Here is a 57671-nt window from a genome sequence, read left to right as displayed (position 1 = left end):
CCGACTTCACCTGACCGCCCCGCCCGTACGCCCCGTCGTGGAAAGGCTGATGATGTGGTACGACCCCTTGCGGCTGGCCGTCCTGGTCGGCAGCGGCAGGCCGGGACGGAGCGGCACGGCCGTCGCCCGCTGGTTCGCCGAGGCGGCGCGACGGTGCGACGGTCTGGAGACGGACGTCGTCGACCTGGCCGAGTACCCGCTGCCCGCGGAACCGGTGGCGGTGCCGCCGCCGGAGGTCCGCGAGGTCCTGGCGGGTCTGACCCCGCGGCTGGACCGCGCGGACGTGTTCGTCGTGGTCACCCCCGAGTACAACCGCTCATTTCCGGCCACGTTGAAGACCGCGGTCGACTGGCACGACAGCGAGTGGCAGGCCAAGCCGGTCGGCTTCGTCTCCTACGGGGGCCGCTCCGGCGGGCTGCGGGCGGTCGAGCAGCTGCGGCAGGTCTTCGGCGAGGTGCACGCGGTGCCGGTGCGGGACGGGGTCAGCTTCCACGGCGTGGGACAGCTCTTCGACGCCGACGGCCGGCCCGCGGACCCGGTCGGCAGCACGGCCGCGGCCCGGCTGCTCCTCGCCGAACTGGACTGGTGGGGAAGGGTGCTGCGGGAGGGCCGCGTCCACCACCCCTATCCGCACGGGGCCCGCACCCCCGCGGTGTCCGCCGCGCCCCGGCCGGCATGAGGGCCCCCGGTCGCGCCGCGGGCGTTCCTTCGCACCCTTCTCCCAGGAGGAGTCCCACCATGTCGTCGCCGTCCGTCGGTGTCCGCAGCCGCGGCCGCCCGGCGTCTGCCGCCGGGTCCTCGTCCCCCGCGGTGCGCGAGATCGTCCTCAAGTCCGGTGGGCTTCGGCTGTCCGCTCTGCTGGCCGAGCCCCGCCGGCAGGCGCCGCGCGCCGTCGTGCTGGCCGTGCCCGGCGGCGGTATGCGCGCCGGCTACTTCCATCAGACCGCCGCCCCCGGCCTGTCCCTGCTCACCCTCGGCGCCGAGCTCGGCCTGACCGTGCTCGCCGTGGACCGGCCGGGCTACGGGCAGTCGGCCGCGCGGCTGCCCGAGGGGCTGCCGCTGGTGGAACAGGCGGCCGTGCTGAGCCGGGCGGTGACCGGTTTCCTCGGCTCCCAACCCACCGGGACGCCCCTGTTCGTCCTCGCGCACTCCTACGGCGGCAAGGTGGCGCTGACCCTCGCGGCCCGGCACCACGAACTGCCGCTCGCCGGGCTCGCGGTGTCGGGCTGCGGCCACCGGTTCACCGGCGAGGCGGACACCTCGGGGCCGGGGCTGTGGAGGCGCAGGCTGCGCGGCAACAACTGGGGGCCGCTGGGCCTCTACCCGCCGGGGACCTTCACCCTGGCGCAGTCCCTGGGCAGCGCGATGCCCCCGCGCGAGGCGGCCGAACTGCCCGCCTGGCCCAAGACCCTGGAGCAGCTCGCCCCCCGGGTGCGGGTGCCCGTCCGGTTCACCTTCGCCGAGCACGAGCGGCGCTGGCGGCACGATCCGCAGGCGCTGTCCGAGCTCGCCCGACTGCTGCGGCACACGCCCGTCAGCGTCGACCGGCAGCCGGACGCCGGTCACAACATCAGCCTCGGCTGGGCGGCCCGGGCGTACCACCTGAGGATGCTCGCCTTCCTGGAGGAGTGCCTGCTGCGCCGGACCGTCGGCTGAGGCGGCCGCGGAATTCCGGCGGTGTCCGTCCGGATTCCCGCGCGGCCGTTTCGTCCGCGCTCCGTTTCCGCCGCGCACACATTCCCGAACGCATCGCATTCGGCGTCCGGTGGAAAAACACCCGAAGCTGTCCGGAAAACCACCCCACTTCCTTTCTCGGAGCGACGGCCGAACAGTACGATGAAAATCGAGTCCGCCCCGCGGTCCGCATCACGGACACGTCTGCGGGCCGATTTTTCGTGCAGAGAGAAAGGGTTGGACGTGAGCATCCATTCCCCCGGAGGACTGCCCGCCGAACTGGCCGGCCGGACCCTGTTCCCCGAGGACGAGGGGTTCCAGGAGGAGCACTCGGGCTGGAATCTCTCGGTGGCCCACGCACCCTCTGCGGTGGTACTCGCCGAGTCGGCGGCGGACGTCGCCGCCGCCGTGCGGTACGCCTCCGGGGCCGGTGCCCCGGTCGCCGTCCTCGCCGCCGGGCACGGCGCCTCCGTACCGGCCGACGGCGCGGTGGTCGTCAACACCCGGCGGATGAAGGAGCTGTCGGTCGACGCCACGGCCCGCACCGCACGCATCGGCGCCGGTCTGGTCTGGGGCGACGTGGTGGCGCAGACCGCGAAGGCCGGCCTGGCTCCGCTCAACGGCTCCTCTCCCACCGTCGGCGTCATGGGCTACCTGACCGGCGGCGGACTGCCCGTCCTGGGCCGCACCTACGGTTTCGCGACGCACCGCGTGCGCTCCTTCGACCTGGTCACGGCGGACGGCGACGTACGCACGGTCACCCCCGACAGCGAGCCGGACCTGTTCTGGGCGGTACGCGGCGGCCGGGGCAACTTCGGCGTGGTCACCGCCGCCGAGATCGACCTGGTGCCGGTGACCCGCGTCTACGGCGGCGGCCTGTTCTTCCCCGGCAGCCGGGCCGCCGAGGTGCTGCCCGCGTACTTCGACTGGCTGAGCGGCCAGCCGGAGGAGATGACCTCCTCCGTCATCCTGCTGCGCTTCCCGGATCTGCCGGCGGTTCCCGAGCACAACCGCGGGAAGTTCCTGATCCATGTGCGGATCGCCTTCACCGGTACGCCCGAGGAGGGGGAACGGCTGGTCGCGCCGCTGCGCGCGCTCGGCCCCGAGCGGGACGTCGTCGAGGACATGGCGTACACCCGCGTCGGCGAGATCTACCTCGACCCGCCCCGCCCGACCCCGGCCTGGGCCCGGACGGCCCTGCTGCGGGACGTGGACGCGGCGGCGGTGCAGGCCCTGCTGGACGTGGCCGGGCACGACCACGGCCACCTGCCGCCCGGAGGCGTCGAGATCCGTCATCTGGGCGGCGCGCTGTCCCGGCCCGGGGCCGTGCCCAGCGCTCTCGGTGTGCCCGAGGCCGGCTTCCACCTGTTCATGAGCATGCCGGCGCAGCCGGGGACGGAGGCGGCCGAGCGGGCCCGCAAGGCCGAGCAGCGGGTGATCGACTCGCTGGCCCGGTGGGACACGGGACGGCTGCTGCCGACCTTCATGTTCAGCAGCGACAGCGCGGTCGAGGACGTCGCCCGCGGCTACGCCCCGGAGGACTACGCGCGGCTGCGGCGGATCAAGGCGGCGCACGACCCGGGGAACATGTTCCGGATCAACCACAACATTCCTCCGGCCGACCATTCCTGAAACGCGGCGGCGGGATTTCCCCGCCACCGCAGTTTCCTCTGTTCCCGCTGTTCCTCCGATGCCCGGATGCGCGCCACGCGCATCCGGGCATCAGGTTTGTCGGGCCAGGCCGCCAGGGCCCGACGAAAAAGGCTCACGGAGGTTTTTCCGGCATGGAAAAGGGCGGTGTACGTGACGGCGGAATCGTCCGCTCGGCACGCACACCGCGATTTTCCTGGCCGTGTTTTCTCACGCCGCGACTCCGCGACTCCGCGACCCCGCGACCCCGTGACTCAGCCGGGGGCCGCGGTGACGCGCGTCAGGAGAAGTCGGCCACGTGGTGCTCGACCCACTGCGCGTAGGTGTGCGCGGGGCGGCCGGTGACCTGCTCGACCGTGGGCAGCACCTCGGCGGTGACGCCCTGCCAGGAGGCGAGCTGGTCCAGCAGGAACTCGGCGGCGTCCGGCGGCATCTGCTGGACGAGGTGGCTCAACGCCTCCTCGCGGGACAGCTCCTCGAACGCCACCGGCTTGCCGAGCACCTCGCCGATGATCCGGACGCGGTCGATCTGGGTCAGGGACTCGGGGCCGGTGAGGCTGTGCACACTGCCGTCCCGCGGGTCCAGCAGCGAGGCGGTCGCCACCGCGGCGATGTCCCGCTCGTCGACGGGGGCGGCCGCGGCCGTGCCGTACGCCGTGCGCACCACGCCCGTCGCCCGGATCTGCGGCGCCCAGCCGCGGTCGTTGAGCATGAACAGGCCGGCCCGCACGAACGTGCGCGGGATGCCGGAGCCCGTCACCGCGTTCTCGCACTCCAGATGCACCTGGCCGATGAATCCGGGGTCGTCGAACTCGATGGCCGACGACGACAGCATGGCGATGTGCTCCACACCGGATGCCTTGGCGACGTCCAGGAAGCCGTCGAGCTGCCCGAAGACGGGGAACAGGAAGGCCCGGTCCACCCCCTTCAGCGCGGGCGGCAGGCTCTGCGGGTCGGCGATGTCTCCGGCGACCACTTCCACCTCTGCGGGAAACGCCGCCTTCTCGGGGTCACGCGTGAGGGCCCGGACCGTCTCGCCCGCCTCCAGCAACTGCAGTACGACATTGCGGCCGACGTTACCGGTGGCGCCGGTGACCAGAATCATGAACTCGCTCCCAACAGGCAGGGCGACGGCGGGATGGGCGACGGGCGGGACGGCGACGCGGCAGGCCCGGCGGCGCACCCAAATCGTTGACCTGACCAACGTATCATGTTCGTGGGTCTGACCAACAGTTAACCCCGGTCCGCCCTTGGTACGGTGTTGCGGTGACCATGAAGGCGATCTCCCACGCTCCGGCCCGGCTGCAGGCCACGCCCAGCTGGCTCGTCACCCAGATCGCCACCCACGCGGCCCGTCTGGTCTCCCAGGCGCTGACTTCCGTGGACGCCCGGCGGTACGACTTCGCGCTCCTGGCGTCGCTCGACGAGTTCGGCCCGCTCAGCCAGGCCGAGTTGGGCCGGCGCTGCGGGATCGACCGCAGCTACATCGTGGAGGCGGTCAACGAGCTCGCCGGCGGCGGTCTGGTGGTGCGCGACGTGGACACCGCGGACCGGCGGCGCAACACCATCACGATCACTGAGGCCGGAGTACGGCAGCTCAAGCGCATCGAACACGCCTTGGCCGAGGTGCAGGACAGCCTCCTGACCCCCCTGGCGCCCGCGGAGCGCAAGCAGCTGACGGCCCTGTTGCAGCGGGTGCTCGACCACCGGCTGAGCAACGGCGGCTGAGCCAGGGCGCTTGCACGCGGCGGCTGAGCCAGGGCGGCGTACACGCGGCGGCTGAGCCACGACGGCATTCACGCGGCGGCTGAGCTTCCCGCCGGCCGCGGGTCCCTTCCCGCACCGGATGCGCGCACGGATGGCGGCAGCGCCCGCGACTGTCAATTTTCTGTGAAGCGCGGCACCGCTGTGTGTCAGCGCCGCGGGCGCTTTTTCTGCACCGGCCGACAACCCGGTGCAGCTCGTGAACAGCCTCGTGCACGCCTTCGCCATGTTTCCGGCACGGCTGATCTCCGGCGCTGATTCGGCGGCCATCATGGCCGACGGACCGAAAACGCGCGGAAAGGAGTCACGGATGCGGCAGTCGAACACCGGACACGCGGCACAAGAAGAAGCTCTTTGCCCCAATCCCCGCTGCGGGGAAATGCGGCGCCGAACGCCGGCCGGGACCGCCGGCGCACGAGGGAGAACGCGGCTCTGCGTCGGCTGCACGGGACGGCTGGCGCGTTGGCTGGTGGCGCTTCCGGACGCGTACGAGGAGTGCGGACGCGTCCTCGCGGGCTCCCGGACCCGGCGCTGGGAGGAGCACACCTCCAGCCAGACGATGCCCGGAATGCCGCTCAATACGGCGGCCGTGGAGACCCGCGCGGCCATCACCCGCGTACTCGCCTCCTGGAGCGGTCTGGTGGCCGAGCAGTGCGCCGCCGCCGCGCCGCGGCGCGAGGTTCCCGCCCTCGCCGGATTCCTGTTACGTCACCTGGACTGGCTGTCCGGCCACGAGGCCGTCGGCGACCTCGTCGAGGAGGTGGCGGGACTGATGCGCGCGGCCGCGCGGGTGGTGGACACGCCGTCCGAGCGGAGCCTGCCGGTCGGCGGGTGCCCGCTGGCGGGGTGCGAGGGCACCCTCGTGGTCCGGGCCGTGCAGGACTCCCGGACGCCGCCGGAGGTGGTCTGCACCGCTACGCCCGGCCATCGCTGGGCACTTCACGAGTGGCTCGCCCGGAACGACGGCCGGCAGCGCACACCGGGGAGCACCGCCGGAGACACGCTGCGCACCGCCGCGGCCGCCACCTCGTTGTGGCTGTCCGCGGCCGACATATCCCGGCTGTGGCAGGCGCCCCGCGGCACCGTGTACCGGCTGGCGAGCGAGAAGGGCTGGCGCCGCCGCCGCGGTACGGCCGGCCGGACCTTCTACCATGCGGGCGACGCCCAGCAGTCCCTGGCCGAACGCGGCCGCCGCCCCGGACCGTAGGTACCGCGGGGGGGGGGCCGCCTGGCCGCGGGTTGCCGCTGTGCCTGCCGGCGCGGGGCAGACCGACCGGGCCACGGATGCGGGTCGACCGACCGGGCCACGGGCGCGGGGCAGACCGACCGGGCCACGGATGGGGTCAGACCGCCTGGGCCACGGATGGGGTCAGACCGCCTGGGCCGGGGGTGCGTGGGTCAGACCGCCTGGGCCGCGGGCGCCGGGTCAGACCGCCTGGCCGCGGGCGGTACGGCGTGCGAAGCGGCACGGTGGTGCCCGGCCGGCACCGTCGTGTCCGAAGTCTCCGGGAGCGCGGGCGCGTCCATGACGCATTCGCCGAACCGGAAGCCGACCCCGCGGACGGTCACTATCCAGTTGTTCGAACCGAGCTTGCTCCGCAGGCTGTTGACGTGCGTGTCGATCGTCCGTCCCCGGGTCCAGCTGTCGTTCCAGACGCGGGACATCAGCTCCTTGCGGGTGAGGACGACACCGGGCCGGGAGGCCAGGGTGAGCAGCAGGTCGAACTCCTTGCGGGTCAGGTTGATCGGCTCGCCGGCGAGCCAGGCCGCGCGGGCCGACTGATCGATGCGCAGCGGCCCGTACACGATGCTCCCGGAAGGGCCGTGCCGCGCCCTGCTGCGCCGGGTGACGGCCTCGATCCGGGCCACCAGCTCGCGGATGCCGCAGCCGCGGTCGATGCAGTCGTCCGCTCCCGCCTTCAGACCGAGCACCCGCTCGAGTTCGTCGCCCTGTTCGGTCACCGCGATCATCGGCGTATCGCTGACCTGGCGGATCGCCCGGCAGACCTCCAGCCCGTCCGCATCGGTCAGCCCGAGATCGATGATGATGAAATCCGCTTCCGTGTGCATGGCCAGCGCCTGCTGCGCCGAGTGCGCGAAGAAGATTTTGTTCCCGTACCGCTTCAGTTTTCGCGTACCAAATTCCGGCTCACAGCCGTCACCCAGCACAAAAAGCACGCGCATCGTTTACCTTTCGGTTTTCGCACCCTGAGCTGCAATGGAGATGTTGCGCGAGATCAGCATGTGGCGATGCTGGACGGAACCCCGAAAGCGCAAGGCGCTCCATGGGAAAGGAATGACACGTGCACGAATGCACTCCCCCTTTGGTGGCACATTCCCGGCGGTTCGAATTGCCGCCGATCAGCCGTTCGCTGAATTTGTGAACGCACCAACAGTCTTAGGACACCGGACTGCTATTTCAATGCCCACCTAATGTTTTGGCCGAAACGAAGGATCGCCCAAGCCAGGGAGATGTCCGGTTTGCCCATGAATGTCGTATGTGGGCACGTGTTTTTCTTGAGGGAACCTGCACCGAGACGGTCATGTTTCACGTCCGGTGGTTATTTCAAGAGCGCCGTCAGGACTCCTTGAGCTCCCTTGACAGACCCTGCTCGAGTGAAGAGGATAAGCGTCATTATGGAACAGGCATGTCTATCGCTTTAATCTCGGTGGAACCGCAGTCCTGTCCCACTCGGAGATCTGATCGAGTACGGCCGGCGGCCCGAACAATTGGCTGCCCGCGCACTACTGCGTGACATTGGCTGGTGCACGCCCCGCGGAATGCAAACCACCCTCCTCGGCGAAGACGTGTCACAGCGCCACAAAGATCGGCGGGGCGGCTCTGCCGTACCACCGAGCGGTTTCGACGCGCCCGGTGCGGCGCGCGGGCGGCGGGACGGCCGCCTCGGAGAGATTCTTCACACGAACGAACCGCAGGAGCGCGGCGAACGTCTCGCCGCCCTGCGCATGGAACGCGGCAACACGCCGTCCGGCGCGCTCTCGACGCCCTGCACACCACCGCGCAGGGCATCGGCGGCGTCCGCGTCCTGGCCGGCGGCGTCAACCGGGCGCCGACGTCACCGCGCTCACGGCATGGGCGCCGACGCGGTGTTCACCCCGGTGCGCAGACCCGCCACATCGCCCAGAGGGTCGACGCGTTCGACGTCACCCGGACCGACCGACATACAGGAGCCGACATGCTGACCAAGGTGCTCATCGCCAACCGTGGTGAAATCGCTGTCCGCGTGGCCCGTGCCTGCCGGGACGCCGGGATCGCGAGCGTCGCCGTCTACGCCGACCCGGACCGGGACGCTCTGCATGTCCGCGCGGCGGACGAGGCGTTCGCCCTGGGCGGTGACACCCCGGCCACCAGCTACCTGGACATCGGCAAGGTCCTCAAGGCCGCCGAGGAGTCCGGCGCCGACGCGATCCACCCCGGCTACGGCTTCCTCTCCGAGAACGCCGAGTTCGCCCAGGCCGTCCTGGACGCCGGGCTGATCTGGATCGGCCCGCCGCCGCAGGCCATCCGGGACCTCGGCGACAAGGTGGCCGCCCGGCACATCGCGCAGCGCGCGGGCGCCCCGCTGGTCGCCGGCACCGCCGACCCTGTCTCCGGCACCGGCGAGGTCGTCGCCTTCGCCGAGGAGCACGGCCTGCCCATCGCCATCAAGGCCGCCTTCGGTGGCGGTGGCCGCGGTCTGAAGGTCGCCCGCACCCTGGAAGAGATCCCCGAGCTGTACGACTCCGCGGTCCGCGAGGCGGTGGCCGCCTTCGGCCGCGGCGAGTGCTTCGTCGAGCGCTACCTGGACCGCCCCCGCCACGTGGAGACCCAGTGCCTCGCCGACAAGCACGGCAACGTGGTCGTGGTCTCCACCCGTGACTGCTCCCTCCAGCGCCGCCACCAGAAGCTCGTCGAGGAGGCCCCCGCCCCCTTCCTGACGGACCAGCAGATGGCCGAGCTGTACCGCGCCTCCAAGGCCATCCTCAAGGAAGCCGGCTACGAGGGCGCCGGCACGTGCGAATTCCTCGTCGGCCAGGACGGCACGATCTCCTTCCTGGAGGTCAACACCCGTCTCCAGGTGGAGCACCCGGTCACCGAGGAGGTCACCGGCATCGACCTGGTCCGCGAGATGTTCCGCATCGCCGACGGCCAGCCGCTCGGCTACGACGACCCTCCCCTGCGCGGCCACTCCCTCGAGTTCCGTATCAACGGCGAGGATCCGGGCCGGGGCTTCCTCCCGGCCCCCGGCACGGTCACCCGCTTCGACCCGCCCTCCGGCCCCGGTGTCCGCCTGGACGCGGGCGTGGAGTCCGGCTCGGTCATCGGCCCGGCGTGGGACTCCCTCCTCGCCAAGCTGATCGTCACCGGCGCCACCCGTGAGCAGGCCCTGCAGCGCGCCGCGCGCGCCCTGGCCGAGTTCCGCGTCGAGGGCATGGCCACCGCCATCCCGTTCCACCGCAAGGTCGTCACCGACCCCGCCTTCGCCCCCGAACTCCACGGCCAGGACGGGCCCTTCCGCGTGCACACCCGCTGGATCGAGACCGAGTTCACCAACGACATCCCCCCGTTCACCGCGCCCGCCGACGGCACACCGGCGCAGGAGGACGCCGGCCGGGAGACCGTCGTCATCGAGGTCGGCGGCAAACGCCTGGAGGTCTCCCTGCCCGACTCCCTGGTCCTGTCCCGGACCCGCACCGGCCCGGCCGCCGGCGCCCGCCCGCCACGACGCACCACCCGCGCCCACGGCCCCGCCGCCTCGGGTGACACCCTCACCTCCCCCATGCAGGGCACCGTCGTCAAGGTCGCCGTCGAGGAGGGGCAGAGCGTCAAGCAGGGGGACCTGATCGTCGTTCTGGAGGCCATGAAGATGGAGCAGCCTCTCAACGCCCACAAGGACGGCACCGTCGAGGCCATCACGGCCGCCGTCGGCGCCTCCCTCACCTCCGGCGCCCCCATCTGCGAGATCAAGGACTGAGGCTCTAGTAGGCGACGCCTATCCCCTGCTTCACCGTCCTCGGGTCGTCGGCCATCGCCAGCATGGCGTGGGCCACGTCCGCGCGGGACACGAAGCGGCCCTTGGCCGGGAACCCGCCGACGACCGTGCGGTACCGGCCGGTGAGCGGTCTGTTCTGCAACCGCGGGGGGCGTACGACCGTCCAGTCCGTGGCGCTGCGGGCCAACTCGGCCTCCATCTCCAGCAGATCGGCGTAGGTGTCCTTGAGGACGGCGGAGACGACGCGGCGCGCGACACGGTCGAGGGGGCCGTCGTCCTTCGGCTCGGGGCCGACCGGAGCGGCACTCACGACCAGCAGGCGCCGGGTGCCCTCCGCCTCCATGGCGCGCAGCACCGTGCGGGTGAGCCGGGTCGCGACGCCGGCGTCCTTGCGGCTGCGGGCACCGAGGGCGGACAGGACCACCTCCCGGCCGGCCACCGCGGGGCGCACGGCGCGGGGGTCGGTCAGGTCGGCGCGGAACACCTCCAGGGCCTCGCCGGTGACGGTCAGTCCGGCAGGGTTTCGTACGACTGCTGTGACCTGGTGCCCCGCGTCCAGTGCCTGCCGGACGATCTCCTGGCCGATGCCTCCCGTGGCGCCGAAAACGGCGAGCTTCATGGCTTCTCCGGGTCTCCTGGTCGGGTGGGTTGAGTAGGCACTGACATGGCTCCCCCTCAGCGCGAGCGGATACGCACCCGTCTCCGTGTTTGTCATGAACATGACATCACCATCCCTTCGTCACCTCTCGCCACCTCTCGTCACCCCCCCCCGCCCCCCCCCGGCGCCTCCCCGGCGCTCCAGGGCCGCTGGGCCGGAATCGGGCTGTTTCTTGAGGATGGCGGGCGCGCCCGTGGTAATGGGGCCCGGACGGGGCCGATGCCGCCGCCGCGGGGCGATGCCGCTCGTAGAGGGGCCGGAGGCGCGGGCGGGGGGCCGAGCGGGCTCCGGGTGTCCGGGGCCGGGATCGGGCGCCCGTCTGGCGCTGCTCGACGCCGGTTGGAAAACCGGTGGACTGTGAGGTGGGTCACCCAGAGCGGCCTTGGCTGCGGTACTCCGCACGTGTCACGATTCCCTCACACCTTCGCTGCCCAAAAACAGCCGGAAGGTAGTGGATTGAGTTCGTATCCGCCGTTCTGACAGGCGGGACCGAGCCCCCACGACAGCCGTCTGAACTCCTCCCGCAGCCGAAGTCCTCGCCGTCGACGCCCCTGACAGATGTCAGGGGCGTACGGCTTTCCACCGGGAGATGTATCTGCCCGCCTCCTCAGCGGCGGGCGCCTCCGGGCCACCGTGAAGAAACCCGTCGACAACCACCGAGGAAGGCGGGCGATCGGCCTGCCATCCGCTCGACGTCCCAACTGCCCTTGCAGTCGAGACTCCCAAAAGAAGTGGATTCAGATATGCCGAGGCTATGCAAGCCGGCGATGAGTGCGCCGGAGTACATCATCACCGTGGAAGAGACGCTGGAATTCGCCCAACAGGCGCACGCCGGCAAGCCGCAGCTTCCCTTAGCGCTTCGTCTGATCCGCAACACGGGCGTGCAGAAGCGGCACATAGTCCAGCCCATCGAGAAGACGCTGAAGCACCCGGGCTTCGAGGAGCGCAACCGCATCTACGAGGTCGAGTCGAAGAAGCGCACGCCCGAGGTCATCGAGCAGGCGCTGAAGAACGCCGACCTGTCGGCCCGTGACATCGACGCGATCATCTACGTGTCCTGCACCGGCTTCCTGATGCCGTCGCTGACCGCGTGGCTGATCAACACGCTGGGCTTCCGCTCCGACACCCGTCAGATCCCCATCGCCCAGCTGGGCTGCGCGGCCGGCGGGGCGGCGATCAACCGGGCCCATGACTTCTGCATGGCCCACCCCGGCAGCAACGTGCTGATCGTCTCCTGCGAGCTGTGCTCGCTGTGCTACCAGCCGACCGCCGACGACATCGGCTCGCTGCTGTCCGACGGTCTGTTCGGTGACGCGGTCGCCGCCGCCGTCGTCCGGGGCAACGGGGGTACGGGCATCGAGCTGGAGCGCAACGCCTCCTACCTGATCCCGCACACCGAGGACTGGATCTCCTACGCCGTCAAGGACACCGGGTTCCACTTCCAGCTGGACCGCCGCGTGCCGGGCACCATGGAGCCGCTCGCGCCGGTGCTGCGGGAGCTGGCCAAGGACCACAGCTGGGACGCCGGCAAGCTCGACTTCTACATCATCCACGCCGGCGGTCCGCGCATCCTCGACGACCTCGCCAAGTTCCTGGAGGTCGACCGCAATGTGTTCCGGCACAGCTGGTCGACCCTGACCGAGTACGGCAACATCGCCAGCGCCGTCGTCCTGGAGGCCGCCCGCCGACTGATGGAGGAGGAGACCCCGGCGCCCGGTGCCACCGGTCTGATCGCGGGATTCGGCCCCGGCATCACCGCCGAGATGGCCCTGGGCACCTGGGCCGACGAGTCCGCCCAGATCATCCTCTGAAGCCCCCTCGCAGGGAACAAGGAAGCGAGACGTATGACTGACCTCATCCTTCCGGCGGGGGCGGGGCGGAAACTGATCACCCCGGCACAGGAGGTGACCTTCAAGGCCACCCGTGAGATGGGCTCCTCCGTGTCGATCTTCGAGGTGTTCGTGCCACCCGGATTCGACGTCGGAGCGCATGTGCACGGCGACGCCCAGGAGTTCTTCTACGTCCTGGACGGCGAGCTCGACCTGCTGTGCTTCGAGCCGACCGAGCGCACGGAGAGCGACTGGCACAAGTGGGTGTCCGCCGACGGCCAGAAGGTCGTGCGGGCGGGCGCGGGCGGCTGCATGTTCGTGCCCCCGGGCATGCCGCACGCCTTCCGCAACGCCACGGACAAGCCGGTGACGATGCTCTTCCAGTGCTTCCCGTCGCCCGTGCACGAGGACTACTTCGAGGAGATCGCGGAGATCTGGTCGCGCGGCACCGCCGTCGACGCGGCGGCCGTGGAGGACATGCGCAAGCGCTACGACGTCACCCAGCTGACGCCGCTGCGCTACGACCCGCCGTCGGCCACCTGGATCCCCGGACAGGAAACGAACGAGCAGCAGAAGAGGAGGTGACCGCGGTGGAATCGATCCCCCTGGTTCACGCGAGCCTGGGTGAGCGGGAACTGGAAGCCGTCGCGGAGGTGTTCGCCTCCGGCTGGCCGGCCGGCCAGGGCCCCAAGGGCAAGGCGCTGGAGGCGCAGCTCGCCGAGAAGTACGGTGTCGCGGACGCCGTGGCGGTGAGCAACTGCGGTGCCGCGCTGCATCTGGCGATGCTGGCGCTCGGCGTCAAGCCCGGCGACGAGGTGATCGTCGCCGACTACGGGTTCCCGGCGCCCGCGCAGGCCGTGCGCTACATGGACGCCACGCCGGTCTTCGCCGACGTACGGCCCGACACGTACACCATCGACCCGCAGGCGGTGGCCGATCTGGTCACCCCGCGCACCGTCGGGGTGATCGCGGTGGACACGGTCGGCATGCCGGCCGACTACACCGAGCTGCAGGCGATCGCCGACCGGCACGGGCTGTTCCTCGTGGAGGACGCGGCCTGCGCGGTCGGGGCGACGTACCAGGGCCGTCAGGCCGGTGCGCTCGCCGAGGTGGGCTGTCTGTCCTTCCACGGGCGCAAGGGCGCCAGCAGTGGTGAGGGCGGTGCGCTGCTCGCCCGTGATCCGGCGGTCGGCAAGGACGTGCGGCTGCGCTCGTCCTTCGGCATCGGCTCCATCTTCGACATGGGCAACGTGGTCGGCCTGCCGATCCCGACGTTCACGGAGATCGGCTACAACTTCAAGCTGTCCGACATCGCCGCGGCGATCCTCCAGGTGCAGCTCGGCCGGATCGACGAGCTGCTCCAGCGGCGCAGTGCGATCGCCGCGCAGTACGGCGAGCTGCTCGCCGACGAGGAGCTGCTGGCGCTGCCGCAGGTGCCGCAGGACCGCACCCACGCCTGGCAGACGTACATGGTGACGCTGGACGCGAGCGTGGACCGTGCCGCGGTCGCCGCCGAGCTGCGGGGCCAGGGCATCGGCTGCGGGCACGGCACGTTCGCGGCGCATGTGCAGCCCGTGTTCGAGACCAAGCAGACGTGTCCCGTCTCGGCGGATCTGTTCGCCCGCCAGATGGCGATACCCATGCACGCGGAGCTCACGCCGGATCAGGTCGAGCGCGTCGTGGCCGCCCTGCGCCGCGCGGTGCGGACCCACTCGGCGTCCAACCGAGCCCTGGGAGGGGCGGCATGACGAATCAACAGGTGACGCCCGACCGCATCATGCAGCTGATCAACGGCTACTGGTCGACCGGTGTCCTCGCCGCCGCGTCCACGTACTCGCTGTTCACCCATCTGGAGAACGGTGCGGGCACGGCGTCGGAGCTGGCCGCCCGCGCCGAGATCTCCGAGCGGGGCGCGCAGACGCTGCTCGACGGGCTGGTCAGTGTGGGCCTGGTCGAGCTGGTCGAGGGCCGCTACCGCAATACGCCGGAGGCCGCGCTCTACCTGGTCGAGGACACTCCCGTGTCGCTGGCGCGTTTCGCCCGGCTGAAGCTGAGCCACATGGGCGCGCTGGCCGATCTGGCCGAGGTGGTCAAGGTCGGCGGGCCGGTCAAGGACGTGGTCGTGGAGGTCGCGAACAACCGGCACTGGGAGGAGATCGTCAAGGCGATCGCCGCGCAGTCGGTGCCGGCCGCGGGGATCGCCGCGGAGGTGCTGGGTCTGGCCGACGCCGGTGAGGTGTCGATCCTGGACGTGGGCGGCGGTTCCGGCATCTACTCGCGGATCTGGCTGCAGAGCAATCCGGCGGCCCGCGCCACGCAGCTGGACTGGGAGCCGATCAACGCGATCGCCCGCCGGCTGCTGGACGAGCACGGTGTCGGCGACCGGTTCACCACGGTCAACGGTGACTTCCACACCACCGACTTCGGCACCGCGCAGTACGACGTGGCGGTCTACTCCCACATCGCGCACCAGGAGGGACCGGAGGACAACGTGGAGGTGTTCACCAGGCTCCGGCAGGCGCTCAAGCCGGGCGGTGCCCTGGTGGTCTGCGACTACGTCGTCGACGACGACCGCAGTGGCCCCGCGTTCCCGCTGATCTTCGCCTCGGAGATGCTGCTGAAGAGCAAGCACGGCAGCACCTGGCGCCAGGCGGACTACCGCGACTGGCTCGTCAAGGCCGGCTTCGAGGACATCTCGTTCCACTCGGCCCCGCCCGCCACCGTCGTCGTCGCCCGGTAGCGGCCGGCAGACACAGAAGGAGCCCCGATGGCCCCCGTGAACGTCTCGATCATCTACTACAGCGCCACCGGCACCATCCACGCCCTGGCGCAGGCCGCCGCAGAGGGCGCGGAGAAGGCCGGTGCGACCGTGCGGCTGCGCAAGGTCCGTGAGCTGGCTCCGCCGGAGGCGATCGGCTCGAATCCGGCGTGGGCCCGGCACATCGAGGACACCGCCGATGTCCAGGAGGCCGCTCTGGAGGACGTGGCCTGGGCGGACGCGCTGCTGTTCGGCTCCCCGACCCGGTTCGGGAACCTGGCCAGCCAGCTGAAGGCGTTCATCGACACCACCGGTCCGCTGTGGCAGCAGGGCACGCTCGCCGACAAGGTGTGCTCGGCCTTCACCGCGAGCGGTACCGCCCATGGCGGTCAGGAGTCCACCATCCTGGCGATGAGCAACACCTTCTACCACTGGGGCGGCATCATCGTGCCGCCCGGCTACACCGACCCGGTCCATTCCCAGACGGGCAACCCGTACGGCGTCTCGCACGTCTCGGGGCCGGGCGGCAGCCTGGGCGGCCCCAGCGAGGTGACCCTGGAGGCGGCCCGTCACCAGGCGCGCCGCGTCGTGGAGTTCGCCGCCGCCATCAAGGCGGGCCGCGCCTCCTGACCCGTAGGCCGGCGTCGCCTCGGTCGAGGCGAGCCGGCGGGTCGAAGCCCCGGTCGTGGCGGTGGCCGCCGGCAGGTTCTGCCGGCGGCCACCGCCACGGCCTTTTCCGCGGCCAGTTCCGGCACCCGCAATCCACAACGGGCCGCAGCGTCCCCGGTGTCCGTCGTGTGTTCCGCACAGCGCGCACGGCGCCGGCGACAGCCCGCACGCCCATTCGCTCACCGCAAAGGAGACAGTCCCCATGAAGGGCTCTGTGGCCTACCAATCGATACAGAAGCGCGGTCTTCACATCGGCCTCCTGCCGGAGATGGCCGCGGCCGTGAACCCGTCGACGCCGATCGTCCTGGACCATGACCTGGACGTCCTGCCGGAGGCGGGGCGGCGGCTGACGGTCGCCCGGTACGCCGAGCACGTGGCCGATCTGGCCGCACGGCTGTGGGCGGCCGGGGTCCGGCCCGACGACCACGTCGTGATCTACAAGACGGCCAACGCCGATCACTGGATGCTCGCGGCCGCGGTCTCCCGTATCGGCGCCATCGTCGTGAACCTCTCGCCGGCCCTGGACCCCGCGACCGTGGGTGTGCTGCTGCAGCGGGTGGGGCGGCCGACGCTGCTCACCGACGGGACGAAGCTGGATCTGCTGGCGGACGTGCCGCTGACGGACCTCACCCAGCGGGTGATCACCTCGGCCGGCGACCGGCCGGGGTCGATCTCGCTGGGCGACCTCGCGGGCTCGCCGCGGGTCAAGCCGGTGGTCCGGCCGATCGACGAGGCCGCGGTCATCACGCACACCTCCGGCACCACCGGCATCCCGAAGCTCGTGGTGCACACGCCGCGCACCCAGGGCATCCGGCTCGTGCCGCAGTGGCGGCTGCTGTCCCTGCTGCGCAAGAAGGAGACGGTCGCCATCCATGTGCCGTTCGTGCACTCGCGGATGGTCGCGGCGATGTCGCTGGCGCTGCTCAAGGAGTACCCGGTCCTGCTGATGCGGGAGACGGATCCGGCCGTGGTCGCCGAGCATCTGCTGGAGCACCGGCCGGTGCTCATCGAGGCCCTGCCGAACTCGCTGATGGAGTGGGAGGGGCTGGCCGACGACCCGCGGGCGCCGTTCGGGTCGGTGAAGGTCTTCAGCAGCACCTTCGACGCGATCCACCCGGGCACGATGAGCAAGCTGCTCAAGGCGTCCTACCGGCGTGGCGCCCTGTTCTTCCAGATCTACGGCCAGAGCGAGGTCGGGCCCGCGGTCGGCCGGGCCTACTTCCGTCACTCCGCCCACAAGGCGAACGGGCGGTGCGTGGGCTGGCAGATGCCGCTGGGCGCGGCGAAGGTCCGTGTCGTCAGCCGCGACGGGTCGCGTCCGACCGAGCAGAACCCCGGCCGTATCGAGGTCGCGTGGCCGGGCATCGCCAAGACGTACCACGGCGAGCAGGAGCGCTACGACAGCAACCGCAAGGGCGAGTGGTGGGGGACCGGCGACGTCGGCTACTTCACCAAGTTCGGCTGCCTGCACATGCTGGACCGCGAGGTCGACATGATCCCGGGGGTGAAGAGCTCCCTGGAGATCGAGGACGTCGTGCTCGGCAAGCTGGACGAGCTGAGCGAGCTGGTCGTGGTGCAGGGGCCCGACTCCGAGGCGGTCCCGGTGATCTGCACCCATGGCGACAGGCCGCTGGACCTGGCGCGCTGGCGGGCGGCCGTGGCCGACTTCCCGCAGCTGGCCGATCCGGTGCAGATCCCGGAGGCCGAGCTGCCGCGCACCGCCACGCTGAAGGTGCAGCGGCTGGCTCTGGCGGACCGGCTCAAGGACCGGATCCGGGACCGCACGTGAGGTAAGTGCCCGACCTGATCGCAGGTGGTGTGCGCGGACCCGGGGTCCGGGCGCACCACCTGCGCTTTTTCCTTGTGTTCACCCACCCATGTCTTGGAGTGCCATGTCTCGCCGCCTGTTCACCTCGGAGTCCGTGACCGAGGGACACCCCGACAAGATCGCCGACCAGATCAGCGACACGATCCTCGACGCGCTGCTGGAGCAGGACCCCGCCTCGCGCGTGGCGGTGGAGACCCTGATCACCACCGGTCAGGTGCACATCGCGGGCGAGGTGACGACGTCCGCGTACGCCGACATCGCCTCGCTCGTGCGGCAGAAGATCCTGGAGATCGGTTACGACTCGTCCGCGAAGGGCTTCGACGGCGCCTCCTGCGGTGTGTCGGTGTCCATCGGCGCGCAGTCCCCGGACATCGCGCAGGGTGTGGACACGGCGTACGAGTCGCGGGTCGAGGGCGACGAGGACGAGCTGGACAAGCAGGGTGCCGGCGACCAGGGTCTGATGTTCGGTTACGCGACCGACGAGACACCCACGTTGATGCCGCTGCCGATCGAGCTGGCCCACCGGCTCTCGCGCCGCCTCACCGAGGTCCGCAAGGACGGCACGGTCCCCTATCTGCGGCCCGACGGCAAGACGCAGGTCACCATCGAGTACGACGGCGACAAGGCCGTCCGCCTCGACACCGTCGTCGTCTCCTCGCAGCACGCCAGCGACATCGACCTCGACGCGCTGCTGACGCCCGACATCCGCCAGCATGTGGTGGAGCCCGTCCTCGCGCAGCTCGCCGACGACGGCATCAAGCTGGAGACGGAGGGCTACCGGCTGCTGGTGAACCCGACCGGCCGCTTCGAGATCGGCGGTCCGATGGGTGACGCGGGCCTGACCGGCCGCAAGATCATCATCGACACCTACGGCGGCATGGCCCGCCACGGCGGCGGCGCCTTCTCCGGCAAGGACCCGTCCAAGGTGGACCGTTCGGCCGCGTACGCGATGCGCTGGGTCGCCAAGAACGTGGTCGCCGCGGGCCTGGCCTCCCGCTGCGAGGTGCAGGTGGCGTACGCGATCGGCAAGGCCGAGCCGGTGGGGCTGTTCGTGGAGACCTTCGGCACCGAGAAGGTCGGGATCGACCGGATCGAGAAGGCCATCGGGGAGGTCTTCGACCTGCGCCCGGCGGCGATCATCCGGGATCTGAAGCTGCTGCGCCCGATCTACGGCCAGACCGCCGCCTACGGCCACTTCGGCCGTGAGCTGGCCGACTTCACCTGGGAGAGCACGGACCGCGCCGACGCCCTGCGCCAGGCGGTCCAGGCGGGCTGACCCGCCCGCCCGCGCCGGTCGGCGCCGCCCCGAAGCCGGCGGGGAGCAGCGCCACCCCCGTCACGCCGCTCCCCGCTCACTCCCCCGCCGCTCGCCTCGTGCCGCGTCGGCCCGACCGCGGCCGACCGGCCGGCGGGGTCTGCCGGGCGCCTTGCACAACAGACCACTTCCCCTCACCGAAAGGGCTCGGTTGCTATGACACCGGAAGCCACGCTCGCTCGATTCCGTGACTACATGGTGGGACCCTCCCGGTTCATGACCCTGGTGTCCTGCTTCGAGCTGGGCATCATCGACGCGCTGCGCGACCGGCCCGGCCTGACGGCGGCCGAGCTGGGCGAGGTGGCCGGCGCGAAGCCGGACGCCGTGGAGCAGTTGCTGCTCCTGCTGGTCAAGGAGGGCTTCGTCGCCCGCGACGAGGAATCCGGCGCCTACTCCCTGGACGGGCTCGCCGGTGTCTCCGACGAGCTGCTCCAGCAGGCCCTCGCCGACCTGAACATGATCAAGGCGGTCACGCTGCGCCAGCTGTTCTACCTCACCGAGAGCGTGCGCACCGGCACGGTCGCCGGTCTGAAGGAGCTGTACGGCCTCGACGGTGACCTCTACAGCGCACTGGGCAAGCTGCCGGAGCTGCGCGAGCCGTGGGCGAAGCTGATGAACACCGTCACCGCCCATGTGGACCCCTGGTTCTTCGAGAACGTCGACATCCCGGCCGGGTCCAAGGTGCTCGACCTGGCCGGCAACACCGGGCTCGGGGCCATCAACACGCTGCGGCTGAAGGACTCCCCCGGCCTGCACGTGACCAACTTCGACCTTCCGGCGAAGGAGCAGGAGAGCCTGGAGAACTTCCGGGCGCACGGCGTCGAGGACCGCTGCGCGTTCATCGGCGGCGATGTCTTCGAAGAGGTTCCCAAGGGCTTCGACGTCGTGCTGATCAAGCACTTCCTGCCCATGTTCGACAAGAGCGACGTACTGCGGATCCTCAAGGGCGTGTACGACTCCCTGGAGCCCGGTGCGCAGGTGCACGCGCTGGTTCCGGTGTTCCCCGAGGACATCACCGACACCGAGAACTACACCGTCGATTTCTATCCCAGCTTCTTCATCGGCTGCACGATGGGCCAGGGCGGCCCGCAGAAGCTCTCGACGTGGCAGAGCTGGCTCGAAGAGGCCGGTTTCAAGGTGACCAAGGCCGTCACCGACGACCCGGCGAACCTGCCGCCGCACGCCCTCACCGTGGAAGCCGTTCTGTCCGCCACCAAGCTCGCCTGACAGGAGGAGACATGTCCGCAACCTTCGATTCCGACACCGGGACCGCAGCCGTGAACGAGCTCGGCGGGGTGCTCGGCGAGGCCGGTGCCACCGCCCTGGCCGGCGCGCGCGAGCAGCTGGCCGAGGGGCTGCTGCGCGCCGCCTTCGTCATGTGGGAGGACCCCCAGGCCCGGCCGAGGCTCCTCGGTGTGCTGCAGGCCGCGGTCAACAGCGAGCAGGGCGCCGCAGCGATGCGCCAGCTCCTCGACAAGCAGCTGTTCGCGCAGGCCGGCAAGGCCATCGGCGTGGAGGGCATGGACCTGCACGAGGCGGCCGCGCACATCGGCGTGCCCCCGATCAACATCAACGCCGCGACGGCGCAGGTGTGGGGTGTCGTCCTGCTGCGCTACATCGTGAAGCTCGAACCGATCGCGTCGGCCTCCAGCGAGGAGCTGATCCAGCTGCTGAGCCCGACGATCCAGCGTTACCTGGGCTGACCCGCCCTCATGTGACGGCCCGCCGGTGCTGTCCGGCGGGCCGTCACGGCGTACGCACCTGTCTGTTCGACGCCTTGAAGGTCCAGCGCGGTCCCGCACGGCCCGGCTCGGTTCCTCGACATCGGCAGAGACAGGAAACATGACTACGACACATCGCACTGTGTGCGTGATAGGCGCCGGTCCCCGCGGGCTCTCCGTGCTGGAGCGACTGTGCGCCAATGCCCGCTCACAGCCCGAACAACGGACCACCCATGTCCATGTGGTCGACCCCTACCCGCCGGGACCCGGCAGAGTGTGGCGCACCGACCAGTCTCGTCACCTGCTCATGAACACGGTCGCCGGGCAGATCTCGGTGTTCACCGACGCCTCGGTCGACCTTCGCGGTCCCCTGGAACCCGGCCCGAGCCTGTACGAGTGGTCGGTGGCTCTGCTCGCGGGGGAGTTCGGCGACGACCATCCGGCCCATGTGATCGAGGAGGCCCGCACGCTGGGCCCCGACACCTATCCGACGCGCGCCTTCTACGGGGACTACTTGCGGTGGGTGTACGGGCGGGTGCTGGAACGCGCGCCCGCCGGACTGACGGTCACCGCGCACGCCGGCCTCGCCGTGTCCCTGGACGACGGCCCCGACGCGCCGGGCGGACCCCGCCAGCGGGTGGTGCTCGCCGACGGAACGGTGCTGGACGGACTGGACGCGGTGATCCTGTGCCAGGGCCATCTGCCGGCCGCGGCTAACGCCGCCGAGCGGGAGTTCCTCGACCGGGTCCGGGAGGCGGGTCTGACCCATGTGGCGCCGGCCAATCCCGCCGACGTCGACCTGACCGGGCTGGCGCCGGGCCGAACGGTGCTGCTGCGCGGGCTCGGGCTGAACTTCTTCGACTACATGACCGAGCTCACCGTCGGCCGCGGCGGCTCCTACGCGCGCACCGGCGGCCGGCTGGTGTACCGGCCCTCGGGGCAGGAGCCGCGGCTGTACGCCGGTTCGCGGCGCGGTGTGCCGTACCAGGCGCGGGGCGAGAACGAGAAGGGCCCGCACGGCCGTCATGAACCGCTGCTGCTCACGGTCGAGCGGATCGCCGCGCTGCGCCGGGCGCACGGGCGGACCGGGCTCGGTTTCCAGGAGCATCTGTGGCCGCTGATCGCCCGCGAGGTCGAGACCGTCTACTACCGGACGCTGCTCGTCTCGCGCGGGCACACCGAGGAGGCGCGGCGGTTCCAGGAGGACTTCCTGGCGGCCGGCTGGGGCGCGCGGGACACCGACGCGGTGCTCACGGCGTACGGCCTGGAGGACAAGGACCGCTGGGACTGGGACCTGCTCGCCCGCCCTTACCGGGACCGGGAGTTCAGCGGGCCGCAGGACTTCACCGGCTGGCTGCTCGACCATCTGCGCCAGGATGTGGCCGAGGCCCGCTCCGGCAACGTCAGCGGTCCGGTGAAGGCGGCGCTCGATGTGCTGCGGGATCTGCGCAACGAGATCCGGCTGGCCGTCGATCACGGCGGGCTGCACGGTGACTCCTACCGTGCCGATCTCGACGGCTGGTACACGCCGCTCAACGCGTATCTGTCGATCGGTCCGCCGGCCCGCCGGGTGGAGGAGATGGTGGCCCTGATCGAGGCCGGTGTGCTGCGTGTGGTCGGCCCCGATCTGCGGGTGGTGGCCGGCTCCGGCGGATATCTGGCCTCCTCGCCGCTCGTGCCGGGCTCGGAGGTGCGGGTGGAGGCGCTGGTCGAGGCGCGGCTGCCGGACATCACGCTGCGGCGCACGCGCGATCCGCTGCTGCGGCATCTGCTGGCGACCGGGCAGTGCGGCGGATACCGCATCCGTACGCGGGACGGCGGCTGGTGGGAGACCGACGGACTGGCGGTCACCGAGCGGCCGTTCCGTCTGCTCGACGCGGACGGGCGGGCGCATCCGCGCCGTTTCGCGTTCGGTGTGCCGACCGAGTCGGTGCACTGGGTGACGGCGGCCGGTATCCGGCCGGGCGTGAACTCCGTGACGCTCACCGACTCCGACGCCATCGCCCGCGCGGCGCTCGGGTTCGAGGGCGATGCCGAGCGAGGTGAAGGCGGCAGCCCGGTCGAGCGGGGCGAAGCCGGCAGCCCGGTCGAGCGGGGCGAAGCCGGCAGCCCGGTCGAGCGGGACGGAGGCGACAGCGCGGGCGTGCCGGCCGGCGGGGTCGGTGCGTATGGACGGAAAGACCTCACAGGAGGACTCACCCATGCCCTCTGACATCGGCTTCGCCGCGGACGCGGCGCCCGGCCTCGGGGCGGCGCCGGAGGCCGGTCTGCTGTCTCCGGTGTGGGCGGACACCCCGGTCTCGGCGGCGGTGTCCGACAGGGCGTGGCTGCAGGCCATGCTGGATGCCGAGGCGGCGCTGAGCCGGGCGCAGGCGCGGCTCGGGACGGTGCCCGAGGCGGCCGCGCGGGTGATCACCGAGGCCGCGCGGGCCGACCGGCTCGACCTGGTCGCCCTGGCGCGGCAGGCGCGCGAGTCCGCCAACCCGGTGGTGGGGCTGGTGCGGGAGTTCACCGCGCTGGTGGCCCGTCAGGACGGGGAGGCGGCCGGGTATGTGCATCGCGGTTCGACCAGCCAGGACATCCTCGACACGGGGAGCGTGCTGGTCGCCCGGCGGGCTCTCGGGCTGATCCGCGCGGACCTGGAGCGCGTCGAGGGGGCGCTGGCCGTCCTGGCGGCCGAGCACCGGGACACGCTGATGGCGGGCCGGACGCTGGCCCTGCACGCGGTGCCCACGACCTTCGGTCTGAAGGCGGCGGGCTGGCGGCATCTGCTGCTGGACGCGGTGGAGAAGCTGGACCGGCTCAGCGCCGGTGGGCTTCCCGTGCAGCTCGGTGGGGCGGCCGGCACGCTGGCCGGGTATCTGGAGTTCGCGCCGGGCGTGGACCGGGCCGCGTATGTGCGGGAGCTGACGGAGGCGTTCGCCGCCGAACTGGGGCTTGCCGTACCGCTGGTGCCGTGGCATGTGCTGCGTACGCCGGTCGTGGACGTGGCGGTGGCCGCCGCGTTCGTGTGCGGCGCGCTCGGCAAGATCGCCGTCGATGTGCTGTCGCTGACCCGGACGGAGGTCGGTGAGGTGCACGAGCCGGCGCCCAGTGGGCGGGGGGCGTCCTCGGCGATGCCGCACAAGCGCAACCCGGTGCTGGCGACGGCCATCAGGTCGGCCGCGCTGCAGGCGCCGCAGCTCGCGGCGACGGTGCTGGGCTGTCTGCCGAGCGAGGACGAGCGCTCCGCGGGTGCCTGGCACGCGGAGTGGGAGCCGCTGCGCGCCCTGCTGCGGCTGGCGGGCGGGGCGGCGCACCAGGCGGTGGAACTGGTCGGCCAGTTGGCGGTGGACCCGGCGCGTATGCGCGCCAACACCGAGCTCACCGGGGGGCAGATCGTGTCCGAGCGGATCGCTGCCGTCCTCGCCCCGCTGCTGGGCAAGGCGCGGGCACGCGAGCTGCTGAACGAGGCGTCCGCCCGGTCGGCGCGCACCGGTGAGCCGCTGGCCGAGGTGCTGCGGCAGGACGACCGGGCGGCAGCCTTGGCGGCCGACGCCCGGCTGACCGACCTGTTCGAGCCGGAGGCGTACACCGGGGCGGCCGGTGCCTTGACGGACCGCGCGCTGTCCCGGCCACTGCCCTCGGCGCACGGGTGACAAGCACCGATCGTCGGGCGCCGCTGACTGGCGCCCGACGATCGGGTAGTCGTGGTCACACCCGCAGGTACCCCGCCGACCTGCGCGGATGCTACGACTTGTGATGTGGCGGTGGTGTCAGCGCTGTCGGCTCAGCGCGATCTGGGTCAGTTCGTCGATGTCGAACTCGGAGCGGCCCGGCCTGCCGTACCGGGTGATCTTGCCGCGGCTGACCCACTTGCGGATCGTCGCCTCGGACACACCTGCGGCGAGGGCGGCCACGTTCGTGGGCACCAGCCGGTGGCGTGGCGGTCTGCTCATGTGCTGACGGCCTTCCGCTGCCGCTCCATGAGCGGACGCAGAGTGATCCATTCGTGCATTTCCCATGTGTGTCCCGAGCTGCACTGGATGCTTCTCTTTCCTGTGTTTCCGATACGTTGCGGTGAGGTGTTGATCGTCCCTGTGCAGTCGTCCACGACGCACTCCCTGCTGGACACGTGATGTTCACCCGGAGCGGGGTCGATCGTGTGCAGCAATTCCAGTCTCAGGCCGTCGATCTCGTCGGCGAAATCGGCGGCCGGAGGCTGTGCGACGAGCCATTCGAGATGGCGCAGCAAAAAGCGCGAAAGGTTGGGCACCGATCGCGCGGGGGCGTCATTTCCGAGCTTTTCCGTGACGAACACCGACCATGACTCCAGAATGGTCATGATGTTGTTCCTGGCGTCGAGCACGGACAGGTCGAGGCGGTCCCGGTTGCGGCTGCCGGACACTCTGGTCTGGTTCACCCGCCGGGCGATGGGTGCTACGTGGTGCAGGCTCTCCTGGTACAGGCCGGGAAGCGCGCGCAGGTTGCTCTCCACTTGCCTGATGCAGGAGCGGCAGAGGACGGACCCGGTGGCTGCGGGGAGTTCCTGGCTGTGATTTCTGAGGCATAAGTGATACACCATTCAGGCTCCTTCACGTCGTGGCTCGTCCCGCGACCATCCCGGAAACACAGAGATTCCCCCATGCTGATCGCAGACGCCGAGAATCACCGAAAGGACGCCGCTCGCCGATGAACGGACCGTCCGGGGAATTTCGGCGCAGAAAGTCGGGTCTGGTCCGGCGCGTGCCAGCCCTGATGTGTGCGGCGGATACGGTGCTCGCGTTCCATGCCCATGCGGCGGCCAAGGCGTGAAACTATGGGTGCACAAGGAGGCTTCCACGCGCTCGTTCGGGGTGTCAACGTTCACTATGCGCAGTCGATCGTCGCTAAAGGGGAACTCCAGATTCGCCCCAAGTCGGCATGGTCACCTGAAGTCAGGGCCCGCGGCGGCCGAGCCCTGCGGCACCGGCTGAGCGTCACCGCTTTGCTGGTGCACCGATGTCCGTACATCTACTCAAGGAGATTTGTGTGACTCCCGACGTGACCAACGACGCCGGCCAGGGGGCCGACCTCGCGCGCCGCACCAGCGCCGACCTGCTGCAGCGCGTGGAGGACCGGCTGCGGTCCCAGCTCTCCGCCGGGCGGGACACGTGGGCGGAGGTGGACGAACGGTCGGTCGTGCCCTTCGACGCGCTGTCCGAGCTGATGGCGTCGGGTGGCAAGCGCGTCCGGCCCGCCTTCTGCATCGCCGGTCATCTCGCGGCCGGGGGCGACCCCGACGACCGAGGGATCGTGGCGGCCGCGGCTGCCCTGGAGATGCTGCACGTCGCGCTGCTCGTGCACGACGACATCCTGGACGACTCCAGCCAGCGGCGTGGACTGCCGACCGTCCACGCCAAGCACACCGCCGTGCACCAGGAGCGGGGCTGGCAGGGCGAGTCGCGCCGGTTCGGCGAGGGGGTGGGCGTCATCGTCGGCGACCTGGCCCTGGTCTACGCGGACGAGTTGATGACCGAGGCGCCGGTGGCGGCCGTCGAGGAGTGGAACAGGCTGCGCGCCGAGGTGCTGATCGGCCAGTACATGGACGTGGTGGCGGCCGCCGAGTTCTCGGTCGACCCGAGGCTGTCGCGGCTGATCGCCGTCATCAAGTCCGGCCGTTACACCATCCACCGGCCCCTGCTCGTCGGCGCGAGCGTGGCGGGCCGCGCCGATCTCGCGCCCGCGTTCGCGGAGTACGGCGAGGCGGTGGGCGAGGCGTTCCAGCTCCGGGACGACCTGCTGGACGCCTTCGGGGACTCCGCGACCACCGGCAAGCCCGCCGGTCTCGACTTCAGCCAGCACAAGATGACGCTCCTGCTGGGCTGGGCGATGCAGCGCGACGAGTCGATCCACACCCTGATCACCGAGCCGGGGCACAGCGCCGACGACGTGCGCCGTCACCTCCTGGAGACCAAGGTCCCCGACGACGTCGAGCGGCACATCGCCGGCCTCGTCGAGCGGGGCTGCAAGGCCATCGCCGACGCCCCGATCGACCCGGTGTGGCGGGAGGAGCTGAAGAACATGGCCAAGTGGGTGGCCTACCGCGACGCGTGAGACCGCTACCGGCCCACCGGGGACCGCGGGGCGGCCCCGCCGGCCGCGGTGGTGCGGACGGTTCTGGACGGTGCCGGTGAGCGCGATGGCGCCGAGGGTCCCTGCGGTGCCGGCAGCCGCGGCGGCCCTGCCGGGCCGGCAGCCGCGGGGGGGGGGTCGGCGGTGCCTCCTATGCCAGCAGCCGCGGGGGGTTCGGCGGCGATCCCTGCCGGGCCGGCAGCCGCGCCGGATGCGGCGATCCCCGTGTCCGCAGCCGCGGTCGATGCGGTGACCCCTCGATACCGGGCCCGCGGCGGATGCGGCGGTCCCCGCCATGCCGGCAGCCGCGGGGGGGGGTCGGTGATCTCTGCCGGACCGGCAACCGCGGGGGGTTCGGCGGCGGTCCCGCTATGCCGGCAGCCGCGCCGGATGCGGTGATCCCCCGTGTCCGCAGCCGCGGTCGATTCGGTGACACCCGCCGTGCGGCGATCCGTGGCCCCGGTCGTGTGGCCGGCCCCCGGCCCCCTCGGCGGTCGTGGTGGTCCCGCGTGCGGTGTCGTGGGCTCGATGTCTGCCGGAGGTCTGCTCGTGGATCGCCGGACGGTCGCTCGAATCGGCCCGCGGCCGGGCTCGGCACCGCTGCCGTGGGTCGCGGCGGCTCCCGCCGCCCACCAGGCGTGTCGTGCCGAGCGCCCCGGCACGGTGCGGCGGCGCCGGTGCCGTGGGCGGGCGGGCGGCCATGCGGCGCGGCTCGTAATTCCCTGCCGCAACGGGGGCGCACCCCGCATGATGGATCCAACATGCTTGAGGGGGGCGGGAGTTGAGACGGGAGTCAGGAGCCGTCGGCGGGGCCGGCGGCCACGGTCACGCCGTGGTGATCGGCTCCGGTCTCGCCGGGCTCACCGCGGCCCGCGCCCTGGCCAACTTCATGGACCGGGTCACCGTGATCGAGCGCGACCGGCCGCCGCGCGGATCCGGGCGGCGCCGGGGCGTGCCCCAGGCCCGGCACACCCACACCCTCATGCCCGCCGCGCACCAGGGCCTGGAGCAGCTGTTCCCGGGCATCGTCGCCGACCTCACCGGCGCCGGCGCGGTCCGCGTCCGCGTGCCGCAGGACATGCTGCTGCTCGGCCCGGCCGGCTGGCTGCCCCGCTTCGACGCCGGCCTCACGCTGCTCAGCGCCGGCCGCGACCTGATCGACGCCGTCGTACGCGAGCGGCTGTACGCCGACCCGAAGGTGACCTTCCTCCAGGAGCTCGAGGCCGTCTCCCTCGCCCCCGGCCGGGGCGACACCGTCACCGGCGTGTGGGTGCGCGGCCGTGACCGGCGGGCACCCGGCGGCTGGGGCCCCCGGCACCTGATTCCCGCCGACTTCGTGGTGGACGCCGGCGGGCACGGCTCACGCGCCCCCCGCTGGCTGTCCGAACTCGGCTACCGGACACCCCAGGAGTCGGCCGTCCGCACGGCGACCACCTACGCCTCGACCGTGTTCGCGCCTCCGGTCGGCCATGTCGCCGACTTCAGCAGCCTGCTGCTGATGGGCACCCCCGACCTCCCCCGCCAGGGCGTGCTGCACCCCGTCGAGGGCGGCCGCTGGTCGGTGACGCTCAGCGCCCGCGACGGCAGCCCGCCGCCCACCGACCACGAGGGCCTGCTGCGCGCCGCGGGCGAGCTGCGCCATCCGCTGCTGCGCGAGGTCATCGAGGCCGCCACTCCCCTCGGCCCGGTCTACGCCTGCACCCGCACCGAGAACCGCTGGCGGCACTACGAACGGCTGCGCCGCTGGCCCGACCGGTTCCTCGTCGTCGGTGACGCCTTCATCACCCTGGACCCGGCCCACGGCCACGGGATGACGCTCGCCGTGCAGTGCGCCCTCGTCCTCGACCATGTGCTGACCGACCACGGCACCGCCACCGGCATCAGCTTCCGGCTGCGCCAGGCCCTCGCCCAGCATCTGGCGCCCACCTGGCAGGCCAGCCTGCGCAGCCTCGGCGCGGCGGGGACCGGCCCGGACCTGCCCTCCGACGGGCTGCGCGCCCGCATCGGCCGGCACCGCACGGCCCGGCTGGCCGCGGCGGCGACCACCGACGAGGACGCGGCCCGGCTGCTGCTCGACCGCCTGCAGAACATCACCGCCCCCGCCACCGGACCGCGCCGCAACGCACTGCGCGCGGTGCTGCGCGCCCCGCGCCGGCCGGTGCTCGGGGCCCCGCCCAGCACCACCCACGGCCAGGGCGCCCGGCGCCGCCGTGCCGCACCGGCCGCCCCCGCCACCGGAATCTCCGGCGGCCCGGCCCGGCCACGGGCCGTGAACTCCTCGGCGCGGCGCAGCGGCACGAGCGGCTGACCTGCGGCCGCGCCCACCGTTCGGCTGCGGTCCGCAATGCCCGGCCCGGCCGAAGCCGCTGGACAGGGGACAACTACACTGTCGTTCATGAAAAGAGTGGAGCAACTGGCCGCCGCTTACGGCGACTTGACCGGCCGAAGGCGGGTGCGGGCCGGTAACTGGGCGGGCTTTTCAGGCGTGTTAGGTACGCAAGAGGCCAATGTGCGCCCAGGCAGCTCGAAACTCGCTCAAGAATCACTTGAGTTGACTACCGCGTCCGAGGGGTATGCGGTTGTCCGACCGAGTGAGGCATGGATACGGTTCCAGCCGATTCACGGCACGCGAGGGGAGGGCGCGCGGGGATGAGCACGACCCAAGAAGCGCCAGTTGGTGCCCGCACCGAGGCACCTAGAGGCGAACGGATCGCCGACTGGGCGGACGGACGGCTCGGGATCTACCACTTCAGGTTCCTGGTCCGCAAGGTCTTTCCCGACCACTGGTCGTTCATGTTCGGTGAGATCGCGCTCTACAGCTTCATCATGCTGCTGCTCACCGGCGTGTGGCTCACCATGTTCTTCGACCCGAGCATGTCGGAGGTCGTGTACGAGGGCACGCACGCCCCCCTGCAGGGCATCCCGATGTCGCGGGCGTACGAGTCGACGGTCGAGATCAGCTTCGATGTGCGCGGCGGCCTGTTCATCCGCCAGCTGCACCACTGGTCGGCGCTGACCATGATCGCGGCCCTGTGTGTCCACACACTGCGCCACTTCCTCACCGGGTCGTTCCGCAAGCCGCGTGAGGCGAACTGGCTCATCGGCTTCGTGCTGCTGGTCGTGGTCACCCTCGAGGGCTTCGTCGGCTACTCGCTCCCGGACGACCTGCTCTCGGGCACCGGTCTGCGCATCACCGAGGGCATCACACTCGCCATCCCGCTGGTCGGCACGTATCTGACGATGCTGCTGTTCGGCAGCGAGTACCCGGGCACCGACATCATCCCGCGGTTCTACAGCATCCACATCCTGCTGCTGCCGGGCATCATCGTCGCCCTGATGACGATCCACCTGATCCTGGTCTTCTACCACAAGCACACCCAGTTCCGGGGTCCGGGCCGCACCGAGAAGAACGTCGTCGGCCAGCCTCTGATGCCGCACTACACGGCCAAGGCGGGCGGGTTCTTCTTCCTCGTCACCGGTGTGCTCGCCCTGATGGCCGGCATCGCGCAGATCAACCCGATCTGGAGGTACGGCCCCTACCGGTCCGACCAGATCTCGCAGGGGTCGCAGCCCGACTGGTACATGGGCTTCCTGGAAGGCGCGCTGCGGGCCATGCCGGCCTGGGAGTTCGTGCTGCCGGGCGGCTACACCGTCAACATGGGCGTGCTGATCCCCGCGGTCATCCTGCCCACCCTGATGATGGCCGTGATCGCCCTGTGGCCGTTCCTCGAAGCCTGGGTGACCGGCGACAAGGAGGAACACCACCTCCTGGACCGGCCGCGCGACCACCCCACGCGGACCGCGTTCGGCGTCGCGTTCGTCTCGCTGTACCTGGTGCTCTTCTTCGGTGGCTCCAACGACATCCTGGCCGAGCGCTTCCACCTGTCGCTGAACTCGATCACCTGGTCGGTCCGGATCGGAGTCTTCGTCGTCCCGGCGCTGACGTACATCATCACCCGGCGGATCTGTCTGGGCCTGCAGCGGCGGGACCGCGACAAGCTCCTGCACGGCCGCGAGACCGGCCGGATCCGCAGGCTGCCGCACGGCGAGTTCGTCGAGGTGCACGAGCGCCTGGACCGCCAGCAGGAGTACGCGCTGCTGGCCCGCCACGAGTACAAGCCGCTGCCCGCGCCCGCCGCCGAACGCGACGGTGTGCCCAACCCCAAGGCGCGCAAGCAGATGCTGCGCTACCGGGTCAGCCGCTGGCTGTACGGCGGGCAGATCGCCAAGCCCACGCTGGAGGAGATGCGCGAGGCGCTGGAGCACTTCGAGCACGCGAACGGGCACGGCTCGCCGAACGGGCAGCCGAAGATCGGCGCCCAGAGCCGTGCCGAGGCGCGGGAGACGGAGCAGCAGGAACTGCACTGACCTGGCGGCATGGCGCAGAGGGCCGGACCAGGGGCGGCGCGGGTGATCAGGGGACGGTCACCCGCGCCGCCGTCTTTCCGCGGCCTGCCGCAGCGCCCCTGCCTGCCGCGACATCCCTGCCTGCCGCAGCACCCCGCCTCCCACCACACCCCTGCCTCCCGCAGCCCCCGGTCTGTGGCAGCCCCCGGCTTCTCGCAGCCCCGGCCTCTCGCAACATCCCCGCCCGCCGCTTCCTCCCGAGCCCGCAGCGACGCCGTCACCCGCTCTCCCCCGCCCTCACCCGCTCTCCCCCACCCACCGCGACGCCCTCACCCTGCCCGTGCCGCAACGCCCACGCCCGCCGTCCTTCCCCGGCCGCCGGAAACGCCCGTGCCCGCCGGAACGCCCACGGAGGTCCGATGAGCACCACCTTCTGGCGCCGGGAGACCTCCCGCGCCGAGTCCATCACCCGCGCGCGGACCGGTCTGACCCACGATCTGCGCGGCCGCCAGCGCCGCTACCTCGGGGCCATGCTGATCCGCACCGCCTGTGTGGTCGTGATGGCCCTCACCTGGAGCCGCTGGCCGGTCGTCGCGGTCTGCGCCCTGGTGGGCGCGGTCGGCATCCCGTATGTCGCCGTCGTGTTCGCGCAGGCCCACTGGCGCCAGCAGCGCGGCGCCCGGCACGCGGTGTCCTGGACCCGCAAGGAGCCCGCCGTACCGCGTGTGGTCGTCGAGCCGACGCTGATCCTGCCGCCGGAGCCGGGACACCACACGACGGGCTGAGCCGACGGAACGTCCGCCGCCTGTGGCCTGTCCTAGGTGTCGGGGCCGTCTCGTCTCGTCGACGGCCCGTCCGCCATCATGGCTCGCCATCCAGGGGGGAGGCGCCTCGTGAGCCGGGCCGAAGCGTTCCGGGAGTCACGGCCCGTGCTGTTCTGCCTCGCCCACCGCATCCTGGGCGTCGCCGACGAGGCGGACAAGGCGGTGCACGAGGCGTGGCTCCAGTACGAGGCCGCGCCTGTCGTGCGCCCGGAGTTCCTGCCGGCCGCGGTGACCCGGATCGCGCTGTCCATGCGGCATCCGGCGGGCGACGGGCCGCGCTGCGTCGATCCCGCGGAGTGCCGGGATCTCGCGGAGCCGCTGACCACGGCGGCCCTGGTGCTGCTGGAGCGGCTGTCGCCGCTCGGGCGCGCGGTCTTCGTGCTCAATGAGGTGCTGGGGTGCGGTCCGGCCGAGATCGCGTCGGCCGTGGGGTGCTCGGAGGCGGCGGCCGGGCGGCTGGTGGAGGCCGTGTCGAGGGCGAGCGACGGCGGCGGTCAGGCGCCGCCCTGGCCGCAGCGCATCGTGGGCGCGGAACAGGTGGCGCGGGTGCTCGCCGCGATCGTCCCGCCACTCGTGCGCATCGGCGTGACGATGGACACGCGGCCGGTGAACGGCCGCCCCGGCGCGGTCTTCCGCGACCGCACCGGCAGGGCGCTGACGGCCCTGTCCCTGGAGATCGTCGACGGGCTGATAGGGACGATCCGCTGGACGAGGATGTGACGCGCGCCGACCGGTCGGCCGCCCGCGACGGATCCCGCCTCCACGGCGCCACGGCGATACGGAGCTATGGCGCTACGACGTTACGGCGCTACGGCGTTACGGCGTTACGGGTGCGGCTGGGTCCCGCGGCCGCGGCGCAGGTCGGGGAGGTGGTGGGTCATGAAGGGCCTGCTGGTGACGAACTCCCGGAATCTCAGGGCCGCCTCGGACAGATAGGCGTCACGGCTGTGCACGAGGGTGAGCACGCGGTGGCACTCGGGGGCGTCCAGATGGACCCAGGCGACCGGGACGTGCGTGTCCGTGCCGGCCTGCCGGGACACCGCGGGGATGAGGCCGATGCCGAGGCCCACACTGATCAGATCCTGGATGGCGGCCGGCTCGTCGGCCTCGCAGGACAGCGGCGGGACCAGCCCCTCCGCCGCGAACAGCCGGTCGAGCAGGGCGCGCTGCCAGTGTCCGGGCCGCGTGGTGACGAAGGGCTCGCCGGCGATCTCGCGGATCGTCACGCTGTCGCGCCCGTCGAGCCGGTGCCCGCGCGGGACCGCGAGCAGCACCTCCTCCCGGGCGAGCTCGACGGCCTCCAGGCCCGTGCCGGCCAGCGGCTGGGAGGCGACGCAGAAGTCGACCTTCCCGGCCTGCAACTGGCGGCTCATCTCACGCGCGTTGGACTGGTAGAGCCGTACATCGGCGTGCGGCCACGCCTCCCGGAAGCCGCCGAGGACCGGGGTGATGGTCAGCAGTGTCTCGCAGGCGATGCTGACCCGCCCGAGCCCCGTGTCCCGGGCGTCGCGCAGCGCCCTGCGGGCGTCGTCGAGTTCGCTGAGGGCGCGGTCGACATGGCGCAGGAACATCTCCCCGTACCGGTTGAGGCGGATGCGGCGCCCCTTGCGGTCGAACAGCGCGGTGCCGAGGTCGGCCTCCAGGCGGGCGATGGTCCGGCTGAGCGCGGGCTGGGCGACGTGCAGTTCCTCCGCGGCCCGGCTCATGTGCTCGTGGCGCGCGACGGTCTGGAAGTAGCGCAGTTGCCGCAGATCCACCGTCCACCTCGCCTTATGCCTTTTGAGGCATCATCACATGGCAAATAAGGTCTTGGATACGCATAAGCGGTTGTCCCTATGATCTTCGGCGGGGTCACCGCACAGATGACGGGCGGCGCCGCCCGTCGGCCGCGCGCGCGATGCGAGGCCCCGCAGCCCCACCGGCCGCCGTCGCCCAGGAAGGTCGCACCATGAGCGCTGCGGAACTGGCCCGACTCCAGTTCGCGGCCACCACCGGCATCCACTGGCTGTTCGTGATCCTCACGATGGGCCTCGTCCCGCTGGTGGCGTTCATGCACACCAGGGCGGCGTACAGCCGCGATCCCGCCAAGCGGGCCGTGCGGGAGCGCATGACGCGGTTCTGGGGCCAGCTCTACGTCATCAACTACGCGGTGGGCATCGTCACCGGCATCGTGATGGAGTTCCAGTTCGGGCTCAGCTGGAGCGGCCTGAGCAAGTTCGCGGGCAATGTCTTCGGCGCCCCTCTGGCGCTGGAGACGCTCATCGCGTTCTTCGCCGAGTCCACCTTCCTCGGCATGTGGATCTTCGGCTGGGGGCGGCTGCGCCGGGGCGTCCATGTCACCCTCATCTGGCTGGTCGCCCTGACCGCGTACGCCTCGGGCTACTGGATCCTGGTCGCCAACGGCTTCATGCAGCATCCCGTCGGCTACGAGGTGCGTGACGGCGTCGCCTACCTCACGGACTTCACCGCGCTGCTGACCAACTCGATGTCCCTGACGGCCCTGGCCCATCTCTCGCTCGGCGCGCTCACCACGGGCGGTGTCCTCGTCGCCGGGTTCAGCGCCTGGCACTTCGCGCGCGGCACCCAGGAGACGGAGCTGTTCCGCGGCTCGTTGCGCATCGGGGTGTGGGTGAGCATGGTCGCCTCGTTCTTCGTCGTCGTGCTCGGCGAGCTGCAGAAGCCCGTCATCGAGGACACCCAGCCGATGAAGCACGCCCTGATCGAGGGCGGCGACGTGGCCGCGGTGCAGGCGCGGATGGCCGAGACCTACGGTCCGGGCGACTATGTGCCCTGGCAGGACTGGGTGCGGGTGTCCATGGATGTGATGTCGGTCCTCGGCAACACCGTCTCCACCATCACCTTCGTCGCCGTCTTCCTGCTGTGGAAGGACCGCCTGGTGAAGTGGCGTCCCATGGCCTATCTGATGACGGCGATGATCCCGCTGCCCTTCATCGCCTCCATCGGCGGCTGGATCGTCCGCGAGATCGGGCGGCAGCCCTGGATCATCTACGGCGAGCTGACCGTCGAGGACGCGCTGTCCCACGTCGGCAGGACCTCCCTGGTCGTCTCCTGCGCCGTGTTCGTCACCGTCTTCGTCGCGCTGGCGGTCGTGAACTGGACCCTCATCACCCGCTTCGCCCGCCGCGGGCCGGACGCCACCCAGCTGGGTGCCGCCGAACCGCCCGCCCCGGCGGACAAGCAGGTGGTCCACGCCTACTGAGCCGCCGACCGGCGTCATGAACTGCCCTCCCGTGACGGAAAGTTGAGCGAGATGAGTCTGGAGACCCTCTGGCTGGCCCTGCTCGGGCTGCTTCTGGCCGGGTACTTCGTGCTCGGCGGCTACGACTACGGCGTGCAGATGCTGCACCCCTTCCTGCGCGGCTCCGAGGAGCGGGACGGCGGCGGGGACGGGGAGGGCGAGCGCGGCGCGGACAACGCCGCCCTCGACGCCATGGCGCCGTTCTTCCTGGGCAACGAGGTCTGGCTGGTGGCCTTCGCCGGCGTCATGTTCGGTGCCTTCCCGCATCTGGAGGGCACTCTGCTGTCCGGCCTGTACCCGCTGATCGTGGCCGTCCTCGTCGGTCTGGTCGTCGGCAACGCCGCGATCCAGTTGCGCCGGCGCGCCCGCAGTGCGGCCGGGCGCCGCAGGTGGGAGGCGCTGATCGTGTTCGGCGGTGTGGTGCCCGCGGTGTGCTGGGGGCTCGTCGTGGGGCTGCTGCTGCGGGGTGTGCCGCGGCGGCCGGACGGGTCCTTCCATGTGGGGTTCGGCGAGGTGTTCTCGCCGTTCGTGCTGTCCTGCGGCGTGACCTTCACCCTGCTGCTCGGGGCCCATGGGGCGGGCTTCGTCGCGTTGCGCGGGGCCCCCGGCACCGCCGCGCGGGCCCGGCGGCTGGGTGCCGTGCTGCTGCGGGCGACGGGTGCCGCGGCTGCCGTGCCGCTGCTGCTGACGCTGTCCGGCGCGGGCGCGGATCTGGCCAACGCCCCGACGGGGGCGGTCCTCGCCGTCCTGATCGCGGCGGTGCTCGCCGGCGCCTGGTGGGCCGTGGGGCGCGGGCACCGCGTGCGGGCCTTCGCGGGCACCTGTCTGGCGGTCGTCCTGCTGGTGCTGCTCATCGGCGCGGGACAGCACCCGTATCTGCTGGCCGGCGCGGACGGTACGGCGGGCCTGACCGTCGACGAGGCCGTCACGGACGGCGCCACGCTGAAGATCCTCACCGGCTTCGGGCTGGTGCTGATCCCGGTGATCCTCGCGTACCAGACGATGAGCTGGTGGGTGTTCCGGGGCCGCACGGGCCGCCGGCATCCCAGCTACTTCTGAGGCGCGCACTTCACTCACCGCCCCGCACGAGTTATCGCCCGCCGGCAGAATGGAGAGGAATTCAAGAACCGTTTGATGTTCGCTAGGGAAGTTCGTGCTCCGCGCCCCCTGTCATTTAGGGTACGCACTTTCGTCCTGACGGCTCGTCACATACCCATAGTGGCTGGTCAAGTGACCCAGGTCACCTCCGAGTGCCCTTGGTCGGCCGGTGCTGCCTGTGTCACGATTTCTGAGAGCCCCCCCTGCCCAAAAACATTTCCGTGGCAGCGAGTCGGTCGGCGAAGGAAACTCCCAATCGGCTGTTTCCGGCCACTGGGCGAGACTCCTTGAGACATCGATTTCGGAGTCGCCGGCGGCTTCGACAAGGCCAGGAGGACCGACTTCACGGGGGAGCACCATTGAGCAGCTTGCGCTGGCTGACCGCGGGGGAGTCGCACGGTCCCGCACTGGTGGCGACGCTGGAGGGCCTTCCCGCCGGCGTGCCGGTCACGACGGAGATGGTGGCGGATCACCTGGCCCGGCGCCGGCTCGGTTACGGCCGTGGTGCGCGGATGAAGTTCGAGCGGGACGAGGTCACCTTTCTCGGTGGTGTCCGGCACGGCCTGACTCTCGGCTCTCCGGTCGCGATCATGGTGGGTAACACCGAGTGGCCGAAGTGGGAGAAGGTCATGGCGGCCGACCCGGTGGATCCGGGCGAGCTCGCCGAACTGGCCCGTAACGCCCCGCTGACCCGGCCGCGTCCGGGCCATGCGGACCTGGCGGGCATGCAGAAGTACGGCTTCGACGAGGCCCGTCCGATCCTGGAGCGTGCCTCCGCCCGTGAGACCGCGGCCCGCGTCGCGCTGGGGGCGGTCGCGCGCTCGTACCTGAAGGAGACGGCCGGCATCGAGATCGTCTCGCATGTGGTCGAGCTGTGCTCGGTGAGGGCCCCGCAGGGTGTCTACCCGACGCCTGCCGACGTGGAGAAGCTGGACGCCGACCCGCTGCGCTGCCTGGACGCCGACGCGTCGAAGGCGATGGTGGCCGAGGTGGACCAGGCGCACAAGGACGGTGACACCCTCGGTGGTGTGGTCGAGGTGCTGGCCTACGGCGTGCCGGTCGGTCTCGGCTCCCATGTGCACTGGGACCGCAAGCTGGACGCGCGGCTGGCCGGTGCGCTCATGGGCATCCAGGCCATCAAGGGCGTGGAGATCGGTGACGGTTTCGAGCTGGCCCGTGTCCCCGGTTCCAAGGCGCACGACGAGATCGTGAAGACGCCCGAGGGTATCCGGCGTGTCTCCGGTCGCGCGGGTGGTACGGAGGGTGGCCTGTCCACCGGTGAGCTGCTGCGGGTGCGGGCGGCGATGAAGCCGATCGCGACGGTGCCGCGGGCGCTGAAGACCATCGATGTCACCACCGGGGAGCCCGCGCAGGCCCATCACCAGCGCTCCGACGTCTCCGCGGTGCCGGCGGCCGGCATCGTCGCCGAGGCGATGGTCGCGCTCGTCCTCGCGGACGCGGTCGCGGAGAAGTTCGGCGGCGACAGCGTGGCCGAGACACGGCGCAACGTCACCTCGTACCTCGACCGGCTGACCATCCGCTGACGTCGTCCGATCTACCGAGAGTCGAGCGGTCCCGGCCACGGGGCCGCTTTTGTTGTTCGTCCAGTTCCTGCGCACAGACACACGAAAAGACAGACAGGGAGCAGTCAGTGTCCGAGAACGTCACCTCCGGGGCATTCGGCGACGAGGCGGAGCTGCGCCGCAGCAACCGCGCCATCGTCGAGCGGTACATGAACACCAAGGGGCAGGACCGGCTGCGTCGGCACGAGCTGTTCACCGAGGACGGCTGCGGCGGCCTGTGGACCACCGACACCGGCGCCCCCATCGTCATCAACGGCAGGGACCGCCTCGCCGAGCACGCCGTCTGGTCGCTGGAATGCTTCCCCGACTGGGAGTGGTACAACGTCAAGATCTTCGAGACCGACGACCCCAACCACTTCTGGGTGGAGTGCGACGGGCACGGGAAGATCCGCTTCGCCGACTACCCCGAGGGTTTCTACGAGAACCACTTCCTGCACTCCTTCGAATTCGAGAACGGGAAGATCAAGCGGCAGCGCGAATTCATGAACCCGTTCGAGCAGCTGCGCTCGCTCGGGATTCCCGTCCCGGAGATCAAGCGCAAGGGCATACCCACCTGACCCCGCGCAGCACCTGACCGGCACGACATCACCGTTGGGATCGGAGTTCGTACATGAAGGACGTCGTGAAAGACGTCATACGGGAGATTCGTGCCCGAGGGGCCGTGCAGCAGCCCAAGTGGAGCGACCTCTCCCAACTGAGCAGGGTGAGCCAGGCACTGGCGACCCGCCCCACCCTCGTGCACCCCGACGACGTGGCCACCATGCGCACCCTGCTCGGCAAGGTGGCCCTCGGTGAGGCCATGGTGGTGCAGTCGGGAGACTGCGCCGAGGACCCCCAGGAATGCACCCCCCGCCATGTCGCGCGCAAGGCCGCGGTGCTCGACCTGCTCGCCGGGACGCTCGGCCTGATCACCGGCAAGCCCGTGCTGCGCGTTGGACGCATCGCCGGTCAGTTCGCCAAGCCGCGCTCCAGCGACACCGAGGTCGTCGACGGCATCACCCTGCCCTCGTTCCGCGGCCACATGGTCAACGGCCCGGAAGCCGACCCGGAGAGCCGCCAGGCCGACCCGCTGCGCATGCTCACCGGCTACATGGCCGCCAGCGACATCATCGAACACCTGGGCTGGCGTGAACGCGCCGCGGGCCGTGACGTCGTCGAGCCGCTGGTGTGGACGAGCCACGAGGCACTGCTCCTCGACTACGAGATCCCCATGCTGCGCATGGACGACCAGGGCCGCATGTTCCTCGGCTCCACACACTGGCCGTGGATCGGCGAGCGCACCCGCCAGGTCGACGGCGCCCATGTCGCCCTGCTGTCCCAGGTCGCCAACCCGGTGGCGTGCAAGGTGGGCCCCGGCATGGAGCCCGAGGAACTGCTGGCCCTGTGCGAGCGGCTGGACCCCTGGCGCGACCCGGGCAAGCTCACCCTCATCGCCCGCATGGGCGCCGATGTCGTCGCCGACCGGCTGCCGCGCCTCGTCGAGGCCGTGCGCGGCGCGGGCCACAGCGCCATCTGGCTCACCGACCCCATGCACGGCAACACCGTCACCGCGCCCAGCGGCCACAAGACGCGGATGGTGGAGACCATCTCCCTGGAGCTGTCCCGGTTCGTCGACGCCGTGCGCGGCGCGGGCGGCGTCCCCGGCGGGGTGCACCTGGAGACCACCCCCGACGACGTCACCGAGTGCGCCGGCTGCAAGGACGACCTCGACTCCGTGGGCGAGCGCTACACCTCGTTCTGCGACCCCCGCCTCACCCCGTGGCAGGCCGTGTCCGTGATCTCCGCCTGGACCGCCTGAGCCACCTGCCCGAGCCAGGAACTGGAGCCATGACCGGCATACCTTCCATCTCCGCGTACCCGCTGCCCACCGAGGGCGACCTGCCGTCGGCCGCCGTGTCCTGGAAGGCCGAACCCGACCGGTCCGTCCTTCTCGTCCACGACATGCAGCGCTACTTCCTCGCTCCGCTGCCCGAACCGCTGCGCCAGGACCTGGTGCGAGGCGCGGCCCAGCTGCGCGACCAGTGCGCCGCGCTCGGCATCCCCGTCGCCTACACCGCCCAGCCGGGCAGCATGACCGACGAACAGCGCGGTCTGCTCAAGGACTTCTGGGGCCCCGGTATGCGCGCCACGCCCGAGGACCGCCAGGTGGTCGACGCCCTCGCACCGGGCGAGGAGGACTGGCTGCTGACCAAGTGGCGTTACAGCGCCTTCTTCCGCACCGACCTGCTCCAGCGGATGCGCGCCGCCGGCCGCGACCAGCTGATCCTGTGCGGCGTCTACGCCCATGTCGGGGTGCTGGCCACCGCGGTCGACGCGTTCACCAACGACATCCAGCCGTTCTTCGTCGCCGACGCCACCGCCGATTTCTCCGAGGACTACCACCGCTCGGCCCTCACCTACGCCGCCGAGCGCTGTGCCCGTGTCACCACGGTCAAGGGGCTGTTCGCATGACGCACGCCGATCCGCACACCGATCTGCTCCAGAAGGTGCTGGACGAACCGTCGCAGCCCTACGCCCTGCTGCACCGGCCCACCACCACGGGCCCCGGCGCGGTCGAGGTCCTGACGGGCACCGTGTCCCAGCCCGCGACCCTCGCCGACATCCCGCTGCCCCCGGCCCCGGCCGCCGGCACCGGCGCCCGGCACGAGGTCCTCGCCCTCATGCCCTACCGGCAGCTGTCCGAGCGCGGTTTCGCCTGCGCCGACGACGGCACACCGCTCGTGGCGATGACCGTCACCGGCCAGCAGCGGCTGCCGCTCGCCGAGGCCCTCGCCCGTATCCCGGACGTCCCCACGACGCTCGCCGGCGGCGGCTTCGACGTCGACGACGACGCCTACGAGGACCTGGTGCGCCGCATCGTCAAGGAGATGATCGGCACCGGCGAGGGCGCCAACTTCGTCATCAAGCGCACCTTCGTCGCCGACATCACCGACCACGGCCCGCTGAGCGCCCCGGCCCTGTTCCGCCGGCTGCTGCAGGGCGAGTCCGGCGCCCACTGGACGTTCCTGGTGCACACCGGCACCCGCACCCTGGTCGGCGCCTCGCCCGAGCGGCACGTCAGCCTCGAGGGCGGTACGGCCGTGATGAACCCCATCAGCGGCACGTACCGCTATCCGGCGTCGGGCCCCACCCTGTCGGGCGTCCTGGAGTTCCTCGACGACCGCAAGGAGACCGACGAGCTGTACATGGTCCTCGACGAGGAACTGAAGATGATGGCCCGCATCTGCCCCGAGGGCGGCCGGGTCGTCGGGCCCTACCTCAAGGAGATGGCCCGGGTCGCGCACACCGAGTACTTCATCGAGGGCCGCACCGACCGCGACGTACGCGACATCCTGCGCGAGACCATGTTCGCGCCGACCGTCACCGGCAGCCCGCTGGAGAGCGCCTGCCGCACCATCGCCCAGTTCGAGCCCGGCGGCCGCGAGTACTACAGCGGGGTCGCCGCGCTCATCGGCCGCGACGACGCCGGCGAGCGGGTCATGGACTCCGCGATCCTGATCCGCACCGCGGACATCAGCCCGGCCGGACGGCTCCGGATCGGCGTCGGCGCCACCATCGTGCGCCACTCCGATCCGGCCTCCGAGGCCGCGGAGACCCGCGCCAAGGCGGCCGGGCTCGTCGCGGCCCTCGGCGGCGGCGGACCGCAGCGCTTCGCCGACCACCCCAGCGTGCGCGAGGCCCTCGGGCTGCGCAACGACTCCATCGCCGGCTTCTGGCTCGCGGGCCGCGACGCCTTCGCGGCCGGCCGGCCGGAGCTGGCCGGGCGCAGTGTGCTGGTCGTGGACGCCGAGGACACCTTCACCTCCATGCTCGACCAGCAGCTGCGCTCGCTCGGCCTGCGGGTGACGGTCCGCCGCTTCGACGAGGACTACGCCTTCGAGGGCCACGACCTGGTCGTCATGGGGCCGGGGCCGGGCGACCCGCAGGAGAGGGCGCACCCGAAGATGCACCATCTGCACACCGCGGTGGGCACCCTGCTGCGTGAGCGGCGCCCGTTCCTCGCCGTGTGCCTCAGCCACCAGGTCCTCGGCCTCGGGCTCGGTCTGCCGCTGCGCCGCCGGACGGTGCCCAACCAGGGGGTGCAGAAGCGGATCGACCTGTTCGGCAGCGCCGAGCACGTCGGCTTCTACAACACCTTCGCCCTCGTCAGCGAGGACGACGAGTTCACCGCCGAGGGCCTGGGCCGGGTCCGCGTCAGCCGTGATCCGGCGACCGGCGAGGTCCATGCCCTGCGGGGCCCCGGCTTCGCGTCGATGCAGTTCCACCCGGAGTCCGTTCTCACTCAGGACGGGCCGCGCATCCTGGGCACCGCCCTGGCCGGTCTGGTCGTGCCGGACCGCGTCCCCGACCCGGCCTGACCTGTGCGGCCATCGGCCGCAGCACCAAGACAAGTGGGAGAACAGATGCACCAGTACGTCGTCGTCGACGCGTTCGCGCGGGTGCCGCTCACCGGCAATCCCGTGGCGGTGTTCTTCGCCAGCGACGACCTGACCGCCGAGCAGATGCAGCGCATCGCGCGGGAGATGAACCTCTCGGAGACCACGTTCGTCCTGGAGCCCAAGCAGGGCGCGGACCACCACGTGCGGATCTTCACCCCGGTCAACGAACTCCCCTTCGCGGGCCACCCGTTGCTCGGCACGGCCATCGCGCTGGGCCGGCGCACGGACGCGGACCGGCTGCGGATCGAGACCGCCATGGGGATCATCCCGTTCGAGCTGGAGCGGGAGAACGGCACGGTCGTGGCGACCCGCATGCGCCAGCCGGTGCCCGTGTGGGAGCCGTTCGACCGCGCGGACGAACTCCTCGAAGCGCTCGGCATCGGTGCCTCGACGCTCCCGGTCGAGATCTACCGCAACGGCCCGCGCCATGTCCTGGTCACCCTGGAGAGCGTGGAGGCGCTGTCCAAGCTGGACCCGGACCACCGTGCGCTGGCCCGTTTCCCGGACATGGCGACGAACTGCATCGCCGGGTCCGGGACGCGGTGGCGCAACCGCATGTTCTCGCCCGCGTACGGAGTCGTGGAGGACGCCGCCACCGGCTCCGCCGCCGGGCCCATCGCCATCCACATCGCCCGCCACGGCCTGGGCGCCTACGGCGAACACATCGAGATCACCCAGGGCGTCGAGATCGGCCGTCCCTCTCCCATGGGCGCTCTCGTGCACGGAGAGGGCGACCACGTCGAGACCGTGGAGGTCTCGGGCCATGGTGTCGTCACATTGGAAGGAGTGCTGCATGTCTGAGGCAACGAACGGAAAGGTGACGCACGCCGGCCCCGGCAGCACCCGTTCCGAGACGATGACGGCCACCCTCGCGGTGGACTTCCCCGAGTTCGTCACCCCGCCCGCCGAGCCGATGGGGCTGCTCGTGCAGTGGCTGCAGGACGCCGTGGCGAACGAGGTGCGCGAACCGCGGGCCCTGGCCCTCGCGACCGCCGATGCCCAGGGCCGCACGTCCTCGCGCATCGTGGCGATCAACGCCGTGTCGGCCGCCGGGATCGACATCATCACCCACGCCGACAGCCGCAAGGGCCGGGAGCTCGCCGAGAACCCGTGGGCCTCCGGGGTCCTGTACTGGCGCGAGACCAGCCAGCAGATCACGCTGGCCGGGCCGGTGCGTCTGCTGTCCCGCGCCGAGGCGGAGGCGCTGTGGTTCAAGCGGGCCGTCTACACGCACGCGATGACCACCGCCTCCCGGCAGAGCAAGCCGTTCAGGGACCTCGACGAGTTCGAGGAACTGCGCGCCAAGGCGCTGGAGCTGGGCGCCACCGGGCAGCCGCTGCCGTGCCCCGAGACGTTCGTGGCGTACCGGATCGAGCCGACCTCGGTGGAGTTCTGGGCCAACGGCACGGACCGGCTGCACGAGCGGCTGCGCTACGACCGTACAGACGACGGCTGGCACATCAGCCGTCTCCAGCCGTGAGGCCGTGATCGCCATGACTGCCGCTACCGCTCCCTCCCCGACGGCCTCCGACCCCTCGAGAGGCCCTGTGCCGCCGTCCCCGTTCACCGACCACCACGACCTGCGGGCCCGCAACCGCCAGGCGGTGGAGAGGTACCTGGACACCGATCCCGACGCTCGGCTCAACCGCTACACCCTGTACACCGAGGACGGCAGCGCCGCCCTCTTCTACACCGACATCGGCCGTCCCATCGTCGTCAGGGGCCGCGAGAACCTCAAGCACCACGGTGAGCTGTCCCTCAAGGTGCTCCCGGACTGGCTGTGGTTCAACGTGCAGATCTACGAGACGCACGACCCGGCGGTCATCTGGGTCGAGTGCGAGGGCGAGGGCACGATCCGCTTCCCCGGCTATCCCGACGGCCACTACCGCAACCACTTCATCCACGGCTTCACCCTCAGTGACGGCCGTATCGTCTCCAGCCGCGAGTACACCAACCCGATCGAGCACATGCGCTCGCTGAGCATCGAGACCCCGCGCATCCAGCGGGACTGGATCCCCAGCAGCTGACCCTCGAGACGGACACGAAAAAAGTCCCGGCCGCATCTGGAATGCGGCCGGGACTTTTCGCGTTTTCGGGGGTGGAGACCGAGGGGTCCCGGATCGGGTTTCCTGACGGGGGAGCAGGTGTGCCCTCGGTCTCCACCCTTATGACAGTGCTCGCGCGCCAAGTGTGACGGCGCCCGGGCGTGGCCGGGATCACCCGGTGCGGACGGTCCTTCGGTCCAGCACGTTGCGGTGGATGTCGAGGGCCGCCGTGGACTTGTTGAGGGTGATGTAGTGCAGTCCGGGCGCGCCCTCGGCGAGCAGCCGCTCCGCCATGGCGGTGGCGTACTCGACGCCGATCGCGTGCGCCTCCTCGGGCCGCTCGCGGGCGCCCTCCAGACGGTGGGCGAGGTCCTCGGGGAACGCCGCGTCGGAGAGCTCCGCGAAGCGCCGGATCTGGCGTACGTCCGTGGCCGGCATGATCTCCGGGATGATCGGCACGTCACAGCCGGCGGCCACGACCCGGTCGCGCAGCCGCAGATAGTCCTCCACGTCGAAGAACATCTGTGTGATGGCGTAGTCCGCGCCCGCCCGGCACTTGGCGACGAAGTGCCGGATGTCGCTGTCCCAGTCGGGCGAGCGCGGGTGCTTCTCCGGGAACGCGGCGACCCCAATGGTGAAATCGCCCAGCGACCGCACCAGTTCGACGAGCTGGTAGGCGTAGTCGAACCCGTGCGGATGCCGCTCCCACGGCCCCTTGGGGTCACCGGGCGGGTCCCCGCGCAGCACGAGCACATCGCGCACGCCGGCGTCGGCGTACTGCCCGATGATCCGCCGCAGCTCGGCCACCGAGTGCCCGACCGCGGTCAGGTGCGCGACCGGCCGCAGCGTCGTCTCGGACACGATCCGCTTGGTCACCTCGATGGTCCGGTGCCGTGAGGAGCCGCCGGCGCCGTAGGTGACGGACACGAAGTCGGGCGCCAGCGGTTCGACCCGCCGAATGGCCCGCCACAGGCTCTCCTCGCCCTTGGCGGTCTTCGGCGGGAAGAACTCGAACGACAGCGTCGGTCCCGTCGTCCCCCTCATCGTCCTGCCCCCGCCCTGCCCGCGTTGAAGTACTTCGCCTCCGGGTGGTGGACGACGAAGGCGTCGGTGGACTGCTCGGGGTGCAGCTGGTACTCCTCGGACAGCTCCACGCCGATGCGCTCCGGCTCCAGCAGATACGCGATCTTGGCGCGGTCCTCCAGGTCGGGGCAGGCCCCGTAGCCGAGGGAGAAGCGGGCGCCGCGGTACTTCAGCGCGAACATGTCCTCGACGTGGGCCGGGTCCTCTCCGCCGAAGCCGAGCTCGGCGCGCACGCGCGCGTGCCAGTACTCGGCGAGCGCCTCGGCCAGCTGCACGGACAGGCCGTGCAGTTCGAGGTAGTCCCGGTAGGCGTCGGCGGCGAACAGCTCGGCCGTGGCCTCGCCGATCCGCGAGCCGACGGTGACCACCTGGAGTCCGATGACGTCCGTCTCCCCGGACTCCTCCGGGCGGAAGAAGTCGGCCAGGCACAGCCGCCGACCGCGGCTCTGCCGCGGGAAGCTGAACCGGGTCCGCTCGTTCCCGGACTCGTCCAGGATGATCAGGTCGTCTCCCTTGGACACGCACGGGAAGTAGCCGTAGACGACGGCCGCCTCCAGCAGGTTCTCGGTGCGCAGCCGGTCGAGCCACATCCGCAGCCGAGGCCGCCCCTCGCCCTCGATGGTGGCGCCCTTCAGTCCCCACTGGCCCTTGAACAGCGCGCCCTCGTCCAGCCAGGAGGCGTACTCCTTGAGCTGGATGCCCTTGACCACACGGGTGCCCCAGAACGGCGGGGTGGGCACCGGGTTGTCGACGGCGACGTCGGACCGTACCGGCCCTTCCGCGCCCCGCTCCTCGACGACCGTGGTGACCGCTTTGACCCGGCGTTGCTTGAGTTCGGGCAGCTTGGCGCCGGGCACGCCGCGCTTGACGCCGATCAGCGCGTCCATCAGCCGCAGCCCCTCGAAAGCGTCCCGCGCGTAACGGACCTCGCCCTCGTAGATCTCGTGCAGATCCTGCTCGACATACGCACGAGTCAGCGCCGCACCACCCAGGATCACCGGATAAGTCGCCGCCAGACCGCGGGCGTTGAGCTCCTCCAGGTTCTCCTTCATGATCACCGTGGACTTCACCAGCAGCCCCGACATACCGATCACATCGGCCCTGTGCTCCTCGGCCGCGTCCAGGATCGCCGACACCGGCTGCTTGATCCCCAGGTTGACCACGTTGTAGCCGTTGTTCGACAGGATGATGTCGACCAGGTTCTTACCGATGTCGTGCACATCACCACGCACCGTGGCCAGCACGATCGTGCCCTTGCCCGCCTCGTCCGTCTTCTCCATGTGCGGCTCAAGGTAGGCGACAGCCGTCTTCATCACCTCGGCCGACTGCAGCACGAACGGCAGCTGCATCTGCCCCGACCCGAACAGCTCACCGACGACCTTCATACCGTCCAGCAGCGTCTCGTTGACGATGTCCAACGCCGACCGCTCGGCGAGGGCGTCATCGAGATCGGCCTCCAGACCATTGCGCTCACCATCGATGATCCGCCGCTTCAGGCGCTCCTCCAGCGGCAGCGCCGCCAGCTCCTCGGCCTTGCCCGCCTTCAACGACTTCGCCGTGGCCCCCTCGAACAGAGCCATCAGCTTCTGCAGCGGGTCATACCCCTCGGCACGCCGGTCGTAGATCAGGTCGAGTGCCGTCCGGACCTGCTCCTCGTCGAACCGGGCGATCGGCAGGATCTTCGAGGCGTGCACGATCGCCGAGTCCAGCCCCGCCTTGACACACTCGTCCAGGAACACGGAGTTCAGCAGGATCCGCGCGGCCGGGTTCAGACCGAAGGAGATGTTCGACAGACCCAGCGTCGTCTGCACCTGAGGGTGGCGGCGCTTGAGCTCACGGATCGCCTCGATCGTGGCGATACCGTCCCCGCGCGACTCCTCCTGACCCGTGCAGATGGTGAACGTCAGACAGTCGATGAGAATATCCGACTCCTGGATACCCCAGTTCCCCGTCAGATCGGCGATCAGCCGCTCGGCGATCTCCACCTTCTTCTCGACCGTACGGGCCTGGCCCTCCTCGTCGATCGTCAGCGCGATCAACGCCGCCCCGTGCTCCTGCGCCAGGCGGGTCACCCGCGCGAACCGCGACTCGGGACCGTCCCCGTCCTCGTAGTTCACCGAGTTGATCACCGCACGGCCGCCCAGCTTCTGCAGACCCGCCTCGATCACGTCGACCTCGGTGGAGTCCAGCACGATCGGCAGCGTCGACGCCGTCGCGAACCGCCCCGCCAGCTCCTCCATGTCGGCCACACCGTCCCGGCCGACATAGTCCACGCACAGATCCAGCATGTGCGCGCCCTCACGGATCTGCTCGCGCGCCATCTCCACACAGTCGTCCCAGCGGCCCTCCAGCATGGCCTCACGGAACTTCTTCGACCCGTTCGCGTTCGTCCGCTCACCGATCGCCAGATACGACGTGTCCTGACGGAACGGAACCGTCTGGTACAGCGACGCGGCTCCCGGCTCCGGCTGGGGCTCACGCGCCGGCGGCATCAGTCCCCGCACCCGCTCCACGACAGCGCGCAGGTGCTCGGGCGTGGTGCCGCAGCAGCCGCCGACCAGGGAGAGCCCGTAGTCGCGGACGAAGTTCTCCTGCGCGTCGGCGAGCTCCGGGCCGCTGAGCGGGAAGTAGGCCCCGTCCTTCGTCAGGACCGGCAGACCGGCGTTCGGCATGCACATCAGCGGCGTACGGGAGTGCCGGGCGAGGTAGCGCAGGTGCTCGGTCATCTCGGCGGGGCCGGTGGAGCAGTTGAGGCCGATCAGGTCGATGCCCAGCGGCTCCAGGGCCGTCAGGGCGGCGCCGATCTCGGAGCCCAGCAGCATCGTGCCGGTGGTCTCGAAGGCCAGCGAGCAGATCAGCGGGAGGTCCGCGCCGAGGGCCTCCATGGCCCGCCGGGCGCCGATCAGGGCGGCCTTGGTCTGCAGGAGGTCCTGCGTCGTCTCCACGATCAGCGCGTCGGCGCCGCCCGTGATCAGGCCCTCGGCGTTGCGCTGGAAGCCGTCGCGCAGCACGTCGTAGGTGACGTGTCCCAGCGTGGGGAGCTTGGTGCCGGGGCCCATGGAGCCCAGCACCCAGCGCTGCTGTCCGGTGCGCGCGGTGAACTCGTCGGCCACCTCGCGGGCCACGCGCGCCCCGGCCTCCGACAGCTCGAAGATCCGGTCGGCGATGTCGTACTCGCCCAGTGCCGCCTGGTTGGCGCCGAAGGTGTTGGTCTCCACGCAGTCCACGCCGACCTCGAAGTACGCCTCGTGGACCGAGCGCACGATGTCGGGGCGGGTGACGTTCAGGACCTCGTTGCAGCCCTCCAGCTGCTGGAAGTCCTCCAGGGTCGGGTCCTGGGCCTGGAGCATGGTGCCCATGGCTCCGTCGGCCACCACCACTCGGGTGGCCAGTGCCTCGCGCAGTCCGCTCATGACACACCTGCCAGACGTGGCTCGATCTCCAGGGCGGCCTCGCGGCCGTAGGCGCGCTCCAGGCGTTCCAGGAGGTCGGCGGGGAGGAGCTTGTACTCCTGTGTGCCGACCGACTCCAGGACGACGGAGGCCAGCGCGCAGCCGAGCCGTGCCGCGCGCTCGGGGGACCACTCCCAGGCGAGGCCGGCGAGGAACCCGGCCCGGAACGCGTCACCGACACCGGTCGGGTCGGCGATGCGCTCCGTCGGTACGGCCGGGATGTCGGTACGGGGCTGTCCGCAGCGCGACAGCGACACGCCCTCGGCGCCGCGGGTGACGATCCAGGTGCCGACCCGGCCGAGGATGTCCCGCTCGCTCCAGCCGGTGCGCTCGCGCAGCAGGGCGGCCTCGTACTCGTTGGTGAACAGCAGGTGTGCCCGGTCGACCAGGCGCCGGGCCTGCGGTCCGTCGAGGCGGGCGAGCTGCTGGGAGGGGTCGGCGGCGAGCAGGATGCCCGCGCGATGGGCGGCCTCGGTATGGCGCAGCATGGCCTCGGGGGCGTCGGCGCCGACGAGGACGAGATCGAAGCCGCCGGTGCGTTCGGCCACGGCACCCAGGTCGATCTTCGCGGCCTCGGCCATGGCACCGGCGTAGAAGGTGGCGATCTGGTTCTGCGCCCGGTCCGTGGTGCACACGAAGCGGGCGGTGTGCAGGGTCTCGCTGATCCGCACGGCGTCCGTGTCCACGCCGGCCGCCCGCAGCCAGGCGCCGTACTCGGCGAAGTCGGCCCCTGCCGCGCCCACCAGGTACGGTGTCAGGCCCAGTCGGCCGAGTCCGAAGGCGATGTTGGCGGCGACCCCGCCTCTGCGCACTTCCATCTGGTCGGCGAGGAACGACAGGGACACATGCTCCAGCTGCCCTTCGATCAGCTGGTCGGCGAAGCTTCCGGGAAACACCATCAGTTGGTCGATCGCAATCGACCCGGCCACGGCGATACGCACGCAAGCACTCCTTGAACGTGGTGCCGGTGTCAGAAACGGAAAAAGCTCCGCCTGCGGGCGTCACACGGAGGTGATCCTCGGGGCGGAGCGGGGTTCAGCGGGGGCTCGGCGGGCGGCGATGCGGCCCGCGGCCGGAGCAGAGTTCAACTCGCCCGTGCCGCAAGGGATCTGGGCAGGGGAGGCGTGCCGTAAGAGTGACATGGGCGACATCGGCAGGCCAATATCCCGTCCGGGTGACCTGTGTCACGGGACGCAGGTCGGGCGGCCCGTCCGCCCGCTCCCCGCAGGCCGTTCACGGCCGAACGGGCCGACGAGCGACCGCTTGTGCCGTCGCTGCGTCGACCCGTCCTCAAGGGGTTCTTCAGCCGGAGTCCGCCGGCCGTCCCGCTCTCATCTGAGGGAGCGGCCACCCGTCCGTCGAGTGGCGGTGGAACCGCTGATGGTGGACTTGCTGACCCGGAGGTTCGCCATCATGCCCATCGCCGCGTGGTCGAACATGTGGCAGTGGTAGACGTACGTTCCCTCGTAGCCGGTGAAGGTCGCCTGCACCTTGACCGTCTCGCCGGGGGCGATGGCCACCGTGTCCTTCAGGCCGCTCTCCGGGCCGGACGTGACCGGCTGCCCGTTGCGTTCCACGACCCGGAACTGCACGAGGTGCATGTGGAAGTTGTGCGGCATCCGGAGGTTGGCGTTGCGCACGGACCAGATCTCCGTGGCCCCGTAGGCGATCTCGGTGTCGATGCGGTTGTGGTCGTACGCCTTGCCGTTGATCAGGGCCGAGCCCATGGTGTTGGTCGCGTCCATGCTCAGCACGAACTCGCGGCTGACCGTGGGCGTGCCCAGCGGCGGCAGCGTGCGCAGCGTCGCCGGCACCGTGCTGGTGTCGCTGACGGGGTTGCCCACCCGGAACTGCAGGACGTTCCCGATCAGCGCCACCGGGTCCTCGGCGACCATCGTCGCCGTGTTGAGGAGCGTCAGCTGCGTGCCCGCCGGGTACTTGGAGAAGTCGATGACGACGTCGGCCCGCTCGCCGGGGGACAGCGCCACCGAGGTGACCTCGATCGGCTTCTCCAGCAGCCCCCCGTCGGAGCCGATCTGCTGGAAGGCCGAGCCGTCCGACAGCTTCAGCGTGAAGAAGCGGAGGTTGGCGGTGTTGTACAGCCGGAAGCGGTACTTGCGGGCCGCGACGTTGAAGTAGGGCCACGCCTTGCCGTTGGCGAGGACCACCGTGCGCTGGCGGAGGTCACCCATCTGGTAGATGAACTGGCCGTTGCTGTCGAAGCGGGCGTCGCGGATGGCGATGGGCACGTCGTACGCGCCCGAGGGCAGGTTCAGCTGCTGCTCGACGGAGTCCGTCAGCAGGTAGAACCCGGTCAGGCCGCGGTAGACGGTCTCCGACTCCTGGTGGTGGGCGTGGTCGTGGAACCACAGGTTCGCGTGCGGCTGGCTGTTGGGGTACGTGTACGTCTTCGCGCCGCCCGACTCGATGAGGTCCATCGGTCCGCCGTCGCTGCTCTCGGGCACATGGGCGCCGTGCAGGTGGATCGAGGTCGGCACGTTCAGGAGGTTGTACTGCCTGACCAGCGCGCGGCGCCCGGCGGTCTCCTTGATGACCGGCCCCGGCCATCTGCCGTTGAAGCCGTACACCCGTGTCGTGTACCCGGGTATGACCTGCGCGTCCACCTCTTCGATCGTCATCGGGTAGCAGCTGGTGGTGGTGGACGACCAGGCCGGCTGTACCACCTGGGGCACCGGCATGGCCTGCTGGAACTTCGGGATGGTGGTCGGGTCGAGGTCCGTCACGGTCGTCGCGGCCGTTGACGAGGGCGCCGCGTCCGACACGGCGGGCACCAGCAGGCCCGCGCCCCCCAGAGCGCCGGTGAGAGCCGCCCCGGACTTGAGGACGGTTCTGCGCTGGATCATGCAATCTCCCCCCGAGAGATGTCGCGAAGTAACGCGACGAACAGCTACTGGTCTCCCGCCCAGACTTCTGCACTCCGCTTTCGACAGCCTGGAGCGGGACTCAAGATCGACCGGAGCCGGCTCCTACCGCCGTCGCATCGCGGCTGGTGTTCCGCTCCTGGTCACGGCAGGGTCGGGCCCCCTCGATCGCGGCCGAGGGGACAGGTCGTCGTGCGATGGATCACGCGTCCGCGGCCGGGCGCGGCGGATTGCCGGTCAGCGGTGAGGTGTCCTCGTAGCGGACCTCGTAGACCCGCTCGGTGAACTTCCAGCCGTCGTCGGTGCGCTGGTAACGATCATGATAGATGGCGTAGTTGATGCCGCAGCGGCCGTTCAGGGCGCGCCCGACCTCCGACATGTACGCGCGGCCGGAAGCGGTGTCGCCGTCGAGCCGGATCATGCCGGGGTGGGTGTTCTGCACGAGGAAGTCCAGCACCGTCGGTACGCGCCGGCCCCAGGCGCGGATCTGCTCCGGGCCCTCCAGTTCGACGGGGATGTTCGGCATCCGCAGCGCCCCGTCCGCCGTGAAGAGCCGCGCCACGCGGTCGTAGTCGCGCATCATCACGGCGTCGGTGAACTCCCCGCGCAGTGCCTCGATTTCGACGCGGTCCGCGATGGCCTGGAAGTCATTCATCGCTTTCCTCTTTCTTCTTTCGCAGTGCCTGGGACTCGGTGCCACGAACGGCACCGCCCATCACGTCGACAGCGGGTGCGCGCGGAATGTGACGGGTGAGGGCCGTTTCCTCGCCAGGCCGCCCCGAACGGGTGATCGCGGACGGTCCGGTGTTCGACACGAGCCGAGGGTGTTCGAGGTTGTTCGAGGTCAGCGGCCGTGCGCCGATGCCGCCAAGCCGGCACCAACCGGCTCGATAGTGCGCCTCAACCACGGAGCCAGATGCTGGGACCGCAGCATCGGCCGAGGTGTGTCGTCATGCCTGCGTCGACCGCCGCCATGGTGGCGTCGACTGCCGTATCCGGGACGGCACGTCGGTTGAACCGTTTCCGCGGCCCGCCCGTCGGCGACAGGCTCTTCATGATCGTCTGGCGCCCTACCTGTGGGCCCTCACCTTAGGGAAGGCCGAATATGGAGGTTACCGAGGTTCCGGTTCTGATCGTGGGCGGCGGTGGCTGCGGCCTGTCCGCCTCCATCTTTCTCTCGGACCACGGTGTGGGACACATGCTCGTGGAGCGCCATACGGACACGTCGATCGTGCCCAAAGCGCATTACATCAACCAACGCACGATGGAGGTCTTTCGCCAGCACGGCCTCTACGACGACGTGGTGGAGCGGGCTTCCACCACCGACCGGTTCGGCCGGGTGCGCTGGCAGACCTCGCTGACCGGCGACGGTCCCCTGGACCGCCGGGTGATCCACGAGATGGACGCGTTCGGCGGTGGCGCGCTGACCGAGGTGTACGCGGCCGACGGCCCGGTGCTGCCGTTCAAGCTGCCGCAGTTGAGGCTGGAGCCGATCCTGCGCCGGAAGGCGGAGGAACGTAACCCCGCCGCGTGCTCTTCTCCCACGAGCTGGTCTCCTTCGCCGAGGAGGGAGACCGGGTCGTCGCCGAGATCCGCGACCTCACCACCGGTGACGTCAACCGGGTCGTGGCGCAGTACGTCATCGCCGCCGACGGCGGACGCACGCTCGGCCCGGAGCTGGGTGTGCGGATGCAGGGCACGGTGAAGATGGCCGACGTCACCACCGCGTACTTCTCCGCGGATCTGTCGCAGTGGTGGCACGACGGCACCTTGATGACCTGGTTCGTCAACCCCTACCGCCCCGACCTCAACTCCGCGCTGCTGGAGATGGGGCCGACCTGGGGCAGGCAGTGCGAGGAGTGGGGCCTGACCTTCGTCCTCGGTGACGTGGACCTCTCCGACGACGCGGCGGTCGCCGAGCGCATGCGTGAGGTGCTGGGCCTGCCCGACCTCGATCTGACGGTGCACAAGGTGTCCCGGTGGACCGTCGAGGGCGTCCTCGCCGACCGTTACCGGGTCGGGCGGGTGTTCATCGTGGGCGACGCCGCCCACCGCCAGCCGCCCACCACCGGGCTCGGTCTCAACGGCGGCATCCAGGACGTGCACAACCTCGCCTGGAAGCTGGCCGCGGTGCTCTCCGGACGCGCCGACGACGGCCTGCTGGACACCTACGAGGCCGAGCGGCGGCCGGTCGGCAAGCGGAACGTCGACTGGGGCCTGGCCGCCTGGTTCCACCACCGGGTCATGACGGAGGCCGCGATCGGCCTCGGCCCGCATGTGCCGCCGGAGCGCCGCTCGACGGCGTTCGCCCACTACTTCGAGCCGTCGGAGGTCGGAGAGGTCCGGCGGGCCAGGGCGGCGGAGCTCTTCGGCACCCACCGTGCCGAGTGCCAGGCCCACGACCTGGAGATCGGCTTCGCCTACGAGGCGGGTGCCGTCGTCCCCGACGGGACCGAGCCGCCGCCCCGCTCGCCCATGGGCACCGACTACCACCCCACCACCCGACCCGGGCACCGGCTGCCGCACGCCTGGATCGAGCGCGACGGACAGCGGCTGTCCACACACGACCTGGTCGGCGCCGCGAACGGCTTCGCCCTGCTCACCGGCCCCACCGGCACCGGCTGGGCGGAGGCGGCCCGTGAGGTGGCCGAGAAGTTCTCGGTCCCCCTCACCGTGGCCCGGATCGGGGACGGCGCGGAGTACACCGACGACGGCTGGGCGGACGTACGGGAGGTCGGCGACGACGGTGCCGTCCTGGTACGCCCCGACAACCACGTGGCGTGGCGGTCCATGAGCGCCACCGAGCACCCCGAGGCCGTGCTGGCCCAGGTGTTCGCCCAGGTCATGGGCCACGGAACGACTGACAGGGGCTAGCCCTGCAGATCCCGGCATTCCGGATGCGGCGGCAGCCTGTCACATCCGGGCGCCCGGACCTGTCATATCGGCGAAGCCTTGGGTTCGACCCAATCCACGAGGAGCACAGATCATGTCCACAACCAGTGCCGCACCCGCGGCAAGAGACTCACGGCGGTGGATGGTCCTCGCCGTCGTCTGCGTCGCTTACCTCATGCTCACGCTCGACATGACGGTGATGAACCTGGCGCTGCCCTCGGCGCAGGAGGATCTCCACTTCTCGGACGCGGACAAGCAGTGGGTCCTCACCGCGTACGCCCTCTGCTACGGCACCCTGCTGCTGATCGGCGGCAAGCTCGCCGACCTCATCGGCCGCAGGGAGACGCTCCTGGTCGGCCTGCTCGGCTTCGCGGCCGCCTCCGTGATCGGCGGCGCGGCCAACAGCTTCGGCCTGCTGGTGGCCGCCCGTGCGGCGCAGGGCGTCTTCGCCGCGCTGCTGGCGCCCACCACCCTGGCGCTGCTGACCACCACGTTCACCGACGCCAAGGAGCGCGCCAAGGCGTTCGGCGCCTTCAGCGCGGTCGCGGCCAGCGGCGGCGGTCTGGGCCTGCTGATCGGCGGCGCCCTGACGTCCGGCCTGAACTGGCGTTGGTGCATGTACGTCAACCTGCTGTTCGCCGCGTTCTCGCTGATCTTCGGCGCCCGGCTGCTGCCCCGCCAGCCCCGCACCAAGTCCAGCATGGACATCCCCGGCATCATCCTGGTCTCCGGTGGTCTGTTCGGCCTGGTCTGGGGCTTCTCCAACGCGGCCGAGCACTCCTGGAGCACCCCGTCGACCTGGGTCTTCCTCGTGGCCGGCGGCGTGCTGCTGATCGCCTTCTCCGCCTGGCAGGCGCGCGCCGACAAGCCGCTGATCCCGCCGCGGGTCGTGCTCGACCGCAACCGCGGCGGCGCCTACCTGACCTCGCTGCTCGTCGGCATCGGCATGTTCAGCGTGCTGCTCTTCCTGATCTTCTACCTGCAGAACGAGATGGGCTACTCGGCGATCAAGTCGGGTCTCGCCCTGATGCCGATGATCATCGTCACGGGCATCATGGCGAACGAGGGCAACACCCGGCTGATGCCGAAGTTCGGCCCGCGGCCGATGATCACCGTCGGCATGCTGATCAACGCCGGTGCCATGGTCTGGCTCGCCCAGATCGACACGGACTCCGGCTACGCCTCGGCCATCCTCGGCCCGCTGATGCTCATCGGCCTCGGCATGGGCCTGATCTACGCCTCGGCCCTGAACACCGGCACCACCGGCGTGGACCCGCAGGACGCGGGTGTCGCCTCGGCGACGATGAGCGCCAGCTCCCAGCTCGGTGGCGCCATCGGCATCGCCCTGCTCAACACGATCTCCGCCAGCGCGGTCAGCGACTACCTGGCGGACCACGCCGACGGCAAGCCGGGACCGGAGCTGTTCCAGCTGGCCGCGATCGAGGGCTACGTCCAGGTGTTCTGGTGGGCCGCGGGCATCTTCCTGCTCGGTGCCGTCATCGCCGGCGCGCTGCTGCGCAGCGGCCCGCTCCCGACGCCCGCGTGGGGTGAGGACTCCGCCGAGGCGGACAAGGCGGAAGCGGCGGTGCACTGACGTACCACCGAAGCTCCTTCCAGGCATGAGGGCCGGGGTCACCCGGCCCTCATGTCGTTTCCCCGGACGGGCCCGGACGGCGGGGCACAGCAAAACGCGGGGCGCGCCGAGCGATCCGCTCGGCGCGCCCCGCGCCCTCGACGTCCTCGCGTCAGTCCCGCTCGTCTCCCAGCGAGGCGAGGTCCAGCAGCAGCTCCTTGACCTCCGTCGCCTCGTAGCGCTCGCGGGCGCCGCGGGCGTCGGAGCACAGCAGGACCGGGCCGTCCTGCGGGTCGGCGGGCAGCCGGCCGTGCGTGCCGCGTACGGCGGCGGCGCCCGCGTCCAGGCCGATCGCGCTCATCAGATACCGCATGCCGAGCTTCTTGCGGGCCAGCGCCTTCGCGGTCCGCACCCTGGCGGCGACGGGGGCCGCCGGGTCGAAGAACAGCTCGGCCGGGTCGTATCCGGGCTTGCGGTGGATCTCCACCAGCCGGGCGAAGTCCGGCGCACGCTCGTCGTCGAGCCAGTAGTAGTAGGTGAACCATGCCTCCGGCTCGGCGACCAGGACGAGATCGCCGGCCCGCTCGTGGTCCAGTCCGTAGGCCGCCTTCTCCTCCTCCCCCAGCACCTCGGCGACGCCGGGCAGCTCCGCGCACACCTTGCGGACCAGGGGCAGGTCCGCCGGATCGTCGACGTAGACGTGCGCGACCTGGTGGTCGGCGACGGCGAACGCGCGCGACGTCCACGGGTCCAGGTACTCCATGCCGGCCTGCGTGTGCACGCGCAGCAGGTTCTCGCGGCGCAGCGCCCGGTTGATGTCGACCGGGCGGCTGGCCCGTGTAATGCCGTACTCCGACAGCGCCACCACGGTCGCGCCGCGCCTGCGGGCCGCGTCGAGCAGCGGGCCGAGCACCGCGTCCAGCTTCGCCGCGGCGGACGCGGCCTTGCGCCCGTCGGGGCCGAACCGCTGCAGGTCGTAGTCGAGGTGCGGCACGTACACCAGCGTCAGGTCCGGGTCGTGGCGCTCCATGATGTGCTGCGCGGCCTGGCAGATCCACTGCGACGAGGGCAGGCCCGCGCCCGGCCCCCAGTAGGTGAACAGCGGGAACTCACCGAGGGCGGTGGTGAGTTCGTCGTGCAGCTCCGGCGGGTCGGTGTAGCAGTCGGGGTCCTTGCGGCCGTCGGCGTGGTAGACGGGGCGCGGGGTCACCGTCCAGTCGGTGGCCGCTCCCATGGCGTAC

General features: G+C 70.9%; 47 protein-coding genes and 1 pseudogene (2 of these 48 only partly in view). 35 read left to right on the top strand and 13 right to left on the bottom strand.

Going from position 1 to position 57671, the window contains the following annotated elements; genetic code table 11:
• From ACSU6M_RS34065 to ACSU6M_RS34050, 4 genes are all read left to right on the top strand, one after another.
• Positions 1-14 carry the 3' portion of an SDR family oxidoreductase gene (locus ACSU6M_RS34065; RefSeq protein WP_437075634.1) on the top strand. 805 nt of this gene lie to the left of the window's left edge, so only the last 14 of its 819 coding nucleotides appear in the window; its start codon lies beyond the left edge, outside the window; the stop codon is at positions 12-14.
• Between the two features lie 35 nt (positions 15-49).
• Positions 50-679, top strand: coding sequence for an NADPH-dependent FMN reductase (locus ACSU6M_RS34060; protein WP_437075631.1), 630 nt, complete (start codon positions 50-52; stop codon positions 677-679).
• Between the two features lie 59 nt (positions 680-738).
• The gene (locus ACSU6M_RS34055) at positions 739-1656 is read left to right on the top strand and encodes an alpha/beta hydrolase (protein WP_437075630.1); all 918 of its coding nucleotides are present in this window, start codon (positions 739-741) and stop codon (positions 1654-1656) included.
• Positions 1657-1917: 261 nt separating this feature from the next.
• Positions 1918-3306: an FAD-binding oxidoreductase gene (locus tag ACSU6M_RS34050; RefSeq protein ID WP_437075628.1), complete on the top strand. Its 1389-nt coding sequence runs from the start codon at positions 1918-1920 to the stop codon at positions 3304-3306.
• 298 nt (positions 3307-3604) lie between these two features.
• On the opposite strand, the gene ACSU6M_RS34045 is transcribed toward ACSU6M_RS34050, so the two are convergent.
• Positions 3605-4429 carry an NmrA family NAD(P)-binding protein gene (locus tag ACSU6M_RS34045; protein ID WP_437075626.1) on the bottom strand — a complete coding sequence of 275 codons (825 nt, stop codon included), beginning with the start codon at positions 4427-4429 and terminating at the stop codon, positions 3605-3607.
• Positions 4430-4596: 167 nt separating this feature from the next.
• Between ACSU6M_RS34045 and ACSU6M_RS34040 the strand changes: the two genes are divergently transcribed.
• Complete coding sequence (locus tag ACSU6M_RS34040) at positions 4597-5052, top strand: MarR family winged helix-turn-helix transcriptional regulator (RefSeq protein ID WP_437075679.1); 456 nt, start codon at positions 4597-4599, stop codon at positions 5050-5052.
• A 505-nt stretch (positions 5053-5557) separates the two neighbouring features.
• On the top strand, positions 5558-6295 hold the full coding sequence (locus ACSU6M_RS34035; RefSeq protein WP_437075624.1) for a hypothetical protein: 738 nt from the start codon (positions 5558-5560) through the stop codon (positions 6293-6295).
• Between the two features lie 191 nt (positions 6296-6486).
• Here the strand turns inward: ACSU6M_RS34035 and ACSU6M_RS34030 are convergent, their stop codons facing one another.
• Positions 6487-7272 (bottom strand): response regulator transcription factor, encoded by a 786-nt coding sequence (locus tag ACSU6M_RS34030; protein ID WP_437075622.1) that lies wholly within the window; start codon positions 7270-7272, stop codon positions 6487-6489.
• 1016 nt (positions 7273-8288) lie between these two features.
• Here ACSU6M_RS34030 and ACSU6M_RS34025 point away from each other — a divergent pair.
• Complete coding sequence (locus ACSU6M_RS34025) at positions 8289-10064, top strand: acetyl/propionyl/methylcrotonyl-CoA carboxylase subunit alpha (RefSeq protein ID WP_437075677.1); 1776 nt, start codon at positions 8289-8291, stop codon at positions 10062-10064.
• Positions 10065-10068: 4 nt separating this feature from the next.
• On the opposite strand, the gene ACSU6M_RS34020 is transcribed toward ACSU6M_RS34025, so the two are convergent.
• Positions 10069-10701: an NAD(P)-dependent oxidoreductase gene (locus tag ACSU6M_RS34020; RefSeq protein WP_437075620.1), complete on the bottom strand. Its 633-nt coding sequence runs from the start codon at positions 10699-10701 to the stop codon at positions 10069-10071.
• 782 nt (positions 10702-11483) lie between these two features.
• Here ACSU6M_RS34020 and ACSU6M_RS34015 point away from each other — a divergent pair.
• From ACSU6M_RS34015 to pcaB, 11 genes are all read left to right on the top strand, one after another.
• The gene (locus ACSU6M_RS34015) at positions 11484-12551 is read left to right on the top strand and encodes a type III polyketide synthase (protein ID WP_437075618.1); all 1068 of its coding nucleotides are present in this window, start codon (positions 11484-11486) and stop codon (positions 12549-12551) included.
• Positions 12552-12584: 33 nt separating this feature from the next.
• Positions 12585-13154: a cupin domain-containing protein gene (locus ACSU6M_RS34010; RefSeq protein WP_437075616.1), complete on the top strand. Its 570-nt coding sequence runs from the start codon at positions 12585-12587 to the stop codon at positions 13152-13154.
• Between the two features lie 5 nt (positions 13155-13159).
• A complete protein-coding gene (locus tag ACSU6M_RS34005) occupies positions 13160-14317 on the top strand; it encodes a DegT/DnrJ/EryC1/StrS family aminotransferase (protein ID WP_437075614.1) in 1158 nt (385 codons plus the stop codon).
• Positions 14314-15309: a class I SAM-dependent methyltransferase gene (locus ACSU6M_RS34000; RefSeq protein WP_437075612.1), complete on the top strand. Its 996-nt coding sequence runs from the start codon at positions 14314-14316 to the stop codon at positions 15307-15309. The genes ACSU6M_RS34005 and ACSU6M_RS34000 overlap by 4 nt, the downstream gene beginning before the upstream one ends.
• A gap of 27 nt (positions 15310-15336) precedes the next feature.
• Entirely contained in the window at positions 15337-15957 is a 621-nt protein-coding gene (gene wrbA, locus ACSU6M_RS33995; protein WP_437075611.1) for an NAD(P)H:quinone oxidoreductase, read from the top strand.
• Between the two features lie 241 nt (positions 15958-16198).
• A complete protein-coding gene (locus ACSU6M_RS33990; protein ID WP_437075609.1) occupies positions 16199-17785 on the top strand; it encodes a class I adenylate-forming enzyme family protein in 1587 nt (528 codons plus the stop codon).
• Positions 17786-17888: 103 nt separating this feature from the next.
• Positions 17889-19100 (top strand): methionine adenosyltransferase, encoded by a 1212-nt coding sequence (metK, locus tag ACSU6M_RS33985; protein ID WP_437075607.1) that lies wholly within the window; start codon positions 17889-17891, stop codon positions 19098-19100.
• Between the two features lie 234 nt (positions 19101-19334).
• A complete protein-coding gene (locus tag ACSU6M_RS33980; protein WP_437075605.1) occupies positions 19335-20366 on the top strand; it encodes a methyltransferase in 1032 nt (343 codons plus the stop codon).
• 11 nt (positions 20367-20377) lie between these two features.
• Positions 20378-20842 (top strand): hypothetical protein, encoded by a 465-nt coding sequence (locus ACSU6M_RS33975; protein WP_437075603.1) that lies wholly within the window; start codon positions 20378-20380, stop codon positions 20840-20842.
• Between the two features lie 139 nt (positions 20843-20981).
• Positions 20982-23072 carry an FAD/NAD(P)-binding protein gene (locus ACSU6M_RS33970; protein WP_437075601.1) on the top strand — a complete coding sequence of 697 codons (2091 nt, stop codon included), beginning with the start codon at positions 20982-20984 and terminating at the stop codon, positions 23070-23072.
• Positions 23062-24498 carry a 3-carboxy-cis,cis-muconate cycloisomerase gene (pcaB, locus tag ACSU6M_RS33965; RefSeq protein ID WP_437075599.1) on the top strand — a complete coding sequence of 479 codons (1437 nt, stop codon included), beginning with the start codon at positions 23062-23064 and terminating at the stop codon, positions 24496-24498. Before ACSU6M_RS33970 ends, pcaB begins: the two co-directional genes overlap by 11 nt.
• 117 nt (positions 24499-24615) lie before the next feature.
• Here pcaB and ACSU6M_RS33960 read toward each other — a convergent pair whose 3' ends face one another.
• Together ACSU6M_RS33960 and ACSU6M_RS33955 are read right to left on the bottom strand one after the other, a co-directional pair.
• The gene (locus ACSU6M_RS33960; RefSeq protein ID WP_437075598.1) at positions 24616-24798 is read right to left on the bottom strand and encodes a hypothetical protein; all 183 of its coding nucleotides are present in this window, start codon (positions 24796-24798) and stop codon (positions 24616-24618) included.
• On the bottom strand, positions 24795-25337 hold the full coding sequence (locus ACSU6M_RS33955; protein ID WP_437075596.1) for a hypothetical protein: 543 nt from the start codon (positions 25335-25337) through the stop codon (positions 24795-24797). The genes ACSU6M_RS33960 and ACSU6M_RS33955 overlap by 4 nt, the downstream gene beginning before the upstream one ends.
• Before the next feature lie 533 nt (positions 25338-25870).
• Between ACSU6M_RS33955 and ACSU6M_RS33950 the strand changes: the two genes are divergently transcribed.
• From ACSU6M_RS33950 to ACSU6M_RS33930, 5 genes are all read left to right on the top strand, one after another.
• On the top strand, positions 25871-26935 hold the full coding sequence (locus ACSU6M_RS33950) for a polyprenyl synthetase family protein (protein ID WP_437075594.1): 1065 nt from the start codon (positions 25871-25873) through the stop codon (positions 26933-26935).
• Positions 26936-27785: 850 nt separating this feature from the next.
• On the top strand, positions 27786-29261 hold the full coding sequence (locus ACSU6M_RS33945; RefSeq protein WP_437075593.1) for an NAD(P)/FAD-dependent oxidoreductase: 1476 nt from the start codon (positions 27786-27788) through the stop codon (positions 29259-29261).
• A gap of 341 nt (positions 29262-29602) precedes the next feature.
• Positions 29603-31321, top strand: a complete 1719-nt coding sequence (gene qcrB / locus ACSU6M_RS33940; RefSeq protein ID WP_437075592.1) for a cytochrome bc1 complex cytochrome b subunit — start codon at positions 29603-29605, stop codon at positions 31319-31321.
• Between the two features lie 398 nt (positions 31322-31719).
• Positions 31720-32085, top strand: coding sequence for a DUF3099 domain-containing protein (locus ACSU6M_RS33935; protein ID WP_437075590.1), 366 nt, complete (start codon positions 31720-31722; stop codon positions 32083-32085).
• 108 nt (positions 32086-32193) lie between these two features.
• Complete coding sequence (locus ACSU6M_RS33930) at positions 32194-32844, top strand: sigma factor-like helix-turn-helix DNA-binding protein (protein ID WP_437075588.1); 651 nt, start codon at positions 32194-32196, stop codon at positions 32842-32844.
• Positions 32845-32948: 104 nt separating this feature from the next.
• Here the strand turns inward: ACSU6M_RS33930 and ACSU6M_RS33925 are convergent, their stop codons facing one another.
• Positions 32949-33881, bottom strand: coding sequence for a LysR family transcriptional regulator (locus tag ACSU6M_RS33925; RefSeq protein ID WP_437075587.1), 933 nt, complete (start codon positions 33879-33881; stop codon positions 32949-32951).
• A gap of 191 nt (positions 33882-34072) precedes the next feature.
• On the opposite strand from ACSU6M_RS33925, the gene ACSU6M_RS33920 reads away from it, so the two are divergent.
• The 10 genes from ACSU6M_RS33920 (at position 34073) to ACSU6M_RS33875 (ending at position 44530) form a co-directional block, all read left to right on the top strand.
• On the top strand, positions 34073-35344 hold the full coding sequence (locus ACSU6M_RS33920) for a cytochrome ubiquinol oxidase subunit I (RefSeq protein WP_437075585.1): 1272 nt from the start codon (positions 34073-34075) through the stop codon (positions 35342-35344).
• Between the two features lie 51 nt (positions 35345-35395).
• Positions 35396-36442 (top strand): cytochrome d ubiquinol oxidase subunit II, encoded by a 1047-nt coding sequence (locus ACSU6M_RS33915; RefSeq protein WP_437075583.1) that lies wholly within the window; start codon positions 35396-35398, stop codon positions 36440-36442.
• Between the two features lie 398 nt (positions 36443-36840).
• Entirely contained in the window at positions 36841-38025 is a 1185-nt protein-coding gene (gene aroC, locus ACSU6M_RS33910; protein WP_437075582.1) for a chorismate synthase, read from the top strand.
• Between the two features lie 107 nt (positions 38026-38132).
• Positions 38133-38621 (top strand): PhzA/PhzB family protein, encoded by a 489-nt coding sequence (locus tag ACSU6M_RS33905; RefSeq protein ID WP_437075580.1) that lies wholly within the window; start codon positions 38133-38135, stop codon positions 38619-38621.
• Positions 38622-38686: 65 nt separating this feature from the next.
• On the top strand, positions 38687-39862 hold the full coding sequence (locus ACSU6M_RS33900) for a 3-deoxy-7-phosphoheptulonate synthase (RefSeq protein WP_437075675.1): 1176 nt from the start codon (positions 38687-38689) through the stop codon (positions 39860-39862).
• A gap of 29 nt (positions 39863-39891) precedes the next feature.
• Complete coding sequence (locus ACSU6M_RS33895; RefSeq protein WP_437075578.1) at positions 39892-40515, top strand: isochorismatase family protein; 624 nt, start codon at positions 39892-39894, stop codon at positions 40513-40515.
• The gene (locus tag ACSU6M_RS33890) at positions 40512-42422 is read left to right on the top strand and encodes an anthranilate synthase family protein (RefSeq protein WP_437075576.1); all 1911 of its coding nucleotides are present in this window, start codon (positions 40512-40514) and stop codon (positions 42420-42422) included. Before ACSU6M_RS33895 ends, ACSU6M_RS33890 begins: the two co-directional genes overlap by 4 nt.
• A 45-nt stretch (positions 42423-42467) precedes the next feature.
• Complete coding sequence (locus ACSU6M_RS33885; RefSeq protein WP_437075574.1) at positions 42468-43304, top strand: PhzF family phenazine biosynthesis protein; 837 nt, start codon at positions 42468-42470, stop codon at positions 43302-43304.
• Positions 43297-43983 (top strand): phenazine biosynthesis FMN-dependent oxidase PhzG, encoded by a 687-nt coding sequence (gene phzG, locus ACSU6M_RS33880; protein ID WP_437075572.1) that lies wholly within the window; start codon positions 43297-43299, stop codon positions 43981-43983. Before ACSU6M_RS33885 ends, phzG begins: the two co-directional genes overlap by 8 nt.
• 13 nt (positions 43984-43996) lie before the next feature.
• Positions 43997-44530, top strand: coding sequence for a PhzA/PhzB family protein (locus ACSU6M_RS33875; RefSeq protein WP_437075570.1), 534 nt, complete (start codon positions 43997-43999; stop codon positions 44528-44530).
• A gap of 189 nt (positions 44531-44719) precedes the next feature.
• Here the strand turns inward: ACSU6M_RS33875 and metF are convergent, their stop codons facing one another.
• From metF to ACSU6M_RS33845, 6 genes are all read right to left on the bottom strand, one after another.
• The gene (gene metF, locus ACSU6M_RS33870) at positions 44720-45592 is read right to left on the bottom strand and encodes a methylenetetrahydrofolate reductase [NAD(P)H] (protein WP_437075568.1); all 873 of its coding nucleotides are present in this window, start codon (positions 45590-45592) and stop codon (positions 44720-44722) included.
• On the bottom strand, positions 45589-49044 hold the full coding sequence (metH, locus tag ACSU6M_RS33865) for a methionine synthase (protein ID WP_437075566.1): 3456 nt from the start codon (positions 49042-49044) through the stop codon (positions 45589-45591). Before metH ends, metF begins: the two co-directional genes overlap by 4 nt.
• Positions 49041-50024, bottom strand: a complete 984-nt coding sequence (locus ACSU6M_RS33860) for a carbohydrate kinase family protein (RefSeq protein WP_437075565.1) — start codon at positions 50022-50024, stop codon at positions 49041-49043. The genes metH and ACSU6M_RS33860 overlap by 4 nt, the downstream gene beginning before the upstream one ends.
• A gap of 390 nt (positions 50025-50414) precedes the next feature.
• Positions 50415-51947, bottom strand: a complete 1533-nt coding sequence (locus ACSU6M_RS33855) for a multicopper oxidase family protein (protein WP_437075564.1) — start codon at positions 51945-51947, stop codon at positions 50415-50417.
• A gap of 220 nt (positions 51948-52167) precedes the next feature.
• Positions 52168-52620 (bottom strand): nuclear transport factor 2 family protein, encoded by a 453-nt coding sequence (locus ACSU6M_RS33850; RefSeq protein ID WP_437075562.1) that lies wholly within the window; start codon positions 52618-52620, stop codon positions 52168-52170.
• Complete coding sequence (locus tag ACSU6M_RS33845; protein WP_437075560.1) at positions 52613-52873, bottom strand: hypothetical protein; 261 nt, start codon at positions 52871-52873, stop codon at positions 52613-52615. The genes ACSU6M_RS33850 and ACSU6M_RS33845 overlap by 8 nt, the downstream gene beginning before the upstream one ends.
• A gap of 197 nt (positions 52874-53070) precedes the next feature.
• Between ACSU6M_RS33845 and ACSU6M_RS33840 the strand changes: the two are divergent.
• Both ACSU6M_RS33840 and ACSU6M_RS33835 read left to right on the top strand, forming a co-directional pair.
• Positions 53071-54839: pseudogene (locus ACSU6M_RS33840) on the top strand (FAD-dependent monooxygenase).
• A 112-nt stretch (positions 54840-54951) separates the two neighbouring features.
• Positions 54952-56451 (top strand): MFS transporter, encoded by a 1500-nt coding sequence (locus tag ACSU6M_RS33835; RefSeq protein ID WP_437075559.1) that lies wholly within the window; start codon positions 54952-54954, stop codon positions 56449-56451.
• A 151-nt stretch (positions 56452-56602) separates the two neighbouring features.
• On the opposite strand, the gene ACSU6M_RS33830 is transcribed toward ACSU6M_RS33835, so the two are convergent.
• On the bottom strand, positions 56603-57671 hold the 3' portion of the coding sequence (locus tag ACSU6M_RS33830; protein ID WP_437075557.1) for an alkaline phosphatase family protein. The gene runs 335 nt beyond the window's last position; 1069 of the gene's 1404 nt are visible here — the last part of the coding sequence; its start codon lies beyond the right edge, outside the window; it ends in the stop codon at positions 56603-56605.

The sequence above is a fragment of the Streptomyces sp. enrichment culture genome (genome assembly GCF_964272895.1).
Taxonomy (GTDB): Bacteria; Actinomycetota; Actinomycetes; order Streptomycetales; family Streptomycetaceae; genus Streptomyces.
This window is presented reverse-complemented; position numbering and strand designations above follow the sequence as displayed.

Bases quoted from the DNA above. Each gene is read 5' to 3' on its own strand.
- metH (WP_437075566.1), bottom strand. From the start codon at position 49,044: ATGAGCGGACTGCGCGAGGCACTGGCCACCCGAGTGGTGGTGGCCGAC.
- ACSU6M_RS33920 (WP_437075585.1), top strand. From the start codon at position 34,073: ATGAGCGCTGCGGAACTGGCCCGACTCCAGTTCGCGGCCACCACCGGC.
- ACSU6M_RS34020 (WP_437075620.1), bottom strand. From the start codon at position 10,701: ATGAAGCTCGCCGTTTTCGGCGCCACGGGAGGCATCGGCCAGGAGATC.
- ACSU6M_RS33970 (WP_437075601.1), top strand. From the start codon at position 20,982: ATGACTACGACACATCGCACTGTGTGCGTGATAGGCGCCGGTCCCCGC.
- ACSU6M_RS34060 (WP_437075631.1), top strand. From the start codon at position 50: ATGATGTGGTACGACCCCTTGCGGCTGGCCGTCCTGGTCGGCAGCGGC.
- metF (WP_437075568.1), bottom strand. From the start codon at position 45,592: ATGAGGGGGACGACGGGACCGACGCTGTCGTTCGAGTTCTTCCCGCCG.
- ACSU6M_RS33855 (WP_437075564.1), bottom strand. From the start codon at position 51,947: ATGATCCAGCGCAGAACCGTCCTCAAGTCCGGGGCGGCTCTCACCGGC.
- ACSU6M_RS34055 (WP_437075630.1), top strand. From the start codon at position 739: ATGTCGTCGCCGTCCGTCGGTGTCCGCAGCCGCGGCCGCCCGGCGTCT.
- ACSU6M_RS33890 (WP_437075576.1), top strand. From the start codon at position 40,512: ATGACGCACGCCGATCCGCACACCGATCTGCTCCAGAAGGTGCTGGAC.
- ACSU6M_RS34030 (WP_437075622.1), bottom strand. From the start codon at position 7,272: ATGCGCGTGCTTTTTGTGCTGGGTGACGGCTGTGAGCCGGAATTTGGT.
- ACSU6M_RS33980 (WP_437075605.1), top strand. From the start codon at position 19,335: ATGGTGGGACCCTCCCGGTTCATGACCCTGGTGTCCTGCTTCGAGCTG.
- ACSU6M_RS33975 (WP_437075603.1), top strand. From the start codon at position 20,378: ATGTCCGCAACCTTCGATTCCGACACCGGGACCGCAGCCGTGAACGAG.
- ACSU6M_RS33935 (WP_437075590.1), top strand. From the start codon at position 31,720: ATGAGCACCACCTTCTGGCGCCGGGAGACCTCCCGCGCCGAGTCCATC.
- ACSU6M_RS33915 (WP_437075583.1), top strand. From the start codon at position 35,396: ATGAGTCTGGAGACCCTCTGGCTGGCCCTGCTCGGGCTGCTTCTGGCC.
- ACSU6M_RS33835 (WP_437075559.1), top strand. From the start codon at position 54,952: ATGTCCACAACCAGTGCCGCACCCGCGGCAAGAGACTCACGGCGGTGG.
- ACSU6M_RS34040 (WP_437075679.1), top strand. From the start codon at position 4,597: ATGAAGGCGATCTCCCACGCTCCGGCCCGGCTGCAGGCCACGCCCAGC.
- ACSU6M_RS34015 (WP_437075618.1), top strand. From the start codon at position 11,484: ATGCCGAGGCTATGCAAGCCGGCGATGAGTGCGCCGGAGTACATCATC.
- ACSU6M_RS33875 (WP_437075570.1), top strand. From the start codon at position 43,997: ATGACTGCCGCTACCGCTCCCTCCCCGACGGCCTCCGACCCCTCGAGA.
- phzG (WP_437075572.1), top strand. From the start codon at position 43,297: ATGTCTGAGGCAACGAACGGAAAGGTGACGCACGCCGGCCCCGGCAGC.
- metK (WP_437075607.1), top strand. From the start codon at position 17,889: ATGTCTCGCCGCCTGTTCACCTCGGAGTCCGTGACCGAGGGACACCCC.
- ACSU6M_RS33885 (WP_437075574.1), top strand. From the start codon at position 42,468: ATGCACCAGTACGTCGTCGTCGACGCGTTCGCGCGGGTGCCGCTCACC.
- ACSU6M_RS33895 (WP_437075578.1), top strand. From the start codon at position 39,892: ATGACCGGCATACCTTCCATCTCCGCGTACCCGCTGCCCACCGAGGGC.
- ACSU6M_RS34010 (WP_437075616.1), top strand. From the start codon at position 12,585: ATGACTGACCTCATCCTTCCGGCGGGGGCGGGGCGGAAACTGATCACC.
- pcaB (WP_437075599.1), top strand. From the start codon at position 23,062: ATGCCCTCTGACATCGGCTTCGCCGCGGACGCGGCGCCCGGCCTCGGG.
- wrbA (WP_437075611.1), top strand. From the start codon at position 15,337: ATGGCCCCCGTGAACGTCTCGATCATCTACTACAGCGCCACCGGCACC.
- ACSU6M_RS34000 (WP_437075612.1), top strand. From the start codon at position 14,314: ATGACGAATCAACAGGTGACGCCCGACCGCATCATGCAGCTGATCAAC.
- ACSU6M_RS33990 (WP_437075609.1), top strand. From the start codon at position 16,199: ATGAAGGGCTCTGTGGCCTACCAATCGATACAGAAGCGCGGTCTTCAC.
- ACSU6M_RS34045 (WP_437075626.1), bottom strand. From the start codon at position 4,429: ATGATTCTGGTCACCGGCGCCACCGGTAACGTCGGCCGCAATGTCGTA.
- ACSU6M_RS33960 (WP_437075598.1), bottom strand. From the start codon at position 24,798: ATGAGCAGACCGCCACGCCACCGGCTGGTGCCCACGAACGTGGCCGCC.
- qcrB (WP_437075592.1), top strand. From the start codon at position 29,603: ATGAGCACGACCCAAGAAGCGCCAGTTGGTGCCCGCACCGAGGCACCT.
- ACSU6M_RS33850 (WP_437075562.1), bottom strand. From the start codon at position 52,620: ATGAATGACTTCCAGGCCATCGCGGACCGCGTCGAAATCGAGGCACTG.